Origin of the sequence: Sphingobium indicum B90A, assembly GCF_000264945.2 — a bacterium.
GTDB lineage: Bacteria > Pseudomonadota > Alphaproteobacteria > Sphingomonadales > Sphingomonadaceae > Sphingobium > Sphingobium indicum.
The window spans coordinates 3,242,501-3,298,642 of the sequence record NZ_CP013070.1 but is presented as its reverse complement, the minus strand read 5'-3'; the positions used below and the strand labels follow the sequence as shown (position 1 = coordinate 3,298,642).

Sequence of the window (56,142 nt, the reverse complement as noted above, 5' to 3'; positions counted from 1 at the left end):
TGGAGAGCGCGTCATTCGGCTGGAACAATGCCTGCCCGCGCAGGAAATAACGGTCGCGGTCATTGGTTTCCCCAACCTGGGCGCCGCTGGCGTTCACCAGGTCGTAGAAGCCGTCCCGCTTCGACCAGACGCCGTCCAGGCTGAGCGCCAGCTTGTCGGTGACCGGCCCGGTGACGCGGCCCGCCAGACGCCAATAATCATAATTGCCGTAGGTGACTTCGGCCTTTCCGCCCAGCGTGAATTCCGGCGCCTTGCTGATGATGTTGATGAGGCCGGCGGACGCGTTGCGCCCGAACAGCGTGCCCTGGGGGCCGCGCAGCACCTCCACCCGCTCGATCTCGCCCAGTTCGTTGAGGCCGGCCCCGGTGCGGGAGCGATAAACGCCATCGATGAACACCGCGACCGAGCTTTCCAGCCCCGGATTGTCGCCTACCGTGCCGATGCCGCGGATGCGCGCCGAGGCGTTGGCCTCTGTCCCCGTGGAGGAGAGCAGCAGCGAGGGAGCCAATTGGTTGAGCGCGCGAATGTCCGTCGCGCCGCTATTCTGCATCGCCTGCGACGTCACGGCGGACACGGCGATCGGCACGTCGGACAGCGGGCTGGCGCGTCGGGTCGCGGTTACGATGATGTTGACGTTTTCGGAATCGACGGCTGATCCGCTGTCCTGCGCCCATGCGACCGGAACGCTGCTGCCCAATGCAATGGCACCGACAGAAATCAGCCAAAGGCTTTTCTTCATAATGATGCTCCCTCTACCTAAACCGCGCGACTTTGCATCGCGTCGAAATTATTGTCGAACTATGATGCCACAGCAGCATGAAGGCAAGATATGGCTGCTTTTCAGGGGCTTTTATCCTAAATGGCGACCGGATTTTCATGCACTGTTACCTAAAGGAGACAGCTTTAATTCCGGTTTCCGCTACGTCCGCTTACGCTAAGGGAAAACGCAGCAGCCGACCGGCGACCGGCAACAAGGCGCTCGCCCCCGACCCCATTACCCGGCGGATTTCCCCATGACCGGCATCGAGACCGCCCGTTAGCGCTCCCAGAGCGGGCAGGATCAACTTGGTCCGCGATTCGACGAAGCAGCGCCGCGACACGTGGCGGCCGCGCACCGACAGGCGGAATTTGGGATGGAAGTGCCCCGAAATCTCCGGACGGGGATCGGCGGGATCCGCCTCGTGCCGCAACCATATGCCGTCGACCTGCATGTCCGCGCACCGGGCGCCGCCGGGCGCCTGCGCCATGCCGGCATCGTGGTTGCCGGTGATCCAGACCCAGTCCAGCCTGTCCGTCAGCGCCGCCAGCCTTGCCCGCGCCGTCGGGTCGAGCCGCGCCGCGCCATCGGCATCGTGAAAACTGTCGCCCAACGACCAGACGGCCCGCGCGCCGGTCCGCTGGACCAGCATCTCCACCATGTCGAGCGTCGCCTGGCTGTCGTGCGGGGGCAGGAATTGTCCGGATCGGGCGAACCAGCTCGCCTTTTCGAAATGCAGGTCGGCCACCAGCAAGGCGGAGCGCGCCGGCCAGAACAGCGCGGCCTCCGGCAATGCCAGGAAATCGTGACCCGCGAACGAAAGGGGAACCATGCCCTGCCTATGCCCCCTTGCCCAGCCGCTTTCAAGAGGGCGACGAAGCGGCTATGGGCGCTGCGATGAAATCCGCTTTCACCATTGCCGCGCTCTACCGTTTCGCCGCCTTCGACGATCCCGAGGCGATTGCCCGCGATTTGCGCTTGCTGTGCGCCGATCTTGGCGCCTGCGGAACGCTGATCGTCGCGGCGGAGGGGATCAACGGCACGGTCGCTGGAAACGACAGGGCGATCGCGGCGCTGGTGGCGCACATCAGGACATTGCCGGGCTGCGCCGACCTCGACGTCAAATATGCCCATGGCGACGACCCGCCCTTCGTCAGGATGAAGGTGAAGGTGAAGGCGGAGATCGTCACCCTGGGCGCGGGCGATCTCGATCCGGCGCATCAGGCGGGCATGCATCTCGATCCGGCGGATTGGAACGCCCTGATCGCCGATCCCGACACAGTCCTCATCGACACGCGCAACGCCTATGAAGTGGCGGTCGGCAGCTTCGAGGGGGCGATCGATCCGGGCACGCGCTCTTTCCGCGATTTCCCGGCCTGGTTCGACGATTTTGCCGGAAAGCTGCGCGAGGAGGGCCGCAAGCCGCGCATCGCCATGTTCTGCACAGGCGGCATCAGATGCGAAAAATCGACGGCGCTGGTCCGGGCGCGGGGATTTGAAGAGGTCTATCATCTGCGCGGGGGCATCCTGCGCTATCTGGAGGAAATGCCGGAGGAGGATAGCCGATGGCGAGGCGACTGCTATGTCTTCGATGAGCGGGTGGCGGTGGGCCACGGGCTGAAGGCGGGCGATTACGTGACCTGCCGCGCCTGCGGGTTGCCGCATCTTCGGGACGCGGCGCATGATTGCGCGGCGGACGGATCGGGCGTCTGGCCCCATAGGAAGCAAGGCTAGCAGGAATGGAGCGCGTCTTCGCACGCCGAAATTTCATTTGGCCTGATGCGAAAAAGCCACTGCCCATTTCGCTGTGAAACGGATTTTTGCGCGGGTTCCGGGGCCGCCGCCGGACACCGGAAGCCCGGCGCGCCTGGAAAAATCCCCGATTTTCAAGGATGATTGCGTTTCGTGCAATCGCAGATCGCTTCTTCGCATTTGCGGGAATGCGCGATCTGGGCGAAGAAGGCCCTGCCTTTCAGGCATCCTCTCCTAAAAACTTTCAGGCTGGTCTTCGGATCGGCCTTTTTTTTGTCGTCGCGCCGGTATAAGCAGAGGCCGCTCACCGCAGCGCCTTAAAAATATATTGGGAGAGGGGCCGCCGGAAAGACCGGCACCGGCGAAGCGGGGAGCAGAGGGGGATTGAGCGACGATGTCGCTCTCCCCCTTCCCGTATCCTTCCTTGCATGGGAAGGCCGGGAATGGCCGCTTCCACCGTCCCTTCAATCCGGGCGCATGGCCTCCGCCACCAGGGCTTCAGCCTCTATCAGCAGGGCGTCCTCCACCGCATGCTGGGCGACCTGCTCGCGTCCGATGAGGATCAGCACCGGGACGGCGAGCGGACTTACCCGGTCGAGATCGACATGCAGCATGGTGGCCGATGCGCGGTCGATCAGGTCGCCCAGCCGGCCCACATCGGTCATTCGGGCGCGGGCGTCGGCCCAGGCGGCTTTCAGCAGCAGATGGTCGGGCTGATATTTGCGCAGCACGTCGTAGATGAGGTCGGTCGAGAAAGTGACCTGCCGCCCCGTCTTCCGCTTGCCGGGATGCTGGCGCTCGATCAGGCCGGAGATCACCGCCACGTCGCGAAAGGCGCGCTTGAGCAGGCTCGATTGCTCGACCCATTGGATGAATTCATGATCCAATATGTCGGCCGAAAACAGGCTTTGCGGGTCCGTCACCGGCTTCAGGCCATAGACGGCCAGTGCATAGTCGTTGGAGACGAAGCCCATCGGCATCAGGCCCTGCGCGTCCATGCGGCGGGTCAGCAGCATGCCGAGCGACTGGTGCGCGTTCCATCCTTCGAAACTGTAGCAGACGAGATAGTGGCGGCCCTCATGGGGAAAGGTCTCGATCAGCAATTGCCCCGGTTCGGGCAGGGCGGATCGATATTTCTGCACCTCCAGCCAGTCGCGGACATCGTCCGGGAAGCGGCTCCACTGGTCGGGTTCGGCCAGGAAATGACGGACCCGGTCGGCGAGGCGCGTCGACATCGCCATGCGGGTGCCGCCCCAGGTGGGGATGCGCGCCTGTTTGGACGTGGCGCGGACGACCAGATCGGTCGTGTCCATCCGCACCGCCTCCAGCGCCATGCCGGAGAAGAAGAAGCTGTCGCCGGGGCGGAGCGTGGCGGCGAACCCCTCCTCCACCGTGCCCAGTTTCCGGCCGTTGGCGAAGCGGACGTCCAGCACCGGCTGGTCGACGATGATGCCCGCGTTCAGGCGGTGCTGCTGGACGAAGCGGGGGTGGGAAACACGCCATGTCCCGTCGGGATCGTGGGTCAGCCGCTTGAACCGGTCATAGGCGCGCAGGGCATAGCCGCCGCCCTCGATGAAGTGGAGGACATTGGCGAAAGCTTCCTCCGTCAACGCGCTGTAGGGCGTGGCGGAGCGGATTTCGGCCAGCAGTTCCTCCTCGCGGAAGGGCGCGGCGCAGGCGAGGCCCATGACATGCTGGGCGAGGACGTCGAGGCTGCCGGGGCGGAAATCGTCGGTGTCGCGCTCGCCCGCCTCGACCGCGTCCAGCGCGGCGCGGGCCTCCAGATATTCGAAGCGGTTGCCGGGGATGAGGATCGCCTCGCTGGGCGTGTCGAGCCGGTGATTGGCGCGGCCGATGCGCTGGAGCAGGCGGGAACTGCCCTTGGGCGCGCCCATCTGGATCACGCAGTCGACATTGCCCCAGTCCACGCCCAGGTCGAGCGAGGCGGTGGCGACCAGGGCGCGCAGCTTGCCCGCCGCCATCGCCGCTTCGACCTTGCGCCGCGCCTCGATGGACAGGCTGCCATGGTGGATGGCGATGGGCAGGTTCGCCTCGTTCACCGACCAGAGGGACTGGAAGATGAGTTCGGCCAAGCCCCGCGTGTTGCAGAAGACGAGCGTGGTGGCGCGGCGCTCGATTTCCTCCATCACCTGTTTGGCGGCATATTTGCCGCTGTGGCCGGACCAGGGAATGCGGCCGTCGGGGATCAGGATGGCGACATGGGGTTCGGCGCCCGCCTCGCCCATGACGGGGGTGACGGCGCCGATGTCGCCGTCCGGGGCCAGCCAGGCGCGATAGGCGTCGACATCCGCAACCGTGGCCGACAGCGCGACGCGGCGAAGGCCGGGGTTGATGCTCTGGAGCCGGGACAGCGAAAGGTTGAGGATGTCGCCGCGCTTCTGGGTGGCGAAGGCGTGGACTTCATCGATGATGACGGTCTTCAGCCCCGCAAACATCAGGAAACTGTCGGCATAGCTCAGCAGCAGCGAGAGCGATTCGGGCGTCGTGAGCAGGATCTGGGGCGGGCGCGCGCGTTGGCGGGCCTTGCGGTCGGAGGGCGTGTCGCCGGTGCGGGTCTCCACGCGGATCGGCAGGCCCATTTCCTCGATGGGGGTGAGGAGGTTGCGGCGCACGTCGACGGCAAGGGCCTTGAGCGGCGAGACATAAAGGGTGTGGAGGCCTTCGCCCGGATTTTCGATGAGGTCGGCGAGGGTCGGCAGGAAACCGGCCAGCGTCTTGCCGGCGCCGGTGGGAGCGACGAGCAGCGCGTGGCGACCGGATCGGGCGGCGCTCAGCATCTCGGTCTGGTGGTGGCGGGGCGTCCAGCCGCGGGATGTGAACCATTGCTCCAGCGGTTCGGGTAGGCGTTGGTTCATGGGAGATGTGTAGGACGGCAGCGCGCAAAGGTCATGCCCATTCAACGCTGCCTTGCTTCAATCGCTCCGTGATCCTGTGCAGGGAGGAGCCCAGTTCGGGCGGCGGGACTGGGCTCCCGCCTTTGCAGGATCACGGCGTGTCGTGTAATTTAAGTTTGATTGCATGAAATAATCTTATCGGACGCCTCTGGCCCCTTTCCCCCGAAAAGCGTTACACTCCCTGCCATAGGAGTGGCGCAGCAGACGCCGCGAACATGCAGGAGATCATTGATGACCGGCGAAACCGAAGCCGACCTCACGGGCGCGGAGCCCACGCGCAACCGCCGCCGTCCCAAGCAACCGATCATGGAGATCGAAGGCCGCAAGCTGAAGCCCGCGACGCTGATGATGGGCCATGGCTATGACCCGACCCTGTCCGAAGGATCGCTGAAGCCGCCCATCTTCCTGACGTCCACCTTCGCCTTCGAAAGCGCGGCGGCGGGGAAGCGGCATTTCGAGGGGGTGACGGGCATTCGCCCCGGCGGTGCGGAGGGCCTCGTCTATTCCCGCTTCAACGGCCCCAATCAGGAGATTGCGGAGGACCGGCTGTCGGTCTGGGAAGAGGCGGAGGACGCCCTGCTCTTTTCCAGCGGCATGTCCGCCATCGCGACCACCCTGCTCGCCCTGGTGCAGCCGGGCGACGTGATCGTGCATTCGGCCCCGCTCTATGCCGCGACCGAATCGCTGATCGGGCGCATATTGGGCAAGTTCGGCGTGCAATGGCTGGATTTCCCCGCGGGCGCGACCGAGGAAGAGATTGGCGCGGTGATCGAAAAGGCCAAGGGCCTGGGCCGCGTCGCGCTGATCTATCTGGAAAGTCCGGCCAATCCGACCAATGTGCTGGTCGACCTGGAAGCGGTAGTTGCGCGGCGCGACTTTTCCTTCGCAGGCGAAGAACATCGCCCGCCCGTCGCCATCGACAACACCTTCCTCGGCCCGCTCTGGCTGCATCCGCTGAGCCATGGGGCCGATCTGGTCATCTACAGCCTGACCAAATATGCGGGCGGACATAGCGACCTGGTCGCTGGCGGCGTGCTGGGGTCCAATGCGCTGATCAATACGATCCGGCTGATGCGGAACACCATCGGCACGATCCTGGACCCGCATTCGGCCTGGATGCTGCTGCGGTCGCTGGAGACGCTGGAACTGCGCATGAGCCGGGCGGGCGAGAATGCCGCCAGGGTCTGCGCCTGGCTGAAGGACCAGCCGCAGGTGGAGAAGGTCGTCTATCTCGGCTTTCCGGAGACCGAGCGGCAGGCCGACATATACCGTCGCCATTGCACGGGCGCGGGATCGACCTTCTCGCTCTACCTCAAGGGCGGCGAGGCGGAGGCCTTCGCCTTTCTGGACGCGCTGAAGATCGCGAAGCTGGCCGTCAGCCTGGGCGGGACCGAGACGCTGGCGAGCCATCCCGCGGCGATGACGCATCTGTCCGTCCCTGCCGAACGGAAGAAGGCGCTGGCGATCGGCGACAATATGGTGCGCATTTCCATCGGCTGCGAGGATGCGGAAGACCTGATCGCGGATTTCGCCCAGGCCTTGCGCGCGGTGGACGGAGCGGCCGGATGACGGATCGGCCGCTGATCCTGGTGGCGCAGCCGCATATGGCGCCGCTGCTGGATGCGCTTTCCCCCCGCTATGACGCCATGGCCCTGTGGGAGGAGAAGGGGCAGGCGCGGCTGGCGGAGGCCGAGGCGCTGGTGACCGCGGGCGAGTTCCGGCTCGATCCGGCGATGCTGGAGCGGATGGAGAAGCTGCGGCTGATCGCCTGCTTCACCGTGGGCTATGATGGGGTGGACCTGGACTGGGCAAGGGCGCGGGGCGTGGCCGTGACCCATGGCGGGGACGCCAATGCGGAGGATGTGGCGGACCATGCCCTGGGGCTGATCCTCGCCCATCGGCGGCTGATCGTCCTGGGCGACCGGCAGGTGCGGACGGGCGAGTGGACAGCCGGCGCGAAGATGCTGACCCGGTCGATGGCGGGCGCCAGGATCGGCATCGTCGGCATGGGCAGCATCGGAATTGCCCTGGCAAAGCGCGCCGAAGCGATGCGCATGCGGATCGCTTGGTGGGGGCCGAGGGAAAAGCCGGAACTGGTCTGGCGGCGGGCGGAGGGGCTGGAGGCGCTGGCGCGCGACAGTGACGTCATGGTGATCGCGGCCAAGGCGACGGAGGAGAATCGCGGGATGATCGATGCGTCCGTGATGGACGCGCTGGGACCGCAGGGGCTGTTGGTGAATGTCGCGCGCGGGCAGTTGGTGGTGGAGGATGCGCTGATCGCGGCTCTGCGCGAAGGACGGCTTGGCGGAGCGGCGCTGGACGTGTTCGAGAACGAGCCTACGCCGGCGGGGCGCTGGGCCGATGTGCCGAACGTCGTGCTGACGCCGCATATGGGCGGCGCGACCTATGAGGCGGTAGGACGGATGCGGGACATGTTGCTGGCGAACCTTGCTGCCTTTTTTGCAGGGGAGGCGTTGGTCTCGCCGGTCGGCTAAATATGGCGTGCTCCTGCCTTCGCAGGAGCACGTTATTTCGAGCCGCCTGACATGCTCGCCGCTCCGCTACGCCCAATCCACCCGCGCCCACCCTCTTTTCGCCGCCAGCCTGGCCAGCGGCTTGTGCGGGTTGGAGGCGAAGGGGATGTCCGCGAACTCCAGCATCGGCGCGTCCGACACATGGTCGGAATAGGCGCGGATATGCGCCTGCGTCCGGTCGATGGCTTCGGCGGCCATCCACGCCTTGATCATGCGCAGCTTGCCCGTGTCGTAGCAATTTTCCCCCGCGATCCTGGCGCGGACATAGCGCAGATCCTGCGAGAGATGGTCGGTCGCGATCACCGCGTCGAAACCCAGCCGCCGGGCGATGGGTTCGACATAGAGGCGGTAGGAGGCGGTGGCGAGGACCAGCCGGTAGCCGTCCGCCCTGTCCTGCGCGATCTGCGCCAGTGCGCCGGAGCGGACATTGCCCGCCACCACCTTCGCCGCATAGCTTTCCACATGGGGCATCAGCCGGGCGCGTTCCACGTTGAAGCCGATCATCAGCGCCTGGTTCAGTTCCTTCAGCCGCTGACGGCTGATCAGCTTCAGCACATAGGCCAGCATCAGCAGGATCACGCCCGGAAACAGCGCCAGACGCCAGGGCGCCATGCCCTTCGCGACGTGGATCAGGAAGCCGGTATAGGTGCCGGTGAACGTCACCGTGCGGTCCATGTCGTAGATTGCGAGTCTGTGCGTCATGCCATGTCCGAAACTTTTTGGGTCGCCCCTTCGTTTGATCGTGCGGATGGGCCGTTTCGGCTTGCCGTGCAACCGATAATGGACCACATCTCCGCCTTGATGAACAAAGCCGCTGATCTTGCTCAGGAAGTCCGCGAGGGCAGGACGGTCATTCGGCTTTCGGGCAATTTGTCCATCGCCTGCCTGCATGACCTGCCCGACCGGCTGGACGCGATAGAGGGTCCGGTCGACACCATCGACCTGTCGGACGTGGGCCATATGGACACGATCGGCGCCTGGGTGCTGCACCGCGCGATCAAGCGGCTCGACTGCGGGATCACGGGCGACAAATGCGACGCGGAGCGGCTGATCGCGACGGTCGGCAGCGTGGACGAGCCGGTAAACATCCGTCCCGACCATGAACCGCCCTGGCAGCGGGTGGTCGGGCAGATCGGCGAAGCGGTGGTCAATTCGGGCACGACCCTGCTGGGGCTGCTCGGCTTCTTCGGCGGCACGCTCGTGGCGACATGGAACGTCCTCCGCCATCCCGGCCGCTTCCGCATCAACGCCGTGGTGCAGCGTTTCGAGGTGGTGGGCGTGTCCGCGCTGGGCATCATCGGCCTGATGAGCTTCCTGATCGGCATCGTCATCGCGCAGCAGGGTTCGGTGCAGCTTCGCCAGTTCGGCATGGAGATGCTGACCATCAACCTGGTCGGCCGCCTCACCTTCCGGGAACTGGGCGTGCTGATGACCGCGATCATGGTCGCGGGCCGATCCGGCTCCGCCTTCGCCGCGCAACTGGGCACGATGAAGCTGACCGAGGAGGTCGACGCCATGCGCACCATCGGCGTGTCGCCGATGGAGGCGCTGGTGCTGCCGCGCACGCTGGCGGTGGTGGTGATGATGCCGCTGCTGGGCTTTTATTCCTCCATCGTCGCGATCATCGGCGGCGGCTTCCTCTGCGCGGTTTCGCTCGACATTCCGCCGATCACCTTCGTCCAGCGGTTGCGGGAGGTGGTGCCGATCCATGACCTGTGGGTGGGGCTGATCAAGGCGCCCGTCTTCGGCGTCATCATCGCGCTGGCGGGTTGTTTCCAGGGCATGCAGGTCAAGGCCAATGCCGAGGAAGTCGGCCTGCGCACCACCGCGGCGGTGGTGCAGGCGATCTTCCTGGTGATCGTGCTGGACGCCTTCTTCGCCGTCTTCTTCACCTGGGTAGGCTGGAACTGATGGCGCAGGAGGAAGAAATCAGCGCCGAGGAGGCGCGGATCGAGGAGGCGGTCCAGCATGACGGCATCGCCATATCGGTCCGCAACCTGCGCAACAGCTTCGGCGATCAGGTGGTGCATGAGGGGCTGAACCTGGACGTGCGCAAGGGCGAGATATTGGGCGTGGTGGGCGGATCGGGCACGGGCAAGTCGGTGCTGATGCGTTCCATCATCGGCCTTCAGACCCCGGACGAGGGCGAAATCCACGTCTTCGGGGAATCGATGATCGGCCGGCTGGACGATGAGGCGCTGGCGATCCGCAAGCGGTGGGGCGTGCTGTTCCAGGGCGGGGCGCTGTTTTCGACGCTGACGGTGGCGGAGAATGTCGAAGTGCCGATCCGCGAATATTATCCCAATATCGGCCCAAAGCTGCGCGACGAGATCGCCGCCTACAAGATCCGCCTGACCGGCCTGCCCGCCGAGGCCGGGCCGAAATATCCCGCTGAACTGTCGGGCGGGATGAAGAAGCGCGCGGGGCTGGCGCGGGCGCTGGCGCTCGACCCGGACCTGCTGTTCCTGGATGAGCCGACGGCGGGGCTGGACCCCATCGGCGCGGCGGCCTTCGACGATCAGACGCGGCGGTTGCAGCAGACGCTGGGGCTGACCGTCTTCCTCATCACCCATGATCTCGACACGCTCTATTCCATCTGCGACCGGGTGGCGGTGCTGGCGGACAGGAAAGTGACGGCGGTCGGCACCATCGATGAGCTGCTGGCGACCGACCATCCCTGGATTCAGGAATATTTCAACGGCCCGCGCGGGCGCGCCGCGACGGCGGCGGTGGCTCGCGAGAAGGACAAGAGGCGATAGACTATGGAAACCCGCTCCAACCATGTGCTGGTGGGCACGGTCACGCTGCTGTTGCTGGCGGCGATCATGATCGCGGCTTTCTGGTTCTCGCGCCTCTCCCAGGGCGACAATATGGAATATGACATCTTCTTCAAACAGTCGGTCAACGGCCTGGCCAAGGGGTCCAGCGTCAACTATTCCGGCGTCCCTTCCGGACAGGTCGAGAAGATCGAGCTTTGGAAGCGGGATCCCAGCTTCGTGAAGGTGCGCATTTCGGTGAAGGAGGGCACGCCCGTCCTGCAGGGGACCACGGCGACCATTGCCGGGGTGGGCTTTACCGGCGTGTCGGAAATCGTGCTGGACGGCGCGGTCAAGGGCGCGCCGCCGATCGTCTGCCCGGCGGAAAACCCCCTCGCCTCCTGCCCCGACGGCGTGCCGGTGATCCCGACCAAGCCGGGGGCGCTGGGCGAATTGCTGAACAATGCGCCGCAACTGCTGGAGCGGCTGTCGACGCTGACCGAGCGGCTGACCGAATTGCTGAACGACAAGAATCAGCAGTCGATTGCCGGCATCCTCGCCAATGTGGAGCGGATTTCCGGCTCGCTGGCCGACCGCAGCCCGGAAATCGCCGCCACCCTGGCCGAAGCGCGCATCGCCGTGCAGCGCACCGGCATCGCCGCCGAGCAGATCGGCAAGCTGGCCGCCTCCACCGACGCCATGGTGAATGATGAGGGCCGCCCGCTGCTGGCCGACCTGCGCAAGAGCATCCAGTCGGCGACGCGCAGCATCGACACGCTCGACAAGACCATTGCGGAGGCGCAGCCGGGCGTTCGCGCCTTCAGCAACCAGACCATGCCGGAGGTCAACCAGTTGGTCCGCGACCTGCGCGAAATGTCGCGATCCTTCCGGGGCGTGGCGGAAAAACTCGACCAGCAGGGCGCGGGGTCCATCGTCGGATCGCCCAAGCTGCCCGATTACAAGCGATAAGAGGGACATGATGATGTTTCACGGGAAACTGGGTCTGGCGGCCGTCGGCGCGATGATGCTGGCGGGCTGCGTGTCCTTCGGCGGCAAACCGCCGGAGCGTCTCCTGTCGCTGAGCGCCGCGCAGAAGGTGGCGCCGGGGACGTTGCGCAGCGCCTCTTCGGGCACGGCCATCACCGTGGCCGATCCCGACGCGCCCAAGATGCTGGACACGGTGCGGGTGCCGGTGATCACATCGCCCACCTCCGTCGCCTATGTGACGAAGGTGCAATGGGCCGACACGCCGCGGCATCTGTTCCAGAAGCTGCTGGCGGAGACCATCGCCGCCACCAGCAACCGCATCGTGCTCGATCCGGGGCAATATTCGGCCGATGCCGGGCAGCGGTTGATGGGCGAACTGGTCGATTTCGGCGTGGATGAAGCGAGCAACAGCGCGGTCGTGACCTATGACGCGATGCTGGCCGGGCCGGGCGGCACGGCGATCGCCAGGCAGCGCTTTACCGCCAGCGCGCCGATTGGCGGGAAGATCGACGCCAACAGCGTCGGCGCGCCGTTGAATGCCGCGGCGAACAAGGTGGCTGCGGATGTCGCGGCCTGGGTGGCGGCTTCGGGGCGGTAGATGCCCTTCCCTGCCGTCACCCCAGCGAAAGCTGGGGTCTCGGGAGGACAGGTTGGCGGTCGAGGCCTGAGACCCCAGCTTTCGCTGGGGTGACGAGTTTTCGAGGAGGGCGCGCCCCTACTCCAGGCTCTTGCTGACCTGCTCCGTCACGTCCTTCGACAGGCCCGGTTCAAGCAGGATGCGCTGCAACTCCGCCCGCATCATTGCGGCGCGCCCCTCATCGAAGCGTCTCCAGCGTCCCAGCGGCGGCACCAGCCGGGCGGCGGTTTGGGGATTGAGCTTGTCCAGCGCGATGATGCAGTCGGCCACCAGCCGATAGCCCTTGCCGGACTTGTGGTGGAAGGCCCATTGGTTGCCCGCGAACGCGCCATAAAGCGCCCTCACCCGGTTGGGATTGGCCAGGGTGAAATCCTTGTGCCTGCCCAGTTCCTCGACCAGGTCGACCGTGTCGGGATGGAAGGCGAAGGCCTGGGTCTGGAACCATTTGTCCAGCGTCAGCGCGTCGTCGCGATAGCGGTTGTAGAAGATGTCGAGCGCCGCCTCCCGCTCCGCGCTGGCGCCGTTGGCCAGGGTCGCGAGCGCAGCCTGACGCTCGGTCATATTGTCCGCTTCGCTGAACTGGCCGAAGGCGACGGTCGCGCCATCGGCGGCGCCTGACGCGGCGAGATAGAGCAAGGCGGTGTTGCGCAGCTTGCGCGCGCCCTTGGCGGCGGGCGACAGGGCGAAGGCGTTGGCTTTGGTCTTGCCGTGGATGTCGCGCCACAGCGGCTCCAGGTCCGCGCCGATCCGCCGTTGCAGCGCGTCGCGGGCGGCGTGGATCGCGTCGGGATCGACCACCGCCATCTGGTCGCCCAGATAGGCTTCGCTCGGCAGGCGGATCGCTTCGGCGATGAAGGCCGGGTCGAGCAGTGGGTCGGTGGCGGTGTTGCGGATCGCGGCGACCACCGCATCCTCATCGACCGCCTGCCCACCGATGCGGCCGACCAGCACATTGACCATGAGTTGCTGCATCGCCTCATAACGGGCGAAGGGATCGTCGTCATGGGCGGACAGGAAGGCGAGGTCGGCCTGGCTGCGGTTGGTTTCGACGATCACCGGCGCGGAAAAGCCGCGATTGATCGACAGGATCGGCGCGGTCGACCAACCCGCGAAGGTGACGCTTTGGCGCGCCTCCGTCAGCATCAGCAGTTCGTCGCCGCGATGCTGGCCGGTTTCGGGGTCGAACAGGGCGGTACGCAGCGGGATGGCCATGGGCCGCTTTTCCGGCTGGCCGGGGGTCGGCGGGACCGACTGTTCCAGCATCAGGGTCACGCACTGGGTCGCGGGATCGTGGCTCAGCAGCGCCCGGACATGGGGGGTGCCCGCCTGCTCATACCAGAGGCGGAACTGGGCGAGGTCGATCTCGCCCCCATCCTCCATGGCGCGGACGAAATCCTCGCAGGTGGCGGCCTCCCCGTCATGCCGGTCGAAATAGAGGTCGGTTCCGGCGCGGAAGCGCTCCGGCCCCAGCATCAGCGCCATCATCCGGATCAGCTCCGCGCCCTTGTTATAGATGGTCGCGGTGTAGAAGTTGCTGATTTCCATGTAGGATTCGGGCCGAACAGGATGGGCGAGCGGGCCGCTGTCCTCCTGGAACTGGGCGGCGCGCAGGATGCGGACATCCTCGATCCGCTTGACGGCGTGCGATCCCATGTCGGCGGAGAAATTCTGGTCGCGGAAGACGGTGAAGCCTTCCTTCAGGCTGAGCTGGAACCAGTCCCGGCAGGTAACGCGGTTGCCCGACCAGTTGTGGAAATATTCATGCGCCACCACGCCTTCGACGCCGTCATAGTCGATGTCGGTCGCGGTTTCCGGGTCCGCCAATATGTAGCGCGAATTGAAGATGTTGAGGCCCTTATTCTCCATCGCGCCGAAGTTGAAGTCGGCAACGGCGACGATATTGAACACGTCCAGATCATATTCCCGGCCATAGACCCGCTCATCCCAGGCCATGCTGTTCTTGAGCGCCTGCATGGCGTGGGCGGTGCGGGGGAGGTCGGCTTCCCTCACCCATATGCCCAGTTGCACTTCGCGCCCGCTCATCGTGACGAAGCGGTCGGCGTTGCAGGCCAGGTCGCCCGCGACAAGCGCGAACAGGTAGCAGGGCTTGGGAAAGGGATCGTTCCAGCGCGCCCAATGCCGCCCGTCGGGCAGGTCTCCTTGCTCGACAGGATCGCCATTGGCGAGCAGCACCGGATAGAGCGCCTTGTCCGCCGTCATGCGCACGGAATAGCGCGACAGCACATCGGGCCGGTCGGGGAAGAAGGTGATCCGCCGGAAACCCTCCGCCTCGCATTGGGTGCAGAGCAGGCCGCCGCTGGCATAAAGCCCCATCAGCTTACTGTTCCCCTGGGGCGCGATCTCCACGAACGTTTCAACCATATGCGCGGAATTTGAAAGCGCGATCGTCAGCGTTCCGCCGTCCAGCGACCATTGGTCGGCCGCGAGAATCGCGCCGTCGACCCTGATCTGAAGCGGCAGGAGGCCGTCGCCGTCCAGCCTCAACGGCCGGTCATGGTCGCCGTTGCGCGTGACCGATAATGTCGCATGGACGCGGGTGGCGGCGGCGTCGAGGGCGAAATCCAGCGTGATGTCGGGAACCAGCCAGTCGGGCGGCCGATAGTCCTGGCGGCGGACGATGTGGGGCATGGTGAGAGAGGAGGAATTGTCTGCCATCTGCGCAGGCTAGAACATGATCCGCCTCGATTGAAGCGGATCATGTTCCTATCTTCTTTTTGTTTTTCCTATTTTCCAGGCGCCGGTCGATTTCGCCCCGGCTCGAAAGCATTTCCGTACGTGAAGTCGAAAATGCCTGGGCTTGTCGGTTCAGATGCGTTCCCCGGAAAGGCGCTGGCACAGCATGTCGAGTTGGTCCAGCGTGGAATAATGCAAAGACAGGGTGCCGTTGCCGCCCTGCGCATAGTCGATGTCGACCTTCACGCCCAATATGTCGGCCAGATGCTGTTCCAGCGCCGCGATGTCGGGATCATCGTCCCTGGCGGCGGCGGGGCGCTTGCGGCCGGGGGCGCCATCGCCCTTCTTGGCGCGGCGGACGAGTTGTTCCGTATCGCGCACCGACAGACCCTTGGCTTCGACGGTTCGGGCGAGATTTTCGCAATCCGGCGCGCCGATCAGGGCGCGGGCATGGCCCATGCTGAGCTTTTGTTCGATCACCTGCCGTTGAACGGGCGCGGGAAGATCGAGAAGGCGCATCAGGTTCGCCACATGGCTGCGCGACTTGCCGACCAGCCGGGCCAGCGCCTCCTGGCTGTGCTGGAACTCCGCGATCAGCTTGCGATAGGCCTCCGCCTCCTCGATCGGATTGAGGTCTTCGCGCTGGATATTCTCGATCAGCGCGATTTCCAGCGTTTCCGCCTCGTCGAAATCCCTGACGATGGCGGGGATGCGGTGAAGCTGCGCGCGCTGCGCCGCCCGCCACCGGCGTTCTCCCGCGACGATCTGGAACCCGCCGCCATGGGGACGGACGATGATCGGCTGGATCACTCCGCGCTTGCCGATGCTGTCGGCCAGTTCCTGCAACGCGCCCTCGTCGAAGTGGCGGCGGGGCTGTTCGGGATGAGGCTGGATCAGCGCGACTTCGATGCTCTGGATCGCCTTGGTGGACGGCGGGGCGGCGGCGGTGGGCGCGACCGGCTCCTCCCGCGCCACATCGCCGAGCAGCGCCGACAGGCCCCGGCCAAGGCCATGGGGGCGCTTGGCCGATTTCATGACGTTTTCGTTATTCAAGCAGCAACCTCCTGCCGGGGCAGGCGCGCGATCAGTTCACGCGCCAGACGCATATAGGCTTCCGATCCCGAACAGCGGAAATCGTAGATGAGGGCCGGCACGCCATGGCTGGGCGCTTCGGACAGGCGCACATTGCGCGGAATGACCGTGGAAAAGACCAGATCGCCCAGGCAGGCGCGCACATCGTCGGCCACCTGGTCGGTCAGGCGATTGCGCCGGTCATACATGGTGAGCGCCACGCCCATGATGGAAAGGCCGGGATTGAAGCGGCCGCGAATGCGCTCCACCGTCTGGAGCAGTTGCGACAACCCCTCCAGCGCGAAAAATTCGCATTGCAGCGGCACCAGCAGGGATTGCGCCGCAACCATCGCGTTGATCGTCAACAGGCCGAGCGAGGGCGGGCAGTCGATCAGGCAAATGTCCCAGCGCCCGGGCTGGGCCTCCGCCAGCACGCGCTCCAGCCGGTGGGTGCGTTCCTCATATTCGATCAGTTCGATCTCCGCCCCGGAAAGATCCTGGGTCGCGGGGACGATGTCGAGCTTGGGTACACGCGTGCTGATGATCGCATCTTCCAGCGCGCAATTGCCGACCAGCAGGTCATAGCTGGATTGTTCGCGGTCGGACTGGTTGACGCCCAGGCCGGTCGAGGCGTTGCCCTGGGGATCGAGATCGACCAGCAGGACGCGAAGCCCGGTGGCGGCCAACCCCGTGGCCAGATTGATGGCAGTGGTGGTTTTTCCGACGCCGCCCTTTTGATTGGCGATGGCAATACGGATCATCCTCGGCCCTTCCTCCTGACGGATCGAACCGCCTGCGCGACGATGATGGCGCTGTCGGCATCGGTCACGCTGCGTTCCACGTGGAACGCACCTTGCCATGATCGAGTCGCCGCCTCCAGTTCATTCTGCGCATTTCGTCCTTTTGGCATCACCCAGATGGTCTTTTCATCGGCCAGATGCTCGGCCGATTCGAGCAACTTGGGCAATGGGGCATAGGCGCGGGCGCTGATCACGGCCGCAGCGGCGGCCGGCACGCTCTCCACGCGTCCGCCGAAGACCGCTGCATTGGGCAAGCCCAGTTCGGCGATGACGTCGTTCAGGAAGTCGATACGCTTGCGCCGCGATTCCACCATCTCGACAGGACGCTGGGTGAGAATCGCGACCACGATGCCGGGCAGGCCCGCGCCCGATCCCAGATCGATCCATTTCCCGTCCCCCGCATTGTCGGCGAGCGGGATCAGCTGGGCGCTATCGACGATGTGCCGCGCCCAGATATGCGGGCGGGTGGATTCCGCGATGAGATTTTGTCGTTCCATCTCATCCAGGATCACGGCGACATAGCGCTCCAGTCGGTCCCATGTTCCACGTGGAACATCGAACCGGGTTTGCAGCCATAGCCGCGCATCTTCCTCCGTCACGCGGCGCGGCGCCTTATATGGACGAGAAGGGCGGCCAGCGCCGCCGGCGTTATGCCGCGAATGCGACCCGCTGCGGCGAGCGTATCGGGACGCGCCAGAGTGAGCCGCTCGACCATTTCGGTCGACAGCCCCCCAATGGCGGCGAAATCGAAATCCGCTGGAATGACGACGCGCTCATTGCGGCGCATTTCCGCGATCTCCGCCTCCTGCCGTTCCAGATAGGGCGCGTAATGCGCATCCTCCAGCAGTTCCTCGCGCAGGTCGCACGATATGCGGGACAATGTGGGCGCAAGTTCGCATAGCAGCGAACGCCCGACTTCCGGAAAACGCGCCCATTCGAACAGCGAGCGGCGCGCGCCGTCCTGCCGGACCGGCGCGCCCGACCTGGCCATTTCCGTGGCGGAGAAGGTGCGGTTCAATTCCTCCTCGACCGCTGCCCGCTCGTCATGGCGCCTGGCGTAATAAGCGGCGCGTTCCTCGCCCAGAACGCCATGCTCGAAGCCGATTTCCGCCAATCGAGTGCCGGCATTGTCCGCCCGCAGCCTCAGCCGATATTCGGCCCGCGCCGTCAGCATGCGATAGGGCTCGGTCACGCCCTGCAGGACCAGGTCGTCGATCATCACGCCGATATAGCTGCTGGCCCGATCCAGGATGAGCGGCCCTTCCCCCCTCGCCCTGGCGGCGGCGTTGATCCCGGCCAGCAGGCCCTGCGCCGCCGCTTCCTCATAGCCTGTGGTGCCGTTGATCTGCCCGGCGCAGAAAAGGCCGGGGATGGCCTGAACCTCCAGGGTCGCGTCCAGCGCTCGCGGATCGATATGGTCATATTCTACGGCATAGCCCGGCACCCGAATGTCGGCCTTTTCCAGCCCGGCCATGGATCGGACCATGGCCAGTTGGACATCGGCCGGCAGCGAAGTGCTGATGCCGTTGGGATAGACCAGATGGTCGTCCAGCCCTTCGGGTTCCAGGAATATCTGATGTCCGTCCCGATCCCCGAAGCGGATCACCTTATCCTCTATGGAGGGGCAATAGCGCGGCCCCCGGCCCTCAATGGCTCCGCTGAACAAGGGCGAACGCCCCAGCCCTTCCCGAATGATGGCATGGGTCCGGTCATTGGTGCGGGTGATGGCGCAACTGAGTTGCGGCAATGGGCGACCGGGCGACAGGGCTGACATGGTCCAGCCTTCCGCGTCCGAAGGTTGCGCCTCCAGTGCGGCCCAGTCGATGGTGCGGCCATCGATCCTGGGCGGAGTCCCCGTCTTGAGCCTGCCCATGGGCAGGTCGAGGGCGCGAAGCTGAACACCGAGCGCGGTCGCGGCTCTTTCGCTGATGCGGCCGCCCGTCAGCGTCTCCTCGCCGCGGAACAGCTTGCCGCCCAGGAACGTGCCGGTCGCCAGCACGACCGAGGGCGCATGAAGCCTGCGGCCATCAGCCAGGCTGAGGCCAGCGACAGCCCCTCCCGCCAGCAGCAGCCCGACGGCTTCTCCCTCGACAATTTCAAGACCGGATTGGGCATCCAGCAGGCGGTGGATCTCGGCGCGATAGCGCTTGCGATCCGCCTGCACGCGCGGCCCCTGGACCGCCGCGCCCTTGCTGCTGTTCAGCATGCGATAATGGATGGCGGCGGCGTCGGCGGCGCGGGCGATCAGGCCGTCCAGCGCGTCCACTTCGCGCACCAGATGGCCCTTGCCCAACCCGCCAATGGCCGGATTGCAGGACATGGCGCCGACCGTCGCCCTTTCGAAGGTCAACAGCGCGACCGCCGCGCCCTTGCGCGCCGCTGCGCCAGCCGCTTCGCAGCCTGCATGGCCGCCGCCGACCACGATCACGTCATAGCTTGTCCGCATGCGCGCCCCTTAACAGAAGTCAGGCGGTCGGGTCAAAACTGTTCCACGTGGAACATCGCTATTTTCCGATGCAGAATCCGGCGAACAGGCGGTCCAGCATGTCCTCCGTGCCGGCTCGCCCCGTCAGCAGGTCAATCGCATGGCGAGCCTGCCGCAACTCTTCGGCGACGATCAGCAAATCGTCCGAACCCTGCGCGGAAGTCAGATGCGCATGCAGCCGGGCCGCGCCTTCGCGCTGCCGCTGGTGCAGGGCATAGTCGCCTTCTCCCGGCAGGAGCCTGGCCGCCCGGTCGAGCAGCATGAAGGCGAGACGATCCATCCCCTCCCCCGTCACGGCGGAAAGGGGCAGGCCGGGTCGGTCCGCTTTCGCGTGGCGATCGCACTGGGCAGCGATCACTATCGCATCTTCCCGTGGCGCTTCATCCGCCGGGCCGAGCCAGAGGATGATGTCCGCTGCCTCCAGCGCGCCGCGTGCCCTGTCGATGCCGATCGCCTCTACGGCATCGTCCGTTTCACCGCGCAGGCCCGCCGTGTCCGTAAAAAGAAAGGCGGTGCCGCCCAGCGCGGCGGGCACTTCGATCCGATCACGGGTGGTCCCCGCCACGTCGGAGACGATGGCCGCATCACGCCCCACAAGCCGGTTGAGCAGCGTCGATTTGCCCGCATTGGGCGGCCCCGCCAGGACCACGCGAACGCCATCCCTCAGCCGCTCCGCCGATGGCGAGGCGAGCACGGCGCGGACATCCTCCGCCAAAATGCGAACGCCCTGCCCGATCCGCGTTTCTATGCCGTCGTCCGGCACATCGTCCTCATCGGAAAAATCGAGCGCCGCCTCGGTCATTGCGGACAGGTTTAGCAATGTCCGCAGCCATTGCTCCACCCTTTGCGAAAAATGACCCTCCGCCATCAGCAGGGCTGCCCGGCGCTGCTGCTGCGTCTCGGCCGCCAGCAGGTCCGACAGGCCCTCCACGGCATTCAGGTCCATGCGGCCATTGGTAAAGGCGCGCCGGGTGAATTCCCCCGCCTCGGCCCGGCGCAGTCCTTCCAGGGAAGCCAGCGCCTGCTCGACCGCGGCGATGACGGCGCGCCCGCCATGGCAGTGCAGTTCCGCCAGGTCTTCGCCGGTCGCCGTGTCGGGGCCGGGAAACCACAGGACCAGCGCCCGGTCCAGCAACGCGCCGTCACGCGGATCCCGCAATGAGGACAGCCGCGCCCGTCTGGCCGGCGGCAGGCTTCCGGCCAGCGCCAGCAGCGCCTGCCCCGCCGCCGGTCCGCTGATCCGCACGACAGCGATGCCGGCGGGAGGCGCGCCGCTCGACAAGGCAAAGATGGTCTCCGTCACGGCGCGTCGTCGCGAAGGGGATCAGCCTGGATTCTTGTCGCCATTCTTGCCCGGCATCCCCGCCAGGCCGATGTCCATCATCTGTTTGAACAGGCGCATCCCGGCATCGCCCAGGGGCGAAAAACTCCTGAACAGCGTTTCCATCTGCTCGACATTGGCGACGCCGTCGAAGCTGTCGAGCATCGTTTTCACATATTTGTCGTGAATGGGGGTGACATCCGGCAGCCCCAGGAAAGCCCGGGCCTCCGCAGGAGTGCAGTCGACGTCCACGCTTACCTTCATAACCTGCTACCCTTTGCTGCGCCCTCGCTTTACAACGCCTCATGCCGCAACAAGGGCAACCAAGGCAAATTTTTTGACGGCTGGCATGGTTGCGCTCGGCCCCGCAAGCGCCATTATGCCGTTCCCTGGACATGACGCGATTTGAGAAGGACTTTCCCATGGCAGCATTCACATCCATCCCCACGCTGGAGGGCGATGCCCGCTTCGATGTCTATGTCGCCCGGCCGGAGGGCGCGCCCAAGGCCGCGATCGTCGTGATCCAGGAAATCTTCGGCGTGAACGAGGGCATCCGCCGCAAATGCGATAGCTGGGCGGCGGCCGGCTATCTGGCCATGGCGCCCGATCTGTTCTGGCGCGAAAAGCCGCATGTCGAACTCGACGCCGACATAGGCGAGGAGCTTCAGGCGGCCTTCGGCCATATGCAGAAATTCAACCAGGATCAGGGCATTCGCGACATAGAGGCCACGATAAAGGCCGCCCGGGCCGAATTGGGGCAAGGCGGCAAGGTCGGCCTGGTCGGATATTGCCTGGGCGGGCGGCTGGCGTTCATGTCGGCCTGCCGCACCGACGGCGATGCCTTCGTGGCCTATTATGGCGTCGGCATCGACGGCCTGCTGAACGAACAGCATGCCATCGGCAAGCCGGTGCTGCTGCATGTCCCCACCGCCGACGGCTTTGTCCCGCCCGACGTGCAGCGCAAGATGCATGAAGGGCTGAAGGACAATCGCCATGTCACGCTGCACGATTATGAGGGGCTGGACCATGGCTTCGCGGCCGAAATGGGGGCGCGCCGCAATGAGGCGGCGGCGCAGCTTGCCGACGGCCGGACCGCGGATTTCTTCGCGGCCCATCTCTGAACGGGGACAACGGCATGACGCAGGCATGGCGGATGGTGGCCCGCAGCCATGGCGGGCCGGAGGTGATCGCGCGGGAAGGGTTCGACCCCGGCCTGCCGGGTGAAGGCGAATTGCTGATCGCGCAGGATGCCGTCGGGCTGAATTTCATCGACACCTATTATCGCAGCGGCCTCTATCCCGCGCCGCTGCCGACGCCGCTGGGCGCCGAGGGCGCCGGCCATGTCGCCGCCGTGGGTCCGGGCGTCGCCGGCTTTGCGGTGGGCGACAAGGTGGGCTGTGCGGTCGGGCTGGGCGCCTATGCCACGCATCGTCTGGTGCGCGCCGACCAGGCGGTGAGGATTCCGGATGCCGTCACGACGCAGGATGCGGCGGCCATGATGCTGAAGGGCATGACCGCCTGCTATCTGGCGGAGGACATCGTCACCCTGGAGGCCGGGCAGTTCGCGCTGGTCCATGCCGCCGCCGGCGGCGTGGGTTCCGTGCTGGTGCCGTGGCTGCGCGACAAGGGCGTGGTCGTGATCGCCCATTGCGGATCGGCGGAAAAGGCGGCGAAGGTGGACGCCGAACATAGCCTGCACGGCGGCTTCGACAGCCTGGCCTCCGCCGTGCGGGAGATCACCGGGGGCCGCGGCGTCGACGTCGTCTATGACGGCGTGGGCAAGGATAGCTGGAGCGCGTCGCTGGCCTCGCTCAGGCGGCGCGGCCTGATGGTCAGCTACGGCAATGCCTCCGGCGCGGTGCCGCCGATCAGCCTGCTGGAACTCAGCCGGGGCGGGTCGCTTTACGTCACCCGCCCGACATTGTTCGACTATATCGCCACTCCCGAAGAGTTGGCGCGAACCGCCGAAAGGCTGTTCGACCGCATGGCGCGGGGCGTGGCGAGGACCGTCGTCGGCCAACGATTTTCCCTGGCCGACGCCGCGGAGGCGCACCGCGCGCTGGAGGCCCGGCAAACCACGGGAAGCACGCTGCTGATCCCCTGACGGCGGCTGGCAGGGCGGGAACTGGATGGCAGAGCATGGCGCATTGCTGGAAACGCATTGTTTTCCAAGGGGAATGGCATATTCCGCTCGACCGGGGCCGACCGGAATGGCAAGGCGCCGTCGATGAACGCCCTTGCGCCCCTGCTCGCGCCTCTCTGGTTCGCCCAGCTATTCACCGGCGCCAAATCCTTCGTCGACAATCCGCTGATCGGTTCGACGCGGCTCAACGCGCTGGGGCTGCATGCGGGGCGGGTGCGGGCGGCGCAGGCGCTGGCGGCGGCGCGGCGCAGGCGGCTGGCCGACGGCGTCGATCCGGAACATCGGGCGATTTTCGACCGGGACGGTGTCGTCGAAATCCGGGATTTCCTGCCCGCCGCGACCTTTAGCGCCTTGCAGGAACAGCTTTTCAGCTATCGCGGACCTGCGCGGGAGATGGTTCAGGGCGATACGATCACCCGCCGCCTCGCGATGGACCCCGCCGCGCGCCGGGCGATCCCGGCCTTTGAGGATTTTCGCCGCGATCCCCGCTGGCAGGGTCTGGCCCGCTATGTGTCGGGTTTCGACATAGAGCCGCTGCTCTATGTCCAGTCGATCCTGCCGCGCCGTCGCGATGCCGCGCCCGATCCCCAGCTCGCATTCCATGCCGACACCTTTTATCCCGCGATGAAGGCCTGGCTGTTTCTGGAGGATGTGCCCGTCGAAACCGGGCCCTTCGCCTATGTGAAGGGCTCGCACCGCTTGACGCCGCAGCGGCTGGCCTGGGAAAAGCAACGCAGCCTGGGCGCGCGGGACGGCGATTGCCGCCTTTCGGCGCGGGGATCGCTGCGGATCGACGTCAGCGAACTGACGGGGCTGGGCCTGCCGCAACCGAGCGTCTTTGCCGTGCCCGCCAATACGCTGCTGATCGCCGACACGTTCGGCTTCCATGCCCGCAGTCCGGCCAGCGCGCCCGCCACCAGGGTGGAGATCTGGGCCTATGGACGCCGCAACCCGTTCCGGCCGATCAAGGGATGGGATGTCTGGAGCCTTCCCGGCATAGCCGAGCGGCGCATCCCGTTGCGCTGGTGGCTGGGCGACAGGGCGGGCGGCTGGATCAGGCAGCCATGGCTGCCGGTCGGCGTCAAGGGTGCGGCGGACGGGTGATCCTGGCAAGGGCGGAACTGGGTTCCTGCCTGCGCAGGAACACCGATGCGCAATCCCTCCGGAATTTGTCCTGGCGAGGTTGAACCGCGCAGGAACCTGCGATTCCAACGCATCCGGACGGGCCTTGGGGCGGGTTTCGATCCGATCGGATAAGATCGCCGTCCTGGATTCAGTGTTTTCCGCGATTTCTTGACCAGCGATCGGTTCCGATCGCTTGGAAATCGCTTCTAGACGAAGAGCGTCAATATGCCGACTTGATGATCCACGACGCCGTCATAGATCATCTTGACCGCCACATAGACGATCACGGCCAGGCCCAGATAGGCGATCCAGCGGAAGCGTTCGATATATTTGGCGATGATGTTCGCGGCGATGCCCATCAGCGCGACAGACAGGATCAGGCCGATGATCAGGATGCCCGGATGGTCGCGGGCCGCGCCGGCCACCGCCAGCACATTGTCCAGGCTCATCGAAACGTCCGCCACCGCGACCGCCCAGGCCGCGCCCGCGAAGCTCTTGGCGGGGCGCAGGCCGGATATGTCGTCGTCGCCGGTGTCCGGCGTGTCCCCGCCCCGCTTCGGGTGCAGTTCGCGCCACATCTTGAACGCGACCCACAGCAGCAGCAGCCCGCCCGCCAGGATCAGGCCGACGATCTGCATCAACTGCGTCACCACCAGCGCAAAGCCGATGCGCAGGACCAGCGCGGCGATGATGCCGATCAATATGACCCTCTTGCGCTGCTCCGCCGGAAGCCCCGCCGCCAGCGCGCCGACGACGATGGCGTTGTCCCCGGCGAGCAGCACGTCGATCATCAGCACCTGGCCGAACGCAGCCAGCGCGGCGGGCGAGCCGATATTGCTGAAATCATTGACGATATGCGCCCAGATGTCGGCGGGCGAGCCGATCCCCTGAGCCGCCGCTGCGGCGGTTGCGATTAGGTCGATCATCACGGCCTGACAGTTCCCCTGAAAATGAAAGAGCCGCCAGACCGAAGTCCGACGGCCCGAAGTTCGCGGCGCTTGAAGCGAAGGCGATCCGCGTCCGTCAGGAACACAACCGCCCGGCCCCTTACTGGTTCATCGAGTCGAAGAAATCCTCGTTGGTCTTGGAATCCTTCATCTTGTCGAGCAGGAATTCCATGGCGTCGACCGTGCCCATCTGCATCAGGATGCGGCGCAGCACCCACATCTTGCTGAGCTTCGCCTTGTCGACCAGCAATTCTTCCTTGCGGGTGCCCGACTTGCCGACGTCCAGCGCCGGGAAGATGCGCTTGTCCGCCACCTTGCGGTCGAGGACGATTTCCGAGTTGCCGGTGCCCTTGAACTCTTCGAAGATGACCTCGTCCATGCGACTGCCCGTGTCGATCAGCGCGGTGGCGATGATGGAGAGCGAGCCGCCCTCCTCTATGTTGCGGGCCGCGCCGAAGAAGCGCTTGGGCCGCTGGAGCGCGTTGGCGTCGACGCCGCCGGTCAGCACCTTGCCCGACGACGGCACCACCGTGTTGTAGGCGCGGCCGAGGCGGGTGATCGAGTCGAGCAGGATCACCACGTCCTTCTTGTGTTCCACGAGGCGCTTGGCCTTTTCGATCACCATTTCGGCGACCTGGACGTGGCGCTGCGCCGGTTCGTCGAAGGTGGAGGAAACGACCTCGCCCTTCACGCTGCGCTGCATGTCGGTGACTTCTTCCGGACGCTCGTCGATCAGCAGGACGATCAGGAAGACTTCGGGATGGTTGTCGGTGATCGCCTTGGCGATGTTCTGGAGCAGCACGGTCTTGCCGGTGCGCGGCGGCGCGACGATCAGCGCGCGCTGGCCCTTGCCCTGCGGCGAGACGATGTCGATGACGCGGGCCGACTTGTCCTTGACGGTCGGGTCGGTCGCGTCGAGCGTCAGCTTCTGCGTCGGATAGAGCGGCGTCAGATTGTCGAAATTGACGCGGTGACGGACGACTTCGGGATCGTCGAAATTGACGGAAATGAGCTTGGTCAGGGCGAAATAGCGCTCCCCATCCTTGGGGGCGCGGATTTCGCCCTCCACCGTGTCGCCGGTGCGCAGGCCGAATTTGCGCACCTGGTTGGGCGAGACATAGATGTCGTCGGGACCGGCGAGGAAATTCGCTTCGGGCGAACGCAGGAAGCCGAAGCCGTCGGGCAGCACCTCTATCGTGCCCTCGCCCATGATCTGCTCGCCATTGTCGGCCTCGACCTTGAGGATCGCGAACATCAGATCCTGCTTGCGCAGGGTCGATGCGCCCTCGACGCCCAGTTCCTCCGCCATGGTCACGAGTTCGGCGGGCGCTTTTTTCTTGAGATCCTTAAGGTGCATTCGCGTGGAGTCCGATGGAATGAGAGGGACGAGGAGAAATAGGGGGGAAGGCTGACCCGGCAATGACTCGGGAGAACCCGCGCCGGACGGGCGGGATGGAATGTCTGGCGTTTAGCGATCCGACCCCGCCCAAGTCAAGGTCGCTGAGCCATTCGGATGGATTGAAAATTGCCGATATGCGTCCTGCCGCGAATGAAATGGGATGGGCGGAACCGGGGCGCTCATGCTATACAGGGATAAAATAAGGAGGAACGGGAGATGGGACGCTGGCGCGCCGCTCTGGGCATCGCGATCGCGATCGCCACTTCTCCCCTTGCGGCGCAGGATCGAGCCGCGCTCGATCCCGATGATCCGCCTGCGGTGATCCGCACCATCCCCAGCGGCGATACCCGCATCACCATCCCTATCCAGATCGACGGCAGGGGGCCGTGGAACTTCGTGGTCGACACCGGATCGCAGCGCACCGTCATTTCCCGCGCCCTGGCCGAACGGCTCGACCTGCCCCTGCGGGAGCGGGTGACGGTGATCAGCATGACCGGCCGGGCGGAGGTGGACACTGTCGCCGTCCCGCGCCTGGGCTTCGGCAAGACCGTGGTGGACGATATAGAAGCGCCGGTGCTGGAGGGGGAGCATATCGGCGCGGCCGGCCTGTTGGGACTGGACGGCCTGCATGCCAAGCGGCTGCTGCTGAATTTCCGCACGGGTCGGATGGAGATCAGCAGCAGCAAGCGTAGCTGGCGTGACCCCAATGTCATCGTAGTCGAGGCGCGACGGCGCCAGGGGCAGTTGATCCTGCTCGATTCCGACGTGAACGGCATGCAGGTCAGCATCATCCTGGACACCGGCACCTCCATAAGCGTCGGCAACATGGCGCTGATGAACAAGCTGGTGCGCAAGAAGAAGGCGCCCGCGCTGGAACTGGTGACGCTGACCAGCGTGACGGGGGAGACGCTGTCGGGGCAGGCCGGCCTGATCGACCGGGTGCGCATGGGCCAGGTCATGCTGAAGGAGATGCCGGTGATGTTCGCCGATGCCCAGCCCTTCGCGGAACTGGGGCTTAACGACAAGCCCGCGCTGCTGCTCGGCATCGACGCGCTCAAGGTGTTCGACCGGGTGGCCATCGATTTCGGGCGGGGAAAGGTGGACTTCCTGTTGCCGGACACAGGGTTGCTCGACCGGAAACGCCTTGCGACGGCGGGGAGAGCGGCGGGTTAGGCGCGCTTCATGACGGGTGGTTTTCAGGCTGAATGTCGATAAAGCCTAGTGTTGCGGTTGCTGCTGTTGCCGGTTGCGGCCCAGCACATTGTCGATCCATTGCTGGTCCAGGCGCGGCGGCTGGGGGCGGTCTGCGGGGTTGGGCGTTGGCTGGCCGCTGTCGTCGGGCTGCGCGTCCTCGTCCGGCTGCTGCTGGCCGCGTTCGATGGGCAGGCCGTTTTCGTCGACCATCATGCCGCCGTCCGTGCCGCCGTCGGGCTGGCCGTAATAGGCTTCCTCGTCCGGTTCCAACTGCCATTCGGGCAGCGTCACCTGGGTTTCGAACTGTTCGACCGGGCGCTTGGCGACGGCGACCTTCATATAGTCGGCGAAGGCGCGGGCGGGGGCGCGGCCGCCCTGGAGCACGCCCACGGCACGGGCGTCGTCGCGGCCCATCCAGACGCCGGTGGTGATGCCGCTGGAAAAGCCCAGGAACCAGCCGTCCTTGTTGCTGCTGGTCGTGCCAGTCTTGCCCGCGACGGGCCGGCCGATCTGCGCCGCCCGGCCGGTGCCGGTGCTGACGGCGGTCTGCATCAGGTCGGTCATGCCCGCCGCGACCCAGGGGGCGACCAGCACGCGGCTGGTGTCGTCCTGATGTTCGTAGAGGACGCGGCCTTCGGCGGTCGTCACCCTGGTGATGCCGTAGGGCGTCACCGCCACCCCCTTGCGCGCGATGGAGGCGAAGGCGCGGGTCATGTCGATCAGCCGCACGTCGGACGTGCCCAGCACCATCGAGGGGTGCGTGTTGATCGGCGTTGTTACGCCGAAGCGGCGGGCCATGTCGGCGACCGTGGGGAAGCCGACCTCCACGCCCAGCTTCGCCGCCACGGTGTTGACCGAATAGGCGAAGGCGGTGCGGATATCGATGTCGCCGGAGAAGCGGCCGTTGCTGTTGCGCGGCTTCCATCCGTTGATGTCGACCGGGCTGTCGGTGACGCCGGTGTCGGGGGTATAGCCCGCCTCCAGCGCGGCCATATAGACGAAGATCTTCCAGGCCGAGCCCGGCTGGCGCGTCGCGGTGGTGGCGCGATTGTAGTTGGAACTCACATAGTCCAGCCCGCCGACCATCGCCCGCACCGCGCCGTCGCGGTCGAGCGAGACGAGCGCGCCCTGCGTGCCGCTGGGCACATTGGCCTGGATCGCCGCCGTCGCAGCCTTCTGCATGCCCAAATCGATGGTGGTGTAGACCTCCAGCGGTTCATTGGGTTCGTCGATCAGCGTGTCGAGTTGCGGCAGCGCCCAGTCGGTGAAGTAGCGGACGCTGTTCTGCGGCGGTTCGGGCGCCATCTTCACGTCCTGGAGATTGGCGGCGGTGCGTTCGGCCGCGCTGATCTTGCCATTTTCCTGCATTAGGTCCAGCACGACGCCGGCGCGGCCGATGGCGGCGTCGGCGTCGGCGGTCGGGGAATAGCTGGAGGGGGCCTTCACCAGACCGGCGACGATGGCGGCTTCTGGCAGGTTCAGGGCGGTTGCGGGATGGCCGAAAAATTTGCGGCTGGCGGCGTCGATGCCATAGGCGCCGCCGCCGAAATAAACCTTGTTGAGATAGAGTTCGAGGATCTGCCGCTTGGAGAATTTGCGCTCCAGCGCGAGGGCCAGCACCATTTCCCGGACCTTGCGGCCCCAGCTATAGCTGTTGTTGAGGAAGATGTTGCGCGTCACCTGCTGGGTGATGGTGGACGCGCCCTGCCAGCGGCGGCCGCTGCCGCGCCGCTCCATCGCCACCCAGGCGGCGCGGGCCATGCCGATGGGGTCGACGCCGGGGTGCAGATAATAGCGCTTGTCCTCGGTCGAGACCATCGCGTCGACCATGACCGTGGGGATCTGGTCATAGCTCAGCCAGCGGCCGAAGCTGGGGCCGAGCGAGACGATGACGCTGCCGTCCGCGGCGTGGACGCGGATCATCTGGCCGTTGGGGGAGGATTTCAGCGATTCATAGTCGGGCAGCGACTGATAGGCGATCACCACCGCCACCACGACCGCGATCGCCGCGCTCAAGAAGCCGACAAGGCCGATTTTCACGCCCCTTATCAGCCATTTCTTCACCCTGCCCCGCGGTTCGCTGCTCGATCGTGCCATGGTTCGCCCGGATATGCGCTAATCAGGAAGGCGGCCAGTGGAAAAGCCGTGCAGGCCGCATAAATGTCGAGGCTTTCTGAAGATCGGCGGCGGTTTACCGGCGATGAACGATCATCCGGCTTCGTCGCGGGATTTGAAATCCAGCGACGCGCTGTTCATGCAATAGCGCAGGCCGTTGACCCCCGGCCCGTCGGGGAAGACATGGCCGAGATGCCCGTCGCAGTTCGAACAGCGCACTTCGGTGCGGATCATGCCGTGGCTGGTGTCGCGGATTTCGTCGACCGCATCGATGTCGACCGGCGCGGTGAAGCTGGGCCAGCCCGATCCGCTGTCATATTTTTCCTCGGCATCGAACAGTTCCGCGCCGCAGCCCGCGCAATAATAGACGCCGTCGGCCTTGTTGCTGTTATATTTGCCGGTGAAGGCCCGTTCCGTGCCGCCTTCCCGCAGGACATGATATTGTTCGGGGGAAAGGCGCTCGCGCCATTCGGCGTCGGTCAGGTTGAGCTTGTCCATGCGCGGCAATATGGCGATGGGTGGACCGGCGATCAAGCGGTTAGGCGTGAGCCTTGAGGTCTTTGGGAAGTCGTGTTCCTGCGCAGGCAGGAACCCGGTTTCGGCCTTGCCTTACTGGATGAAGCGTGGACCTGGGCTCCTGCCTGCGCAGGAGTACGTGGAATAGGAGTTACCGCTCCCGCGCCGCCTGGCGGGCGATGGCGAGCAGTTCGTGGCGGACCATCAGGTCGCCCAGGCCCCTGCCCGACCGGCTGGCGCGTTCGGCCTGGGCCAGCCGCTGGATGACGCGGGCGATGCCGCTGGCGTCCCAGATGCGGACTTGGCGGGTGACGACGCCCTTTTCCTTCCAGAAGACGGCCTTGCCCGCCGCCTCCACCGCGCCGTCCAGCCTGCCGCTCTCATCGAAATCGGCGCGGATATTGGCGAGTAGCATGGCGCGGGTCAACAAGGGGCGCAGCACCGCCGCCATGGCCGTGCCCGCCTCCGCCAGACGCCCCAGTTCGCGGTGCATGCCGCGCAGGTCGCCGCCCAATACCGCGTTCACCAGCGGCGCGGCGTCGCTGTCGGGATTGTCGGCGGAAAGGGCGTCCAGCGCTTCCTCGGTCGCTTCGCGGGGGCGGTCGGGCGCGGCGTCCAGATAAAGGATCAGCTTTTCCACCTCGCCCGCCATCAGCGTACGGTCGCCATTGGTAAGGTCGGCGATGCGGCGGCCCAAGTCGGACGAGAGGCGAAGGCCGCCTTCCCGCGCGATGGCGACGGCGATCTGCTCCGCCTCCCGCGCGTCGGGCTGGTAGGAGACGAAGGCCAGGGCCTGCTTGTGGTCGAGCGCGAGCTTGAGCAGTTTCGACGTCGGCTTGAGCGCGCCCGCCACGGCGATGACGGGGTTGCCCGCCGCCTCCGCCTCCAGCAGCGCGGTCAGCGCGGGAAGCGATTCCTCCCCCATGCCGTTGACGCGAATCCAGCGCTTGTCCCCGAACATGGAAAAGGACGCCGCCTCATCCGCCAGCCGCGCCGGATCGTCGCGCAGCGTCGAGGGGTCCAGGTCGATCCGTTCCGCGTCCGGCCCCATGGCGCGTTCCAGCCGCTTGGCGAGCGCCGCGCTGCCCGCCTCGTCGGGGCCATGGAGCAGGAAGAAGCGGCAGTCGGGCGGCGGCGCGTCGAGCGCCTTTTCGATCTGGCCGCGATTGGCCTTCAACGGCCCTTGTCCCGCGCCGCGAACCGGGCGAGCCGGGCGACGATCTGGTCGGCGATGGTCTGCGACAGGCGCTCCAGCGCCGTATCCTCCGCCGCGATGGTCGCATATTCGCTGGACACCACGTCGATGCCGACGTCCGATCCGGCGGTGTCGTCCAATATCTGCGCGCCGGTGGCTTCGTCGATCAACTGGTAGCGGGCGCGCAGGCTCCGCCGCTCGCGGGTGATGGCGGCGTCGGAACGCAGGCCGAAGCCGCTGATATTGTCGTCCAGCTTGACCACCAGCCGGTATCCGGGACCAGTGCCGCGCATCGCCGCCAGCCGGTCGTTCAGCGCGTTGCGCACCAGCCAGCCGCCCTTGCCCTCTATCGGCTGCACCGCGACATTGCCCAGCGCCTGCGCGACCGCGCCGTGGCTGCCCCCGCTATATACGGGGCGCAGGCCGCAGGCGGAGAGGGACAGGGTGACAAAGAGCAATGGCCAGAGCTTCATAAGAGCTACCCTTAACCGTTCGCCCCGAGCTTGTCGAAGGGCAAGCTGAGCGAAGTCGAAGCCTTCGCTGCGCTCAGGCCAAGGCTTCGACTTGCCGAAGGCAAGTTTATCCTGAGCGCCTGCCTTGGCAGGCAGACGAAGGGCTCAGCCCGAACGGGTTTTCAATCAGATTACCAGGTTCACCAGGCGATCCGGAACCACGATCACCTTTTTCGGCGTCGCGCCGTCCAGCGTCCGCACGACATTGGGCGCGGCAAGGGCCAGGCGTTCCAGTTCCTCCTTCGCCGTGCCCTTGGGGACGGTGATGGTGTCGCGCAGCTTGCCCATCACCTGGCAGGCGATGGTGACCTCATCCTCGACCAGCAATGCGGGATCGACGGCGGGCCAGGCGGCCTCCGCGATCAGGCCCTGTTCGCCCATGTCCGCCCAGGCCTCTTCGGCGAGATGCGGGGTCATCGGCGCGACCAGCAGCGCCAGCGCCCGGATCGCCGCGCTGCGGCTGGCGGAGGGCCTGGCCTTTTCGACCGCGTTGGTGAGTTCGTAGATCTTCGCCACCGCCTTGTTGAAGGACAGCGCCTCAATGTCTTTCGCCACGCCGTCGATGGTCTGGTGCAGCTTGCGGTCGAGGGTCTTGTCCTGGCCCTCGGCCGTCCTGTCGGCTTCCCCGAACAGCCTCCACAGGCGGTTGATGAAGCGCCAGGAGCCTTCGATGCCCGCCTCCGTCCAGGGCAGGTCGCGTTCCGGGGGGCTGTCGGACAGCATGAACCAGCGCACCGCGTCCGCGCCATATTGGGCGATGATGTCGTCCGGATCGACGACATTCTTCTTGGACTTGGACATTTTCTCGACGCGGCCGAGCGTCACCGGCGCGCCGGTGCCGACCATGACGATCCTGTCCCCCTGCCGCTCCACTTCCTGCGGGGCGAGCCAGGCGCCGTCGGGCGACTTGTAGGTTTCGTGCGTCACCATGCCCTGGGTGAAAAGGCCGGTGAACGGTTCGGCAAAGCCGATCTGCCCCATATGCTGGAGCGCCCGGGTCCAGAAGCGGGCGTAGAGCAGGTGCAGGATCGCATGTTCGACGCCGCCGATATATTGGCCGACGGGCAGCCATTTTTCGACGGTTTCCCGGTCGAAGGGCCTGTCCTTCGGCTGGCTGGCGAAGCGGATGAAATACCAGCTTGAATCGGCGAACGTGTCCAGCGTGTCGGTTTCGCGCCGGGCGGGCTTGCCGCATTTCGGGCAGTCGACATGCTTCCATGTCGGATGCCGGTCCAGCGGATTGCCGGGAATGTCGAAGCTGACGTCTTCGGGCAGGACCACGGGCAACTGGTCCTTGGGCACGCCCACAGGGCCGCAATCCTCGCAATGGATGACCGGGATCGGCGTGCCCCAATAGCGCTGGCGCGACACGCCCCAGTCGCGCAGGCGGAACACGGTGGTGCCGGTGCCCCAGCCCTCGCTCTCGGCGCGGCGGATGACTTCGGCCTTGGCCTCTTCCACGGCGAGGCCGTTCAGGAAATCGGAATTTATGAGGCGGCCGGGGCCGACATAGGCCTCGTCGCCGATGCCCTTGGCTTCGTCGCCTTCGGCGGCGACGACGCGCTCGACCGGCAGCATATATTTGCGGGCGAAGTCGAGGTCGCGCTGGTCGTGGCCGGGAACCGCCATGACGGCGCCGGTGCCATAGTCCATCAGCACGAAATTCGCGACGAACAGCGGCAGCTTCCGCCCGGTGAAGGGGTGGATCACCGACAGGCCGGTGTCATGGCCCTTCTTCTCCTGCGTCTCGATCTCCGCCGCGGCGGTGCCGGTCTGGCGGCATTCCTCCGCGAAGGCGGCGAGCGCGGCGTCCTTTTCCGCCAGCGCCAGCGCGATCGGATGGTCGGCCGCGATCGCCGCGAAGCTGGCGCCGAAGATGGTGTCGGGGCGGGTGGAGAAGACCTCCAGTTCGCCGATCTCACCCACCGGCGCGTCCAGCCTGAAGCGGAATTGCAGGCCGACCGACTTGCCGATCCAGTTTTCCTGCATCAGCTTGACCTTGTCGGGCCATTGGTCGAGCGTTTTCAGGCCCGCCAGCAGATCGTCGGCGAACTGGGTGATCTTCAGGAACCATTGGGACAGCTTGCGCTTTTCGACCGGCGCGCCGGAGCGCCAGCCCTTGCCGTCGATCACCTGCTCATTGGCCAGCACGGTCATGTCGACCGGGTCCCAGTTGACCGCCGATTCCTTGCGATAGACCAGGCCCGCTTCCAGCATGTCCAGGAACAGCGCCTGTTCATGGCCGTAATAGTCGGGATGGCAGGTCGCCAGCTCCCGGCTCCAGTCCAGCGCGAAGCCCAGTTTCTTGAGCTGCGCCTTCATATTGGCGATATTTTCGTAGGTCCATTTGCCGGGATGGACATTCTTTTCCATCGCGGCGTTTTCGGCGGGCATGCCGAAGGCGTCCCAGCCCATCGGGTGCAGCACTTCATGGCCGGTCATGCGGCGGAAACGCGCCAACACGTCGCCCATCGAATAGTTGCGCACATGGCCGATATGGATGCGCCCGGACGGATAGGGAAACATCTCCAGCACATAGCTGCGCGGCTTTTCGCTGCTGTCCGACGCCTTGAACGTCTGCTTCGCGTCCCAGGCGGCCTGCCAGCGGGCATCGGCCTCAAGCGGGTTGAAGCGCCTTTGCATGGAATTCGGTCCTCAAAAATGCATTCGGGCTGAGCTTTGCCCAAGCCCAGCCCCGTGGTTCAAAACAGGTGACGGAAAGGGCCTTTAGCCAGCAATCGCCATGCGGCGCAGGTCGCGGGCCTTGGTCAGGATGATCTCCTCCAGCTTCTGCACCGTTGCGGCCTGCACCGGCACGTCGACCCACTGGCCGCCCTGGCTGACCTGGCGGCTGGCCGCGACGCGCAGCGCGTCGGCGCGCAGATCCTGGTCGAGGATCGATACCGTCAGCTTCATCCGCTCATTGGGGCTGTTCGGATTGGCGTACCAGTCGGTGACGATCACGCCGCCGTTCGAATCCGTCTGCACCATCGGCATGAAGGACAGCGTGTCCAGGCTGGCGCGCCACAGATAGGCGTTGACGCCGATGGTCGTCACCTTCGATGCGGCGAGGTCCGCCTTCGGGCGGTCCTTGGCGCCGCCCCCGCAGGCGGCGAGCGGCAGGAGTGCAGCCAGCAGCAGACCGGCGGAAAGGCGCGAAGAAAGGCGGCGGACCATCATTATTGTCCCATCAAACAAGTAAACGCCCCGCTTCTATAGAGGACCGGCGGCAATGGGCAAGGGGGACTCCGGAACGGCGCGACGACGACCCGTCATGCAACCAGGGCGAGTCCTGTGTGTTCCGTGCAACAGCTTCGACAAAAAACGGCGGCGCTCTACCAATTCCAAAGCCTTGCGTATATGAAGGACCATAGAAAATAGTCGGCGGGGTAGAGATTCGGATCATGCGCCTGAAAAGGGGACATATAGCGTTGGCAGGCTCGGCGGTCGCCGTGGCCGGCTTCATGCTGTCTCCTGCCATCGGCGCGGCCGCCGACCTGGTCCGCATGCGCGCCGAAACCCCGGTTTCGCTGGGCGCGCTTGGCAGCATATCCTCCTTCACGCCGACGACCAAGGATCCGCGCCTGGCGGCCGCCTATGCGAAGATCGCCGCATCCGCGAGTCGCCAGAATTTCCGCTTCACCCCCACCAGCGGGTCGCTGAGCGGCCAGCGTTCGGTCACGGTCATGGTGCGCGCCGCCGACCTGAACGATCGCGTGGCGGTCAGCCGGACGCTGGACCCGGTGAATATCGCGCCGGTCGCCTTCAGCCTGAACAGCGCGCACAACTGGCGCAAGTTCGCCCTGCCCGAAGCGGTGGGCCGCAAGGAACTGGACCCGGTCGCGGTGGAGCCGATGGCCGGCGCCAGGAATTTCTCGCTGGACCAGGGCCGCAAGGACCGTTTCAGCACCAAGGTGCTGATCGAAAGCCGCCGCGAACCGGCCGCGACGATCCGCAACCCCAGCGCGGACAAGGATTATTCGCTGGATCTGGCGAGTTCCTATTCGCTGACGCGCAATCTGAACGTCACGGCGGGCGTGCGCTATAACAACAGCTTCGCCGGACGACTGACGCCGATGACCGACGACCGGCAGGATGCCCAGGCTGTCTATCTGGGCACGATCTTCAAATTCTAAAACGGGCTTAGGGCCGATCGACATTCAGCCGCGGCGGCCTGAAAATGGTTGTAGCGAGTCATGGGCCTCGTTCGAGGGTCACGGCTCGTCCAGATCGTCCCTCAGGCCGCCACAGCCGTTCAGAGTCCCTTCGCCAAAGGCCACCGCCACGCGATCCGACCATAGCGCATCGCTCATGCCGTCGCTGCATGGTCCCTCGGTTACGGTCATGGAAAAACCCTCGCCCAGGAAACGGAGCGCCCGCTTGTCGTCGTTGCGGGTTATGGCGTAGCGGACGGGCGCCTTGTCCGGACGTTCCAGCACGGCGGTCGATCCTTTCACCGTCACGGCCCAGAAGGGCTCGGTCCCGATCGCCCGATAGTCCTCGTCCGCATAATGCTTGACGGGCGGAGGGCCGACGGGCGCGCGTTCCCCCGTTTCACGCGGAACCATTTTTGCCCTATTTTCAGCGTCTTGGCGCAGTGTCGGGGCCGGCATGGCTATCGGCGTGGAGGCGTGAGGCTGCGCGATATTGGCTGCGGGCGTCTCATCGCCGCCGCACCCCGCCAGCGCATATAGCAAGGCCAGCGGCAAGCCCCGTCTCACGCCTTGCCGACCTCATCCCGCCGGAAGCAATCCACCGCATGATCGTTCACCATCCCGACGGCCTGCATCCATGCATAGACGATGGTGGGTCCCACGAATTTGAAGCCGCGCTTCTTGAGGTCCTTGGAAATCGCTTCCGAAAGGTCGGTCCTGGCGGGGAAGGTCAGGCCGTCGTTCCGGATCGGCTCGCCCCCGACGAAATCCCAGGCATAGGCGGAAAAATCCTCGCCCCGTTCCCGCATGTCGCGGAAAATCCGCGCGCCTCCGATCGTCGCTTCGATTTTCGCCCGCGCCCGGATGATGCCGGGGTCGCCCATCAAACGTTCGACATCGGCCCCGTCGAAGCGCGCAACCTTGTCCGGATCGAACCCCGCAAAGGCGGCGCGAAACGTCTCCCGCTTGCGCAATATGGTGATCCAGCTCAGCCCCGCCTGAAAGCCCTCCAGCATCAGCGTTTCCCAGAGCATCCGCGAATCCCGCTCCGGCACGCCCCATTCGCTGTCATGATAGGCGCAATAAAGCGGGTCCGATCCAGCCCAGGCGCAACGGACCCGCTCCATCGGATCAGACGTCCAGATTGGCGACGTTCAGCGCGTTGTCCTGGATGAACTCGCGCCGCGGTTCGACCACATCGCCCATCAGCCGGGTGAAGATTTCGTCTGCGACGTCCGCCTGCTCGACCTCCACGCGCAGCATGGAGCGGTTATCGGGGTCCAGCGTGGTTTCCCAAAGCTGTTCCGCGTTCATCTCGCCAAGGCCCTTATATCGTTGGATCGCCAGCCCCTTGCGCCCGGCCGCCAGGATCGCCTCCAGCAATTCGCTGGGCCGCGTGACCGTGGCCGACCCCTTGGTCGCGACCGGCAGTTCATCCTCCCCGGCCTCCTCGGCGGCGGCCGCCGCCTTGGCCGTCACCAGGCGGCTGGAGGTGCGATAGCTGTCCGCCTCCTCGGCTGCGATGGCGTGCAGCTTGCGCGCTTCGGCCGACCCGATGAAGCCCGCCTCGATCATGTGATGGTCGGTGACGCCGCGCCAAAGCCGCTCGAAATGGAAGCCGCCCTCCTCCGCGATCCGGCCGCTCCACCTGCCCTCATCGTCCTGGGCGTCCATCCATCGGACGGTGTTGGCCAGCCGTTCGGCCTGCGCGTCATGGCTGAGTTCCGGATCGAGTGCGCCGTTGATCGCCAGCGCCTCGATGATCGCGGGATTGTAGCGGCGCGGCACATAGCGCATCACCGCCCGGATTCGCCGCCCATGTTCAATCAGGCTGCGCAGGTCTTCGCCCGACCGCATGCCGCTGGTCGTTTCCAGCGCCATGGATTCGACGCCATTGTCGACCAGGTAATTTTCCAGGGCGGCTTCATTCTTCAGATAGACCTCAGACCGGCCCCGCGTCGCCTTGTAGAGCGGCGGCTGCGCGATATAGAGATGCCCCGCCTCGATGATCTGCGGCATCTGGCGGTAGAAGAAGGTCAGCAGCAGCGTGCGGATATGCGCGCCGTCGACGTCGGCATCGGTCATGATGACGATCTTGTGGTAGCGCAGCTTTTCCAGGTTGAAATCGTCGCGGATGCCGGTGCCCATCGCCTGAATGAGCGTGCCGACCTCCTTGGACGACAGCATCCGGTCGAAACGGGCGCGCTCGACGTTCAGGATCTTGCCCTTCAGCGGCAGGATCGCCTGATTGTGCCGGTTGCGCCCCTGCTTGGCCGAGCCGCCCGCCGAATCGCCCTCGACCAGGAAGAGTTCGGACTTGGCGGGGTCGCGTTCCTGGCAGTCGGCCAGCTTGCCGGGCAGCGAGGCGATGTCCATCACCCCCTTGCGCCGGGTCAGTTCCCGCGCCTTCTTCGCCGCCTCGCGCGCGGCGGCGGCGTCGATCACCTTCTGCACGATCATGCGGCCATGCTGGGGGTTTTCCTCCAGCCATTCCGCCATCTTGTCGGCCATCAGGCTTTCCAGCGGCTGGCGCACTTCGGACGAGACCAGCTTGTCCTTGGTCTGGGAGGAGAATTTGGGATCGGGCAGCTTCACCGACACGATGGCGGTCAGCCCCTCGCGCATATCCTCGCCGGTCAGCGAGACCTTCTCCTTCTTCAGCAGCCCCGACTTGTCCGCATAATTGTTGAGCGTCCGCGTCAGCGCGGCGCGGAAGGCGGCCAGGTGCGTGCCCCCGTCCCGCTGCGGAATGTTGTTCGTGAAACAGAGGACATTTTCATAATAGCTGTCGTTCCATTCCAGCGCGACGTCGATGGTGACATCGTCGCGGCTGCCCGAAATGGCGATGGGATCGGGCATCAGCGGCTGCTTGTTGCGGTCCAGCCACTTCACGAAGGCCGCGATCCCGCCCTCGTAGAACAGCTCGATCTCCTTCTTCTCCTCATGCCGCGCATCGACCAGGAACAGCCGCACGCCGGAGTTCAGGAAGGCCAGTTCGCGATAGCGATGCTCCAGCTTCTCGAAATCGAACTCGGTATGGTTCTTGAAGGTGCCGCCGTCGCCGGGCACTTTCTCGGTCGAGGGGAGGAACGTGACCTTCGTCCCTTTCTTGCCCGCAGGCGCGTCCCCGATCACCTTGAGCGGCGCGACCGCGTCGCCATAGGCAAAGCGCATATAATGCTCCTTGCCGTCCCGCCAGATGTTGAGGTCCAGATATTCGCTGAGCGCGTTCACCACGGAAACGCCCACGCCATGCAGGCCGCCCGACACCTTGTAGGCATTGTCGTCAGACGTGTTCTCGAACTTGCCGCCGGCGTGGAGCTGGGTCATGATGACCTCCGCCGCCGACACGCCCTCTTCCTTGTGGATGTCGGTGGGGATGCCGCGGCCATTATCCTCGACGCTGACCGATCCGTCGGGGTTGAGCGTGATCAGGATGCGGTCGCAATGGCCGGCCAGCGCCTCGTCTATGGCATTGTCGCTGACCTCGAACACCATATGGTGCAGGCCGGAGCCGTCGTCGGTGTCGCCGATATACATGCCGGGCCGCTTGCGCACGGCATCCAGCCCTTTCAAGACCTTGATACTGTCGGCGCCATAGGCATTGCTGTTGGGGTTGTTCTGACTTTCCTCGCTCATATCCGAGCATATAGGGAAAAGGGCCGGCAAACTAAAGCGAAACATGGCGGCTATCGCCCGTGGAGAGCAGGGTCTATCAGGCGGCTATGCGCATTGTCCTTGCCCTGGCCCTGATGCTCGCCGCCTGCTCGAAAAGCAGCGACGTGCTGGAGGAATTGCCCAACAGTTCCCTGGCCGGCGCGGCGCGGGAGGATGTGCCGGAAACCCGCCTGGAATCGCGCCTCGTCCGACCCGTGACCATCGGGGAGGACGGTCCGCGTCTGGACGCCTGCGGCGCTATGGGGCAGGCGGCGCGCGTGGGCGCCGGAGGAGCGCCGGTACGGGCCGCGCCCTTTTCGGACGCCCGGGAAATCGCCCGCATGGCGGAGGGCGCCCGCGCCTGGGTCTGCACCCGCAGCCTCGACCAGAAATGGCTGGGGGTCGTGCTGGTCCCTGAGCCTCCTGCCGACAATGCGACGGCTCCGGTGGATTGCGGCGTTTCCGAACCGGTGGACCGCAAGCAGCCCTATGACGGCCCCTGCCTCAGCGGCTGGGTATCCAGCGCTGCGATCAGGCTGATCGCAGGTTAGACATCCTAAAATATTCCCCTGCCGCCTGCGGGAGGGGAGGAAATTAAAGCCCGCCCAGATAATCGAGCTTGCCCAGCGGCACGCCCGCCTGCCGCAGCAGCGCATAGGCCATCGTCACATGGAAGTGGAAATTGGGCATGGAGAAGCCCAGCACATGGCTGCGCCCGGTGAAGGAGAAGTCGCCGCGCGGCGTCCTGAGCACCACTTGCGCGTCCTCCCGCCCGTCGATCCGATCGCGCGGCACGGATTCCAGGAAGGCGACGGTCTTGCCGATCCGTTCCTGGAGGTCGGCAAAGCTCTGCTCCGTATCGGGCATCGGCACAGGATCGAGCCCGCCGATGCGGATCACCGCCCCCTTCGCGCTGTCGCTGGCATATTGCACCTGCGCGGCGAGCGGGGCCATGTCCTGCGTGAGCCGCGCCTGCGTCAGCGTGAGCGGGTCGATCCCCTTTTCTTCCGCATAGGCCGCGCCCTTCTCCAGGATGGCGGAAAGATTGCGCAGGCCCCGGATGAAGACGGGAACGGTCAGGTCGTACAGGTCGGTCGCCACCAGGCTCTCCTCATGATCGTGAGCGCCCTCCATATGGCATTCGCCGCCCCAGTCGATAGCCGCGAGCGATAAAAGGGACCGGCCGGCGGGGCTCCATGCCGGCCGGTCAGGGGGCAACCGGATCAGGCAGGCGCGGGACGTTCGCGCGCGGCTATGGCGAAGAAGGGCAAGGCATGGTGCACGATCCAGCCGATCGTCGCCGCATAGAGCAAAGTGCCGAGGCCGACCGTGCCCCCCAGCAGCCAGCCGGCCGCCAGCACGCCGATCTCGATGCCGGTGCGCACCCATTTGACCGGCAATCCGGTGCGGCGGCAGAAACCCGTCATCAGCCCGTCGCGCGGCCCCGGCCCCAGCCCCGCGCCGATATAGGCGCCGCCCGCTATCCCGTTGAGGAGGATTCCCGTCGCCAGCCAGGCGAAACGCATGGCATGGCCCTCCGGCGTCGGCAGGATCAGGAGGCTGATGTCCACCGCCGTCCCGATCACCGCTATGTTGCAGACGGTGCCGAGGCCGGGCCGCTGGCGCAGCGGCCACCAGAGGAGCAGGACGATCGCCCCGACCAGATTGACCGTCATGCCGAAACTCAGGCCCAGTCGCGGCGCCAGCCCCTGATGCAGCACGTCCCAGGGGTCCAGCCCCAGATCGGCGCGCAGCATCAGGGCCATGGAGAAGCCATAGAGGCCAAGTCCCCAGAAAAGCTGGAAAAGGCGGCGGTGCATCAACATGGCGGCTGAAATCACCCGAAATGGCCTTTTACAAAACGGCCACTATCGGATAAGTGGCCCCCTCATTCTTCGGATTGGAATTTATCGCCATGTCCACTTCCCTCCTGCGGCCCCCTTCCCTGCTTCGCCTGCTGGGCGCCTGGCGCGCCGAGGACAGCGCCGAACCCGCCTATCGCCAACTGGCGCAGGCGTTGCGGATGCTGGTGCTGGACGGGCGCGTGGGATTGAACGTCCGCCTGCCGGGGGAAAGGGAACTGGCGGCCGCGCTGGGCCTCAGCCGCACGACCATCGCCGCCGCCTTCGACCGGCTGCGCGACGAAGGCTTCCTCGAAAGCCGGCAGGGGTCGGGCAGCGTCACCCGCCTGCCGCCCGGACGGATGGACCAGGCCCTGCCGGAAATCGACACGATCGGCGGCGGCAACATCCTGAACTGGACCCATGCCGCCTTGCCCGCCGCGCCGGGCGTGGGCCGCGCCTATCAGGCGGCGGTGGAGGCGCTGCCCGCCTTTCTGGGCGAGCTGGGTTACGATCCGCTGGGCCTGCCGCCGCTGCGCCGGGCGATCGCGGCCTATTATGAACGGCGGGGATGCCCCACCAGTCCCGACCAGATCATCGTCACCAACGGCGCCCAGCAGGGATTTTCGCTGCTGCTGCACTGGCTGGCGGGGCCGGGCGACCGGGCGGTGATCGACCATCCCACCTATCATAATGCGATCCAGGCCCTGCAGCGCGCCCATGTCGTGCCGGTGCCTGTCGGCCTGCCCGCGCAGGGGTGGGACATCGACGCGATGGAGGCGGCCTTCCGCCAGACCAGCCCGCGTTTCGCTTATATCATCGCGGATTTCCACAATCCCACCGGACGCAGCATGGACCCCGGCACCCGCCGCGCGCTGGTGGCGGCGGCGACGCGCAGCCATATGCCGCTGATCATCGACGAGACCATGGCCGCGATGGGCCTGGACAACATGCCGCCGCCGCCGGTCGCCGTGCACGATCCTTCCGGGCGGCAAGTCATCACCCTGGGTTCGGCCAGCAAGATCTTCTGGGGCGGGCTGCGCGTCGGCTGGATTCGCGCCGACCCGCAGACCGTCGCCGCGCTGGGCCGCCTGCGCACGACGATGGACATGGCCAGCCCGGTGGTGGAGCAGCTTGCCGTCGCCCATCTGATCGACGGCGATGAAGGGCTTGGCCCGCGCGCGGCGATGCTGCGGGGGCGCCGGGACCATCTGCTGGCGCTGATCGAACGGCACCTGCCGCACTGGCGCGCCGAATCTCCGGCGGGGGGCCTGTCGCTATGGGCGGAGCTGCCGCGCGGCGAGGCGACGGCGCTGGCCGCCATCGCGGAGAGCCACGGCGTGCGCGTGGCCCCGGGGCCGCGCTTTGGCGTGAGCGGCGCGTTCGAGCGCTTCCTGCGCCTGCCCTTCACCCTGTCGGAGGAGCAGTTGACGGCGGGCGTGGAACGGCTGGCCGAAGCCGATGCGCGGCTGCACGCCCGCCTGCCCCGCGCCCGCGATTCGGTTGCCGCCGCGCTGGAGGCGGACCGGCTGATCTGAGTCGCGCCGGATATTGGCCATCCCAAGACATTCCCCTCCCGTAAACGGGAGGGGTTAGGGGTGGGCGCGACCCCGGACTTGATCCGGGGGAGCTTCCGGCTTAGCCGATGGAAATAGCCGCTTATGTCGCGCCAGCCCACCCCCTGACCCCCTCCCGCCTGCGGGAGGGGGAATGACGGCTAACCACCCGCATCAGCCGGTCGGGCGACCCCTGACCATGTCCGCGCCGCGAGGTCCGGGCGGCGGGACGGCGCTCATGAGCCACCCGCCTGTTCGCGGGAGCATGCCGCTTACCCGTGCGAAGGCGTCCGCGTCGGCCCGATGGTCTTTGCATGGCTGTCCGGCATCGTCGCCGTCGGACAGCGCCGTTTCCCGGCGGGCCTGTCACCCGACGAAGCGGTGCAGCGCGGTTCCATGCTCGCGCAGCCAGGCCCGCGCCGGGCGGGGATCGTCCCCCAATATCCGCTTGTGCGCCGCGTGGAAGGCGGGGCTATGGTCCATGTGCAGCAGATGCGCCAGTTCATGCGCCACGGTCGCCCGCCGCACCTCCGGCGGGCAGAGGATCAGCCGCCAGCTATAGCGGATCGCCCCGCTGGAGGCGCAACTCGCCCAACGGCTGCGCGGATCGCCGATGCCGACCGACGCCACGATCAGCCCATTGTCCCGCGCCATTTCATGGCTTTCGGTCTCCAGCACCGCCCTGGCCCGCATCTTCAGCCAGCGCAGCACGCGGGGGCCGACCGATTCCGCCGCGCCGCCGAGCAGCAGCCGGTCGCCCTCCAGCCGGATCGTGCGCGACGCGCCCTCCACCCAGCGGATGCGCACATCCCGCCCCTCCAGCGGAAAGACGGCGCCGTCGCCCAGCGTCACCTGCGCCGGGCGGCGCGCCATCTGCGAACGGACCCAGCCTTCATGCTCCTGCGCCCAGCCGAGCGCGCGCTTCAGATTGGCGCGGGTTGGCAGGGATAGCCTGAGTTCGCCGCGCGCATGATCGAGCGACAGCCGATAGGCCCTGGCCCGCGCCGACCGGCGAACCCGCACCGGAACGGCGACGCCGTCGACGACAAGGACAGCGTCAGAGCTCTCTGTCGACAAGGTGATTTTCCCAATCGCCCGCGTCCGCCTCCGCAACGGTCCAGCCGCGCACGGACTCCTGCGCCCGGTGCACCGCTTCCCGGTCGCCGCAGACCAGATAATGCCATTGCGGCAGCGGCTTGCCCTCGCCGCGCAGCCTGTAGGCGCAGGTGCGGGGCAGCCAGCCTATCGTCTTCACCTTCGCGGGGGTCAGGCGCACGCAATCCGGCACGAAGCGGCGGCGTTCCTTGTAGTTGGTGCATTGGCCGCTGTGCCGGTCAAGCAGGCGGCAGGCGACATTGGTGGGATAGATGCGGCCGGTATCCTCATCCTCCGCCTTGTGGAGGCAGCATTTGCCGCAGCCGTCGCACAGCGCTTCCCACTCGGCGCGGTCCAGTTTGTCGAGGGGCTTTTCCCAGAAGTCCAACCGTCACTTCACCCATTTTTCGAGGAAGGCCGTCACCTTCGCGGGATCGCCTTCATCCGCGTCCGGGGTTCCCGGATCGTCCACCGGCACCAGCGCGACCGGCTCCCCATCGCCGCCGAAAAGATAGGGGGTGCGGCTGTGGCTGACCAGATAGCCGCTCGCGCCCTTCGCCTCTTCCTTGTTGTAGAGGACCACGAAATCCTTTGCCACCTTGGCGATTTCGTCGGGCGTGCCGGTCAGGCCGATCAGGCGCGGGTGGAAGGCCGCGACATAGGTCTTGAGGACGGCGGGCGTGTCGCGATCCGGATCGACGCTGATGAAGATCGGCTGGACCCTGGCCGCCAGGGCGGGTTTCGCCTTCTCGAATTTCGCGAAGCCCTGCAGGATGCGTTGCAGGTCGACCGGGCAGACGTCGGGGCAATAGGTATAGCCGAAATAGACCAGCCGGTACCTGCCCTTGAAATCGTCCCAGCGCACTTTCTTGCCGTCCTGGTCGGTCAGCGTGAAGGGCGCGCCGATGCTGGCCCCGTGCAGGTCGCCCTGGGCGCTGTCGTCGCCGCTTGATGCATTGCCTCCCGCCCCCATATTACAGGCTGCCAGCAGGGCGGCGAACGGCAGGGTGAGCGAAATCAGCGCTTTGTTCATGGCGCCGCCAGCCATGCCCTGCTATGGCCCGATTTGCAAATCCCAACGGGGCTATGGATAGAATGACAGGACGTTTTCCGGCTTGGATGGGCGTTGGCCGCGCCGCCGCTCTGACCCTGGCGCTGCTGTCGCCGGTCGCGGCGCCGATGGTTGCGCGGGCGCAGTTTTCCGACAATTACAACTTCCTGAAGGCGGTCAAGGATGCCGACGGGCAGAAGGTGACCGACCTGATCCAGAAGCCCGGCTCCACCGTCATCAACAGCCGCGACGTGACCACGGGCGACACCGCGCTGCACCTGGTCATCGCCCGGCGCGACAATACATGGCTGACCTTCCTGCTTGCCAAGGGCGCGAACCCGAACCTGACCGACAATAACGGCAACACGCCGCTGATGGATGCGGTGCAGGCCCGGTTCGAGGAGGGGGCGCGCAGCCTGCTCACCTATAATGCGCAAGTGGACAAGGCCAATGGCAGCGGCGAAACGCCGCTGATCCGGGCGGTGCAGCTTCGCGATGTCGGGCTGGTCCGGCTGCTGGTGGCGCAGGGGGCCAATCCCGACAGGCGCGACACCATCGCGGGCATGTCGGCGCGGGACTATGCGCAGCGGGACAACCGCACGCCGGGGCTGGTCGAAGCGCTGAGCGCAGCCAAGACGACGACCGCGCCCAAGGGGCCGGTGCAGGGGCCGGTGTTCTGATATTCGGCCGTTTTAGAGCGATTTCCAAGCGATCGAACCTCGCTGATTAAGAAACCGCGGAAAACAAGGAATCCAGAGCGGCGATCTGATTCAATCAGATCGAAACACCCTAGAACATCGTGCGAAAAAGCCTGTCCTGGACCATCCGCATATAGGAAGAAGGGGCCGCGCAGATCGTCTGCGCGGCCCCTTCTTCATTCAGCATCGCGCAGCGCCTCAGGCGGCCTGCTTCCCAGCCTTGTAGCGTTCGATCGCTTCCAGGGTGATGCGCTTGGCGTCTTCCGCGCCGCCCCAGGTGCCGATCCGCACCCACTTCTGCTTTTCCAGATCCTTGTAGTGGGTAAAGAAATGCTCGATCTGCTCCATCACGATGCCGGGCAGGTCGTCCTTTTCATCGACGTCGCTATAATAGGGAAAGGTCTTGTTGTCGGGAACGCAGACCAGCTTCTCGTCGCCGCCGGCCTCGTCTTCCAGGTTCAGCACCGCGATGGGACGGGCGCGCACCACCGAACCGGGCACGAAAGGCGAGCGGGCGATGACCAGCGCGTCCAGCGGATCGCCGTCGGGCGACAGCGTATGCGGCACGAAGCCGTAATTGGCCGGATAGCGCATCGGCGTATGCAGGATGCGGTCCACGAACAGCGCGCCCGACGCCTTGTCGAATTCATATTTGACAGGCTCGCCGCCCACCGGAACCTCGATGATGACATTCAGGCTGTTGGGCGGATCGTCGCCGACCGGGATCAGTTCGATATTCATGGACTATAAGCCTCTGTAAACGCAGTGGTCGTTGCGGGCGATTATGTTTTCGGTTTCAGCAGCCGGTCCAGGCTGCCTTCACCCTCTCCCATTTTTTCGAGGCGCGGATAGCGCAGGCCGCCGGAATAAGCGAGGCTCAAAGTGCGATAATATTTGTCCTGCTTAAGTATGATCTGGAGCGGCTTTCCGGACTTGATCGCCGCCTTGAACACGTCGCCCGAATATTCGTCGCCATTGATCGCGACGATCTTCGAGCCGATGGCAAGACCCGCCTTGAAGGCCGGGCTGTCCCAGACGACATTGCTGATCTCGCCGTCATTCTTGACGATCAGGCCGATGCCGAAGCTCTGGTCGGTGAACTTGCCGGACCCCTCGGCCGCCTTGGTGATGGCGCCCGGCGTATCGCCATAGACCAGCCTGTAGCCGCCCAGCGTGAAGCCGCCCTTGGGCGTCTCCTTCGTCGTGCCGTCGACATATTTCTGGAAGAATCCCGCCCAGTCATAGGGCGCGACCTGGTTCAGCGTCCTGATCACGTCGCCGCGATTATAGACGACCTGTCCCCAGTCGCCCGGATTGATGCCGAAGAACGCCCTGGCGAAATCGTCGAGGCCCTTGGCGCCGCTTGTCTGCTGGCGGATGATGGCGTCCGCCTCCAGCCAGATCATCAGCCCTTCATTATAATAATCCTCCGACCGCTGCCAGCTCGACCAGCCCTTGGGCCGCCGGGCGGAGATGATGGGATCATGGGTGGTGTCCTCCATCGGCCGCCATTCGCGTCCCCGCGCCGTGTCCAGCTTGGCCGCGATATGGGCATAGGCGTCCAGCGTCTCCTGCTTGGAGAACAACCCGGACCGCGCCCCCAGGACATAGCCCCAGAATTGCGTCTGCCCCTCATAGACCCACAGCAGATTATCCTGCATCGGCACGTTGAAATCGGGCGTCCACAGCAGGTCGGGACGGCGGAACTTGCCGTCCCAGCTATGGGTGAATTCATGCGGCAGCAGGTTGCGGTCCAGCAGCGCCTCACCATCGCCCCATTTCTTGAAATAGCCCGGCTCGACCTGATTTTCCGAAGAACGATGATGCTCCAGCCCGATGCCGCCCATCTCGTCGGTGATGGCGAACAGGAAGTCATAATGGTCGAAATGATAGGCGCCGAACAGCGCGCCCGCCTCATCGACCAGCTTCTTGTGCTTCGCGATCTGGTCCGGCTTGGCGTCCAGCTCGTCCGCATCGTCGGCGACGATGTTGAGCGTCACATTATGGCCGAGATCGACCGGCTTGAAATGGAGGCCCGCGAAAACCGGCGAATCCTGCAACGCCTCATAATCGATCGTCTCATAGGCGACGGTAGAGCCCGTCTTCTTGCCGCGCAGCGCCGTCGCCGCCTGCCAGCCGTCGGGATAGGTCACGGTCGCCTGGATCGGGATCGCCCTCGTATAATAGCCCGCCGGATAGAGCGACACCGACTCCCACTGGATGTTCAGCATCTTGGGCGTCACCACCACGCGGCCCTGATTGGACTGGGTGGCGGACAGGAACTGGAAGGACGCGACGACCTGCTTCACCCCCTGCGGCACGTCGATCACGAAGCCGAAGACGTTCAGCGGATCGCGCTTCCACGCCAGCGGCTTGCCGTCGGCGGTGAAGGTCAGGCCGGTCAGCTTCTCGATCTGCCCCCGCGGCGCGTGATTGCCCGGCAGCCATTGCGGCATCAGCAGCGTCATCGGCCCGGCGGCGGCGACCGGAATGGTCTCCTTCACTCGGAAGATGCGCTGCACCGTGTCGGTGGCGTCGACCTCCAGCCTGATGGTGCCGCCGGGATAGGGGACATCCTTGGGGGTGGGCGCGGCATTGTCGACCGGCAGGGCGGTCGGTTTGGACCGGATCGCGTCCTGCGCGATCAGCGGTCCTGAAATGGCCGTGGAAAGGAAAAGGGCGGCAGCAAGGCTGCGGATCATGAACATCTCCGAAAACGGGTGTGGCCGAACGACCGTATAACAACAGCATGGCGAGCCATTCCGCTCTCGTCCACCCCCAACTCTTCTTGGGATATTTTACGATAAAAAAGCGCGTTTCCTTGGCGCGTCTTTATCGTTAAAGGCGCTGCCCCATGGCGAAGATCGAAACCCCGCGCCCGGTGCGCGGCACGCAGGACATGCTGGGCGGCACGAACGAAGCGTTCCAGGAACGCTTCGCCCATGTCGTCGCGACCTTCGACCGGGTGCGCAGGCTCTACGGTTTCCAGCGGGTGGAAGTGCCCGTCTTCGAATCGACGGCGGTGTTCGCGCGGTCGCTGGGCGAAAGCACCGACGTCGTCTCCAAGGAAATGTACACCTTCGAGGATCGCGGCGGCGACAGCATCACTCTGCGCCCCGAATTCACCGCAGGCATTTCCCGCGCCTACATCACCGAAGGCTGGCAGCAATATGCGCCGCTCAAGGTCGCGACCCACGGCCCTCTCTTCCGCTACGAGCGCCCGCAAAAGGGCCGTTTCCGCCAGTTCCACCAACTCGACGCCGAAATCATCGGCGCGGGCGAGCCGGGCGCGGACGTGGAACTGCTGGTGCTGGCCGACCAGTTGCTGCGCGAACTGGGCATAACGGAAGGCGTGACGCTCAACCTGAACACGCTGGGCGACGGGCCGAGCCGCGAAGCCTGGCGCGCCGCGCTGATTGCGCATTTCGAGGCGCATCGGGATCAGCTTTCGGAAGAGAGCCTCGATCGCCTGCACCGCAATCCGTTGCGCATCCTCGACAGCAAGGACCCACGCGACCGTCCGGTGGCGGACAGCGCGCCGGACATCGACGCCTATCTCACCGACGAAGCGCGCAGCTTCTTCGAAAAGGTGACGGCGGGCCTCGATGCGGCGGGCGTGGCGTGGGAACGCAACGCCCGTCTGGTGCGCGGCCTCGATTATTATCGCCACACTGCGTTCGAATTCATCACCGACCGGCTCGGCGCGCAAGGCACGGTATTGGGCGGTGGGCGTTATGACGGGCTGATCGAGAATCTCGGCGGCCCCTCCACCCCGGCGGTCGGCTGGGCGGCAGGGATCGAGCGGCTGGCGATGCTGATCGATGTACCTGCGGTAGAGCGTCCCAAGGTTGTTGTGTTTTCAGAGGCGGACGACCTCGAAGCCGACATTATAAAAGTCACAACCGCTCTTAGGCGAGCAGGTATCCCTGCCGACTCCATTTCAGGCGGTTCTCGCAAGAAACGATTCGACAAGGCGCAATCTGGAAATCCGGAACTTCTTTTCGTGATTCGAAGGTCACCGAATCCTCGACCGAATTGGAATCCTATTTTCATCGACGTAAAGCGTGGTCGGGCGAGTCCGCACGAGGATTTCTTGCTTGCGGAGCAGGATGCTGCGGCATTTCTCAATCAAGCGATGATTGTTGTGCAACTCGACGAAGATGAGAAGAAGTTCGCTGATTTTGGCGTTTTGTTGAAGTCATAATGCACATCTCCGCCGAACGCATCGCGCAGATCGAAGCGCGCCGGGACGAGGTGCAGGCGTCGATGACGCGTGCCGACCTCGCGCCGGAGGAGTTCGTGCGGCTGTCCAAGGAATATGCGGAGATCGAGCCGGTGGCCAAGGCCGCCCATGAGGTCCGCCGCCTCCGCCAGGAACTGAGCGCGCTGGAATATATGGCGGGCGGCGAGGATGCGGATGCCGATCCGCTGATGCGCGAAATGGCGCAGGAAGAGATGCAACTGATCAAGAGCCGGTTGCCCGACGCCGAACGCGCCCTCGCGCTGCAATTGCTGCCCAGGGATGCCGCCGACGCCCGCCCGGCCATGCTGGAAATCCGCGCAGGCACCGGCGGCGACGAAGCCGCCCTGTTCGCGGGCGACCTGTTCCGCATGTACCAACGCTATGCCGACGCGCAGGGGTGGAAGATGGAACTCATCTCCGCCAACGCATCCGAAGTCGGGGGTTTCAAGGAAGTCGTCGCCAGCGTCACCGGCATCGGCGTCTTTGCGAAGCTGAAGTTCGAAAGCGGCGTCCACCGCGTCCAGCGCGTCCCCGTCACCGAAAGCGGCGGCCGCATCCACACCTCCGCCGCTACGGTCGCGGTGCTGCCGGAACCGGAGGAGGTCGACGTCCAGATTGCCGACAGCGATCTCAAGATCGACATCTACCGGGCGTCCGGCGCGGGCGGCCAGCATGTCAACACCACCGACTCCGCCGTGCGCATCACCCACTTGCCCTCCGGCATCGTCGTGACGCAGCAGGACGAGCGATCCCAGCACAAGAACAAGGCGAAGGCGATGCAGGTGCTGCGCGCCCGCATCTACGAAGTGGAACGCGAACGCGCCCAGAGCGAACAGGCGGGCGCGCGCAAGGCGATGGTCGGCTCCGGCGACCGTTCCGAACGCATCCGCACCTATAATTTCCCGCAGGGCCGGGTGACGGACCACCGCATCAACCTGACCTTGCACCGCCTGCCCGAAATACTGGAAGGACCGGGCCTGTCCGAAGTCATCGACGCGCTGGTGGCGGAGGACGAAGCCGCCCGCCTCGCCCAACTCGACGGCGTGGCGTGACCCCGTCGTCCCCTCAACAATGACGACCATGGGGGTTGCCGCCGCCTTGCGAGAGGCAGCCGAACGCCTGACTGCCATCAGCGCCACCCCACGCCTCGACGCCGAACTGCTCCTCGCCCACGCGCTCAGGATCGACCGCAACGCCCTCCTGCTCCGCCAGCGCGACCTCAGCATCCCGCCTGGATTCGAATCCCTGCTCCAACGCCGCCTGACCGGCGAACCCATCGCCTATATCACCGGCGCCCGCGATTTCTGGACGATCAGCCTGCACGTCACGCCCGACGTCCTCATCCCCCGCCCGGACAGCGAGACGCTGATCGAGGCCGCTCTCGACCATTTCGGCACGCGGAGTCCTGCCCGCATCCTCGACCTCGGCACCGGATCGGGCGCGCTGCTGCTCGCCGCGCTCAGCCAATGGCCGCGGGCGAGCGGCGTGGGCATAGACATTTCACCGGCGGCGCTGGCGATCGCCCAGGGCAATGCCGATCGCCTGGGCCTCAGCCGACGCGCCGATTTCAGGACAGGCGACTGGGCGGAGGGAGTGGACGGCCCGTTCGACCTGATCCTGATCAATCCGCCCTATATCGCCCGCGATGCCGCGCTGTCGGGCGATGTCCTCCATGAACCCGAAGGCGCACTTTTCGCGGGCGCGGAGGGGCTGGACGATTATCGGCGGATCGCGCCGATGCTGCCCCGGCTGCTGGCGCCGGACGGGATGGCCGCCATCGAGATCGGCTATGACCAGCGGATCGGCGTCACCGCCCTGCTTGCCGATCAAGCATTTAGCGTGGCGGTGCGCCGCGATCTCGCCGGTCATGACCGCTGCCTGGTCGCGACCCCGGCCCTATCCGCCTGACGCGACGAAGGATTTGCGGCCGCACAAGCTAAAATTGCTTGGTTTATGGCGGGGAAGCCACTACATGGAGCTTAGGGACGGCACTATCCTGAGGATCTGCCCCGTGGGGCCGCGACAAGGAAAGGCCGTTTTCCCGCTCCTTCAAAGTCACGACGGCGCTGCTGCGCAGGCGCCTCTGGCAGGTCAAGGGCATAGGCCGATCGCTCGGCCCCTGCCTGGCGGAGCCTTATCCGGCCTGATGGTCAGGCCGTGCTGAAGGATGCGACTGAACAGTGTTTTTCCGTGAATGATGGCAAAGTGAACGCAAGGATCAGCTCTTGATCAACAACAGGCAGGCCGGTCGCCGGAATCGCGGCCGGAACAACAATAATGGCCGGCCCAACGGTGGCAATCGGGGCGGCGGCGACAATGGCAACCGGATCGACAGCCGCGCACGCGGCAATGCGGCCCAGCTTCTTGAAAAATACAAGAATATGGCGCGCGATTCCCAGATGGCGGGCGATCGGGTCAATGCGGAATATTATCTGCAATTCGCCGACCATTATTTCCGCGTGCTTGCCGACAACCGCGCCCGGCAGGAGGAGCAGCAACAGCGCTTCCGCCCCCGGGACGAGAATTTCGACGACAGTTTCGACGATTTCGACGCCGCCGACGAAGCGGGCGAGGACGCGCGCGCCGATCAGGCGACCGACCGCGGACAGGATTTCGATCGCCGGCGGGACGAACAGCGCGACTATCGAGAAGGTCGGAACGACCGCAACCGGCGGGACCGCAATGACCGCAACGAACGGCGCCGGGATCGTCCTTCGGTAGAGGAAGCGGCAGGCGAGGAAGTCGCGGAACATCGGCAGGCCGAAGCCGCGTCCGAGCCGGTTGCCGCCGTTCAGCCGGCCCCGGAAGCCCAGTCCGAGGCGGATGCCCCCCGCGCCCGCCGCGGTCGCCCGCGCAAGGCGGCGACGAAGGAGGAAGGGCAGGGCGGTCTGGACCTGGCCGTGCTGCCGCCGTCCATCGCGCGCGCCGACAATGATGCGGACGCCGCCGCCGAAGCGCCGCGCAAGCGGACCCGCCGCGCCCGGCCCGCTGCTGAAGCGGCCGAATAAGGCTCCGATCCTGCCCCGGAGCGGGCGGGAATAGGGCCGACGAAAGCAAAAAGGGAACGGCGCCGTCGCGCCGTTCCCTTTTTGCTTTCGTCGGCCCTGCCGGATCAGGCGGGGGGCAGCGGACGCGGCCGATGATTTTCGTCCAGCGCGACGAAGGTGAACAGGCCGCTCGTCAGCCCCACCTCCCTTCCCTGCCGTCCCCGCGTCGCGACCACGTCGATCCGGATGGCGACCGACGTCCGCCCCCGCCGCTCCTCATGGGCATAGACCGACACGATGTCGCCCAACAGGATCGGGGCGATGAAGGTCATGCTCTCTATCGCCACCGTGGCGACCGGCCCCTGTGCGATCCGGGCGGCGATGATGCCGCCGGCGATATCCATCTGGCTCAACACCCATCCGCCGAAAATATGCCCGTTGCTGTTGATGTCCGCCATGCGCGGCATCACGCGCAACACCACTTCGCCCCTTTGGTCAGTCATTGTCGGGAACCTCGTCTTTCATGCGGTCGATGATCTGTTCGTCATGTCCCGTTCCGCTGGACAGAAATGCCAGGGCCATCAGGCCCGTCCCCAGCATGAACGTCAACCAGACGCCCAATATCGTCGCGATGACCATGTGGATCGGCATCGGCCCCGCCCACCAGCGCAGAAAGAGCAGCGCCGCCCCCACGCATAGCGCGCCGGTCAGCGCCATCCACGCCATGATGCGGCGGAACCGCCGCCAGGCGACCCTGGCTATCTCCGGATCGTCAAGAGCTTGTCTGCGCGTCATCCCTTTCCTTTGGGCCGTGAAAGTGGGATCATCAAGGGACTGAGGCATTTAGTCGACAGGCATTTAGTCGACAGGCAGGGAGACGGACCATGACGATCGCGGCGATTTTGCAACGCAAGGGACAGGATGTCGTCCAGGTGCAATCGAGCGACACGGTGCTGTCCGTGGTGCGGTTGCTGGCCCAGCGGCGGATCGGCTGCGTGCCGGTGGTGGACGACGGCGAGGTAGTGGGAATCTTCTCCGAACGCGACCTGGCCTATCGCGTGGCGCAGGAAGGCGCGGCGGTGCTGGACCGCCCGGTGGGGGAGATCATGACGGCCCCGGCCATCACCACGGACGACCGGACGCCTGTCAACCATTGCCTGTCGCTGATGACGAAACGGCGCATCCGGCACCTGCCCGTCGTGGTCGACGGCGCGCTGGTGGGGCTGGTGTCGATAGGCGATCTGGTGAAGTTCCGCATAGATTCGATAGAATCCGAAGCGGCCGCCTTGCGCGATTATATCCAGACGGCCTGATCCGTCTCAGGCCGGCGCCTCCACCGGCGGCGCCCGCCGCGTTACCAGCGCCACCAGTTCCATAAGCGTCCCATGCGCGCACAGCATCAGCGCGGCCAGAAAGGCCAGCCCGCCCGCCGGCACCAATATCCCCAGCCGAATCGGCGCGGCGAGAGGCGGCAGCAGCCGGTCGATCCCCATCACCGCCGCCGCCATCAGCAGCGAACAGCCAAGCCCCGGCGCCGCTGCCCGCGCCAGGTCGATCAGCCGCAAGCCCATGGGCGCGCCCGCCAGCCGGGCAGTGATCAGCGTGAGGATCGGAAAAGCAAAAAGCCATGCCCAGGCCAGCCCGATCGCCCCGAATCGAATCCCGATGAGGAAGGCGGCCGGCATCAGCACCGCGCCTACTGCCGCGATCCGCGCCGTCGTCCCCGGCCGGCCCAGCGCATTGCTGACCGGCGCGAACATCACCTGCAACGTCATGAACGGCATGGCGAGCGCCAGGATCGCGACGAGGGGCGCCATGTCCCGCCACTTGGCGCCGAACAGCGTCTCCACCAGCGGCCCCGCCGTCACGGCCATCCCCAGATAGACGGGGCAGCTAATCAGCAGCAGCAGCCGCACCGCCTTGCAGAAGGACCAGGCGATTCGCGACGGATCCTTCTGCATCCGCGCATAAGCTGGGAAGGCCACGTCGTTCAGCGGCGGGATGAACTTGCTGACGAAGATCTGCGTCAGGAACAGGGCCTCGGCATAAAGGCCCAGTTGATGCGGCTCCAGCACGCGCCCGCCGATGAAGATGTCGGCCTGGCTCTGCACGATCCAGAACAACTGCCCGCCCAGCAGCGACGCGCCATAGGCCACCATCGCCCCGGTCCCGCGAAAATCGAAGCTGGGAACGGGCATGAACCCGGTCGCCAGCACATAGCCGATCCCCTTGACCCAGAATCCCGCGATAGGCGCAAACACCAATGTCCACACGCCCCAGCCCGACAGCGCACCCGTCAGCGCCACCGCCGCCGAAGCCACCGCCGCGATCAGGTTGACCAGCGCGGGCCGCCGGAAATCCATCGCCCGCCCCATGATCGCTTCGGGAATCGAGATGAAGGGCGTGGACAGATAGAGCAGCGCCTGCACCCGCAGCAGGTCCGCAACCATGGGCTGCTCATAATAGGCCGCAGCCAGCGGCGCGACCGCAAGCTGCGCCAGGGCGAGCCCGCCGTTCAGCAGCAGCATGATGCCGAATGCCTGCCGCAGCTTGTGCGTCTCGACCGTCTCCGACTGCACCAGCGCGCTCACCAGCCCATAGCCGTTGAGGAAGGTCGCGAAGTTCAGGATCACCTGCGTCATCGCGAACAGGCCGTAATCGGCGGGATCGAGCAGCCGAATCACCGCCAATGTCACGACCCAGCTCAGCATCTGCGCCACGATCTGGCTGCCCGATCGCCAGAGGATCGCGCTTCTTATCCTTGAGCCGAAACCGGCGTCGCCTGCGTCGGCGTCCTGCAAACTCATCTTCATTCCTGTTTTCCGGACCGTTCATGGCCGCGGCGTTCTTCTATCGGCCAAGTCCGAAAATTTCTGAAATAAAATTGCAAAAAGGGTTTGACGGTCCGGACTGCCCTCCATATATGCGCCTTCACCGACGCGGCGCTGCCCCACTGGGACGGCGGAAACGACGGTCGCCAACATAGACGGACGCTGGTCCCCCGG

The 56,142-nt window shown here is 65.7% G+C and carries 52 protein-coding genes (1 of these 52 running past the window's edge); 20 read left to right on the top strand and 32 right to left on the bottom strand.

Annotation, left to right across the window (positions count from 1 at the left end; genetic code table 11):
* Positions 1-739: the 5' end (the start) of a TonB-dependent receptor gene (locus SIDU_RS15980; RefSeq protein ID WP_007689343.1), read on the bottom strand. 2,027 nt of this gene lie to the left of the window's left edge; only the first 739 of its 2,766 coding nucleotides appear in the window; its start codon is at positions 737-739; the stop codon falls past the left edge of the window.
* 190 nt (positions 740-929) lie between these two features.
* A complete protein-coding gene (gene pdeM, locus SIDU_RS15975) occupies positions 930-1,589 on the bottom strand; it encodes a ligase-associated DNA damage response endonuclease PdeM (RefSeq protein ID WP_007689342.1) in 660 nt (219 codons plus the stop codon).
* Positions 1,590-1,654: 65 nt separating this feature from the next.
* Between pdeM and trhO the strand changes: the two genes are divergently transcribed.
* Entirely contained in the window at positions 1,655-2,491 is an 837-nt protein-coding gene (trhO, locus tag SIDU_RS15970; protein WP_025772798.1) for an oxygen-dependent tRNA uridine(34) hydroxylase TrhO, read from the top strand.
* Positions 2,492-2,973: 482 nt separating this feature from the next.
* On the opposite strand, the gene SIDU_RS15965 is transcribed toward trhO, so the two are convergent.
* Positions 2,974-5,385 (bottom strand): ligase-associated DNA damage response DEXH box helicase, encoded by a 2,412-nt coding sequence (locus SIDU_RS15965; protein ID WP_037509988.1) that lies wholly within the window; start codon positions 5,383-5,385, stop codon positions 2,974-2,976.
* Between the two features lie 270 nt (positions 5,386-5,655).
* Between SIDU_RS15965 and SIDU_RS15960 the strand changes: the two genes are divergently transcribed.
* Both SIDU_RS15960 and SIDU_RS15955 read left to right on the top strand, forming a co-directional pair.
* Positions 5,656-6,993, top strand: coding sequence for a cystathionine gamma-synthase family protein (locus SIDU_RS15960; protein ID WP_007689338.1), 1,338 nt, complete (start codon positions 5,656-5,658; stop codon positions 6,991-6,993).
* Complete coding sequence (locus SIDU_RS15955) at positions 6,990-7,919, top strand: 2-hydroxyacid dehydrogenase (RefSeq protein ID WP_007689337.1); 930 nt, start codon at positions 6,990-6,992, stop codon at positions 7,917-7,919. Before SIDU_RS15960 ends, SIDU_RS15955 begins: the two co-directional genes overlap by 4 nt.
* 66 nt (positions 7,920-7,985) lie before the next feature.
* On the opposite strand, the gene SIDU_RS15950 is transcribed toward SIDU_RS15955, so the two are convergent.
* On the bottom strand, positions 7,986-8,660 hold the full coding sequence (locus tag SIDU_RS15950; protein WP_007689335.1) for an HAD family hydrolase: 675 nt from the start codon (positions 8,658-8,660) through the stop codon (positions 7,986-7,988).
* 99 nt (positions 8,661-8,759) lie between these two features.
* On the opposite strand from SIDU_RS15950, the gene SIDU_RS15945 reads away from it, so the two are divergent.
* From SIDU_RS15945 to SIDU_RS15930, 4 genes are read left to right on the top strand one after another with little or no spacing between them, the layout of a single operon-like run.
* The gene (locus tag SIDU_RS15945; protein ID WP_037510015.1) at positions 8,760-9,869 is read left to right on the top strand and encodes an MlaE family lipid ABC transporter permease subunit; all 1,110 of its coding nucleotides are present in this window, start codon (positions 8,760-8,762) and stop codon (positions 9,867-9,869) included.
* A complete protein-coding gene (locus SIDU_RS15940) occupies positions 9,869-10,717 on the top strand; it encodes an ABC transporter ATP-binding protein (protein ID WP_007689331.1) in 849 nt (282 codons plus the stop codon). Before SIDU_RS15945 ends, SIDU_RS15940 begins: the two co-directional genes overlap by 1 nt.
* Positions 10,718-10,720: 3 nt before the next feature.
* The gene (locus tag SIDU_RS15935) at positions 10,721-11,683 is read left to right on the top strand and encodes an MlaD family protein (protein ID WP_007689329.1); all 963 of its coding nucleotides are present in this window, start codon (positions 10,721-10,723) and stop codon (positions 11,681-11,683) included.
* 7 nt (positions 11,684-11,690) lie between these two features.
* Positions 11,691-12,299 (top strand): ABC-type transport auxiliary lipoprotein family protein, encoded by a 609-nt coding sequence (locus SIDU_RS15930; protein WP_084191207.1) that lies wholly within the window; start codon positions 11,691-11,693, stop codon positions 12,297-12,299.
* Between the two features lie 117 nt (positions 12,300-12,416).
* Here SIDU_RS15930 and pepN read toward each other — a convergent pair whose 3' ends face one another.
* From pepN to SIDU_RS15895, 7 genes are all read right to left on the bottom strand, one after another.
* Positions 12,417-15,014: an aminopeptidase N gene (pepN, locus tag SIDU_RS15925; protein ID WP_025772800.1), complete on the bottom strand. Its 2,598-nt coding sequence runs from the start codon at positions 15,012-15,014 to the stop codon at positions 12,417-12,419.
* 150 nt (positions 15,015-15,164) lie between these two features.
* The gene (locus SIDU_RS15920) at positions 15,165-16,067 is read right to left on the bottom strand and encodes a ParB/RepB/Spo0J family partition protein (protein ID WP_115288574.1); all 903 of its coding nucleotides are present in this window, start codon (positions 16,065-16,067) and stop codon (positions 15,165-15,167) included.
* Positions 16,068-16,081: 14 nt separating this feature from the next.
* Positions 16,082-16,864, bottom strand: a complete 783-nt coding sequence (locus tag SIDU_RS15915; protein ID WP_007689321.1) for a ParA family protein — start codon at positions 16,862-16,864, stop codon at positions 16,082-16,084.
* The gene (gene rsmG, locus SIDU_RS15910; protein ID WP_007689319.1) at positions 16,861-17,502 is read right to left on the bottom strand and encodes a 16S rRNA (guanine(527)-N(7))-methyltransferase RsmG; all 642 of its coding nucleotides are present in this window, start codon (positions 17,500-17,502) and stop codon (positions 16,861-16,863) included. The genes SIDU_RS15915 and rsmG overlap by 4 nt, the downstream gene beginning before the upstream one ends.
* Positions 17,499-19,349, bottom strand: coding sequence for a tRNA uridine-5-carboxymethylaminomethyl(34) synthesis enzyme MnmG (gene mnmG, locus SIDU_RS15905; protein ID WP_007689317.1), 1,851 nt, complete (start codon positions 19,347-19,349; stop codon positions 17,499-17,501). Before mnmG ends, rsmG begins: the two co-directional genes overlap by 4 nt.
* Positions 19,350-19,407: 58 nt before the next feature.
* Positions 19,408-20,691 (bottom strand): tRNA uridine-5-carboxymethylaminomethyl(34) synthesis GTPase MnmE, encoded by a 1,284-nt coding sequence (gene mnmE / locus SIDU_RS15900; RefSeq protein ID WP_025772801.1) that lies wholly within the window; start codon positions 20,689-20,691, stop codon positions 19,408-19,410.
* A gap of 21 nt (positions 20,692-20,712) precedes the next feature.
* Entirely contained in the window at positions 20,713-20,973 is a 261-nt protein-coding gene (locus SIDU_RS15895) for a DUF6489 family protein (protein WP_007689313.1), read from the bottom strand.
* A gap of 158 nt (positions 20,974-21,131) precedes the next feature.
* Here SIDU_RS15895 and SIDU_RS15890 point away from each other — a divergent pair, with 158 nt between their 5' ends.
* The 3 genes from SIDU_RS15890 (at position 21,132) to SIDU_RS15880 (ending at position 23,956) form a co-directional block, all read left to right on the top strand.
* Entirely contained in the window at positions 21,132-21,830 is a 699-nt protein-coding gene (locus SIDU_RS15890; protein WP_007689311.1) for a dienelactone hydrolase family protein, read from the top strand.
* 14 nt (positions 21,831-21,844) lie between these two features.
* Positions 21,845-22,813, top strand: a complete 969-nt coding sequence (locus SIDU_RS15885; protein ID WP_233431844.1) for a quinone oxidoreductase family protein — start codon at positions 21,845-21,847, stop codon at positions 22,811-22,813.
* A 123-nt stretch (positions 22,814-22,936) separates the two neighbouring features.
* The gene (locus tag SIDU_RS15880) at positions 22,937-23,956 is read left to right on the top strand and encodes a phytanoyl-CoA dioxygenase family protein (protein ID WP_025160610.1); all 1,020 of its coding nucleotides are present in this window, start codon (positions 22,937-22,939) and stop codon (positions 23,954-23,956) included.
* Positions 23,957-24,183: 227 nt separating this feature from the next.
* Here the strand turns inward: SIDU_RS15880 and SIDU_RS15875 are convergent, their stop codons facing one another.
* Both SIDU_RS15875 and rho read right to left on the bottom strand, forming a co-directional pair.
* Positions 24,184-24,903 carry a YjbE family putative metal transport protein gene (locus SIDU_RS15875; RefSeq protein WP_007689305.1) on the bottom strand — a complete coding sequence of 240 codons (720 nt, stop codon included), beginning with the start codon at positions 24,901-24,903 and terminating at the stop codon, positions 24,184-24,186.
* A 121-nt stretch (positions 24,904-25,024) separates the two neighbouring features.
* Positions 25,025-26,281 carry a transcription termination factor Rho gene (gene rho / locus SIDU_RS15870; protein WP_007689303.1) on the bottom strand — a complete coding sequence of 419 codons (1,257 nt, stop codon included), beginning with the start codon at positions 26,279-26,281 and terminating at the stop codon, positions 25,025-25,027.
* Between the two features lie 258 nt (positions 26,282-26,539).
* Between rho and SIDU_RS15865 the strand changes: the two genes are divergently transcribed.
* Complete coding sequence (locus SIDU_RS15865; RefSeq protein ID WP_007689301.1) at positions 26,540-27,496, top strand: aspartyl protease family protein; 957 nt, start codon at positions 26,540-26,542, stop codon at positions 27,494-27,496.
* A gap of 45 nt (positions 27,497-27,541) precedes the next feature.
* On the opposite strand, the gene SIDU_RS15860 is transcribed toward SIDU_RS15865, so the two are convergent.
* The 6 genes from SIDU_RS15860 to SIDU_RS15835 all read right to left on the bottom strand — a co-directional run bounded on the left by SIDU_RS15860 (position 27,542) and on the right by SIDU_RS15835 (position 35,032).
* The gene (locus tag SIDU_RS15860; RefSeq protein WP_037508531.1) at positions 27,542-29,614 is read right to left on the bottom strand and encodes a transglycosylase domain-containing protein; all 2,073 of its coding nucleotides are present in this window, start codon (positions 29,612-29,614) and stop codon (positions 27,542-27,544) included.
* Positions 29,615-29,725: 111 nt separating this feature from the next.
* Positions 29,726-30,130 carry a peptide-methionine (R)-S-oxide reductase MsrB gene (gene msrB / locus SIDU_RS15855; RefSeq protein ID WP_025160612.1) on the bottom strand — a complete coding sequence of 135 codons (405 nt, stop codon included), beginning with the start codon at positions 30,128-30,130 and terminating at the stop codon, positions 29,726-29,728.
* Positions 30,131-30,299: 169 nt separating this feature from the next.
* Positions 30,300-31,325 (bottom strand): DNA polymerase III subunit delta, encoded by a 1,026-nt coding sequence (gene holA / locus SIDU_RS15850; RefSeq protein WP_007689296.1) that lies wholly within the window; start codon positions 31,323-31,325, stop codon positions 30,300-30,302.
* Complete coding sequence (gene lptE, locus SIDU_RS15845; RefSeq protein ID WP_007689294.1) at positions 31,322-31,816, bottom strand: LPS assembly lipoprotein LptE; 495 nt, start codon at positions 31,814-31,816, stop codon at positions 31,322-31,324. Before lptE ends, holA begins: the two co-directional genes overlap by 4 nt.
* Positions 31,817-31,981: 165 nt before the next feature.
* On the bottom strand, positions 31,982-34,498 hold the full coding sequence (leuS, locus tag SIDU_RS15840; protein ID WP_007689292.1) for a leucine--tRNA ligase: 2,517 nt from the start codon (positions 34,496-34,498) through the stop codon (positions 31,982-31,984).
* 84 nt (positions 34,499-34,582) lie between these two features.
* Positions 34,583-35,032: a DUF3576 domain-containing protein gene (locus SIDU_RS15835; RefSeq protein WP_025160613.1), complete on the bottom strand. Its 450-nt coding sequence runs from the start codon at positions 35,030-35,032 to the stop codon at positions 34,583-34,585.
* Between the two features lie 227 nt (positions 35,033-35,259).
* On the opposite strand from SIDU_RS15835, the gene SIDU_RS15830 reads away from it, so the two are divergent.
* Positions 35,260-35,991 carry a hypothetical protein gene (locus SIDU_RS15830; RefSeq protein WP_013038720.1) on the top strand — a complete coding sequence of 244 codons (732 nt, stop codon included), beginning with the start codon at positions 35,260-35,262 and terminating at the stop codon, positions 35,989-35,991.
* A gap of 78 nt (positions 35,992-36,069) precedes the next feature.
* Here the strand turns inward: SIDU_RS15830 and SIDU_RS15825 are convergent, their stop codons facing one another.
* Genes SIDU_RS15825 through gyrB form a run of 3 tightly spaced genes read right to left on the bottom strand, consistent with a single transcriptional unit; the run spans position 36,070 to position 39,648 of the window.
* Positions 36,070-36,564, bottom strand: a complete 495-nt coding sequence (locus tag SIDU_RS15825; protein WP_007689282.1) for a COG3650 family protein — start codon at positions 36,562-36,564, stop codon at positions 36,070-36,072.
* A gap of 8 nt (positions 36,565-36,572) precedes the next feature.
* Positions 36,573-37,136: a DNA-3-methyladenine glycosylase I gene (locus tag SIDU_RS15820; protein WP_007689279.1), complete on the bottom strand. Its 564-nt coding sequence runs from the start codon at positions 37,134-37,136 to the stop codon at positions 36,573-36,575.
* Positions 37,137-37,140: 4 nt separating this feature from the next.
* Positions 37,141-39,648 (bottom strand): DNA topoisomerase (ATP-hydrolyzing) subunit B, encoded by a 2,508-nt coding sequence (gyrB, locus tag SIDU_RS15815; RefSeq protein WP_007689277.1) that lies wholly within the window; start codon positions 39,646-39,648, stop codon positions 37,141-37,143.
* Positions 39,649-39,734: 86 nt separating this feature from the next.
* Between gyrB and SIDU_RS15810 the strand changes: the two genes are divergently transcribed.
* Positions 39,735-40,217, top strand: a complete 483-nt coding sequence (locus tag SIDU_RS15810) for a hypothetical protein (protein WP_007689275.1) — start codon at positions 39,735-39,737, stop codon at positions 40,215-40,217.
* A gap of 43 nt (positions 40,218-40,260) precedes the next feature.
* On the opposite strand, the gene SIDU_RS15805 is transcribed toward SIDU_RS15810, so the two are convergent.
* Both SIDU_RS15805 and yczE read right to left on the bottom strand, forming a co-directional pair.
* Positions 40,261-40,767: a DUF1993 domain-containing protein gene (locus SIDU_RS15805; RefSeq protein ID WP_025772804.1), complete on the bottom strand. Its 507-nt coding sequence runs from the start codon at positions 40,765-40,767 to the stop codon at positions 40,261-40,263.
* A gap of 122 nt (positions 40,768-40,889) precedes the next feature.
* A complete protein-coding gene (yczE, locus tag SIDU_RS15800) occupies positions 40,890-41,492 on the bottom strand; it encodes a membrane protein YczE (protein ID WP_025772805.1) in 603 nt (200 codons plus the stop codon).
* Between the two features lie 89 nt (positions 41,493-41,581).
* On the opposite strand from yczE, the gene yczR reads away from it, so the two are divergent.
* Positions 41,582-43,045, top strand: a complete 1,464-nt coding sequence (yczR, locus tag SIDU_RS15795) for a MocR-like transcription factor YczR (RefSeq protein WP_007689269.1) — start codon at positions 41,582-41,584, stop codon at positions 43,043-43,045.
* Positions 43,046-43,429: 384 nt separating this feature from the next.
* On the opposite strand, the gene SIDU_RS15790 is transcribed toward yczR, so the two are convergent.
* Genes SIDU_RS15790 through SIDU_RS15780 form a run of 3 tightly spaced genes read right to left on the bottom strand, consistent with a single transcriptional unit; the run spans position 43,430 to position 45,206 of the window.
* On the bottom strand, positions 43,430-44,140 hold the full coding sequence (locus SIDU_RS15790) for a M48 family metallopeptidase (protein ID WP_031293533.1): 711 nt from the start codon (positions 44,138-44,140) through the stop codon (positions 43,430-43,432).
* On the bottom strand, positions 44,121-44,546 hold the full coding sequence (locus tag SIDU_RS15785) for a YcgN family cysteine cluster protein (RefSeq protein WP_007689265.1): 426 nt from the start codon (positions 44,544-44,546) through the stop codon (positions 44,121-44,123). Before SIDU_RS15785 ends, SIDU_RS15790 begins: the two co-directional genes overlap by 20 nt.
* Positions 44,547-44,549: 3 nt before the next feature.
* The gene (locus SIDU_RS15780) at positions 44,550-45,206 is read right to left on the bottom strand and encodes an SCO family protein (RefSeq protein ID WP_013038730.1); all 657 of its coding nucleotides are present in this window, start codon (positions 45,204-45,206) and stop codon (positions 44,550-44,552) included.
* Between the two features lie 47 nt (positions 45,207-45,253).
* On the opposite strand from SIDU_RS15780, the gene SIDU_RS15775 reads away from it, so the two are divergent.
* Entirely contained in the window at positions 45,254-45,889 is a 636-nt protein-coding gene (locus SIDU_RS15775) for an ankyrin repeat domain-containing protein (RefSeq protein WP_233431843.1), read from the top strand.
* Between the two features lie 216 nt (positions 45,890-46,105).
* On the opposite strand, the gene ppa is transcribed toward SIDU_RS15775, so the two are convergent.
* A complete protein-coding gene (gene ppa, locus SIDU_RS15770) occupies positions 46,106-46,648 on the bottom strand; it encodes an inorganic diphosphatase (protein WP_007689259.1) in 543 nt (180 codons plus the stop codon).
* A 41-nt stretch (positions 46,649-46,689) separates the two neighbouring features.
* Positions 46,690-48,609: a M61 family metallopeptidase gene (locus tag SIDU_RS15765; RefSeq protein ID WP_007689254.1), complete on the bottom strand. Its 1,920-nt coding sequence runs from the start codon at positions 48,607-48,609 to the stop codon at positions 46,690-46,692.
* Between the two features lie 152 nt (positions 48,610-48,761).
* Here SIDU_RS15765 and hisS point away from each other — a divergent pair, with 152 nt between their 5' ends.
* From hisS to SIDU_RS15745, 4 genes are all read left to right on the top strand, one after another.
* Positions 48,762-50,111, top strand: coding sequence for a histidine--tRNA ligase (gene hisS / locus SIDU_RS15760; protein WP_007689252.1), 1,350 nt, complete (start codon positions 48,762-48,764; stop codon positions 50,109-50,111).
* Positions 50,111-51,202 carry a peptide chain release factor 1 gene (prfA, locus tag SIDU_RS15755; protein WP_007689250.1) on the top strand — a complete coding sequence of 364 codons (1,092 nt, stop codon included), beginning with the start codon at positions 50,111-50,113 and terminating at the stop codon, positions 51,200-51,202. Before hisS ends, prfA begins: the two co-directional genes overlap by 1 nt.
* A 28-nt stretch (positions 51,203-51,230) precedes the next feature.
* Complete coding sequence (prmC, locus tag SIDU_RS15750) at positions 51,231-52,058, top strand: peptide chain release factor N(5)-glutamine methyltransferase (RefSeq protein WP_007689248.1); 828 nt, start codon at positions 51,231-51,233, stop codon at positions 52,056-52,058.
* 317 nt (positions 52,059-52,375) lie between these two features.
* Positions 52,376-53,158 (top strand): DUF4167 domain-containing protein, encoded by a 783-nt coding sequence (locus tag SIDU_RS15745; protein ID WP_007689247.1) that lies wholly within the window; start codon positions 52,376-52,378, stop codon positions 53,156-53,158.
* Positions 53,159-53,262: 104 nt separating this feature from the next.
* On the opposite strand, the gene SIDU_RS15740 is transcribed toward SIDU_RS15745, so the two are convergent.
* Positions 53,263-53,640 (bottom strand): acyl-CoA thioesterase, encoded by a 378-nt coding sequence (locus SIDU_RS15740; RefSeq protein ID WP_007689246.1) that lies wholly within the window; start codon positions 53,638-53,640, stop codon positions 53,263-53,265.
* A complete protein-coding gene (locus SIDU_RS15735) occupies positions 53,633-53,932 on the bottom strand; it encodes a hypothetical protein (RefSeq protein ID WP_007689240.1) in 300 nt (99 codons plus the stop codon). Before SIDU_RS15735 ends, SIDU_RS15740 begins: the two co-directional genes overlap by 8 nt.
* 89 nt (positions 53,933-54,021) lie before the next feature.
* On the opposite strand from SIDU_RS15735, the gene SIDU_RS15730 reads away from it, so the two are divergent.
* Positions 54,022-54,450, top strand: a complete 429-nt coding sequence (locus SIDU_RS15730) for a CBS domain-containing protein (protein ID WP_007689239.1) — start codon at positions 54,022-54,024, stop codon at positions 54,448-54,450.
* A gap of 6 nt (positions 54,451-54,456) precedes the next feature.
* Here SIDU_RS15730 and SIDU_RS15725 read toward each other — a convergent pair whose 3' ends face one another.
* Positions 54,457-55,944, bottom strand: a complete 1,488-nt coding sequence (locus tag SIDU_RS15725; protein WP_025772819.1) for a lipopolysaccharide biosynthesis protein — start codon at positions 55,942-55,944, stop codon at positions 54,457-54,459.
* Positions 55,945-56,142: the final 198 nt, after the last annotated feature.

What these genes read in the sequence shown, in the direction of transcription:
- trhO (WP_025772798.1), top strand. Translation starts at nt 1,655, where the DNA reads ATGAAATCCGCTTTCACCATTGCCGCGCTCTACCGTTTCGCCGCCTTC.
- SIDU_RS15920 (WP_115288574.1), bottom strand. Translation starts at nt 16,067, where the DNA reads ATGAAATCGGCCAAGCGCCCCCATGGCCTTGGCCGGGGCCTGTCGGCG.
- SIDU_RS15940 (WP_007689331.1), top strand. Translation starts at nt 9,869, where the DNA reads ATGGCGCAGGAGGAAGAAATCAGCGCCGAGGAGGCGCGGATCGAGGAG.
- SIDU_RS15885 (WP_233431844.1), top strand. Translation starts at nt 21,845, where the DNA reads ATGACGCAGGCATGGCGGATGGTGGCCCGCAGCCATGGCGGGCCGGAG.
- mnmG (WP_007689317.1), bottom strand. Translation starts at nt 19,349, where the DNA reads ATGCGGACAAGCTATGACGTGATCGTGGTCGGCGGCGGCCATGCAGGC.
- lptE (WP_007689294.1), bottom strand. Translation starts at nt 31,816, where the DNA reads ATGAAGCTCTGGCCATTGCTCTTTGTCACCCTGTCCCTCTCCGCCTGC.
- prmC (WP_007689248.1), top strand. Translation starts at nt 51,231, where the DNA reads ATGGGGGTTGCCGCCGCCTTGCGAGAGGCAGCCGAACGCCTGACTGCC.
- ppa (WP_007689259.1), bottom strand. Translation starts at nt 46,648, where the DNA reads ATGAATATCGAACTGATCCCGGTCGGCGACGATCCGCCCAACAGCCTG.
- SIDU_RS15765 (WP_007689254.1), bottom strand. Translation starts at nt 48,609, where the DNA reads ATGATCCGCAGCCTTGCTGCCGCCCTTTTCCTTTCCACGGCCATTTCA.
- SIDU_RS15930 (WP_084191207.1), top strand. Translation starts at nt 11,691, where the DNA reads ATGATGATGTTTCACGGGAAACTGGGTCTGGCGGCCGTCGGCGCGATG.
- hisS (WP_007689252.1), top strand. Translation starts at nt 48,762, where the DNA reads ATGGCGAAGATCGAAACCCCGCGCCCGGTGCGCGGCACGCAGGACATG.
- SIDU_RS15875 (WP_007689305.1), bottom strand. Translation starts at nt 24,903, where the DNA reads ATGATCGACCTAATCGCAACCGCCGCAGCGGCGGCTCAGGGGATCGGC.
- SIDU_RS15880 (WP_025160610.1), top strand. Translation starts at nt 22,937, where the DNA reads ATGAACGCCCTTGCGCCCCTGCTCGCGCCTCTCTGGTTCGCCCAGCTA.
- yczE (WP_025772805.1), bottom strand. Translation starts at nt 41,492, where the DNA reads ATGTTGATGCACCGCCGCCTTTTCCAGCTTTTCTGGGGACTTGGCCTC.
- SIDU_RS15740 (WP_007689246.1), bottom strand. Translation starts at nt 53,640, where the DNA reads ATGACTGACCAAAGGGGCGAAGTGGTGTTGCGCGTGATGCCGCGCATG.
- SIDU_RS15960 (WP_007689338.1), top strand. Translation starts at nt 5,656, where the DNA reads ATGACCGGCGAAACCGAAGCCGACCTCACGGGCGCGGAGCCCACGCGC.
- SIDU_RS15895 (WP_007689313.1), bottom strand. Translation starts at nt 20,973, where the DNA reads ATGAAGGTAAGCGTGGACGTCGACTGCACTCCTGCGGAGGCCCGGGCT.
- SIDU_RS15820 (WP_007689279.1), bottom strand. Translation starts at nt 37,136, where the DNA reads ATGGAGCGGGTCCGTTGCGCCTGGGCTGGATCGGACCCGCTTTATTGC.
- SIDU_RS15860 (WP_037508531.1), bottom strand. Translation starts at nt 29,614, where the DNA reads ATGGCACGATCGAGCAGCGAACCGCGGGGCAGGGTGAAGAAATGGCTG.
- SIDU_RS15735 (WP_007689240.1), bottom strand. Translation starts at nt 53,932, where the DNA reads ATGACGCGCAGACAAGCTCTTGACGATCCGGAGATAGCCAGGGTCGCC.
- SIDU_RS15945 (WP_037510015.1), top strand. Translation starts at nt 8,760, where the DNA reads ATGAACAAAGCCGCTGATCTTGCTCAGGAAGTCCGCGAGGGCAGGACG.
- msrB (WP_025160612.1), bottom strand. Translation starts at nt 30,130, where the DNA reads ATGGACAAGCTCAACCTGACCGACGCCGAATGGCGCGAGCGCCTTTCC.
- leuS (WP_007689292.1), bottom strand. Translation starts at nt 34,498, where the DNA reads ATGCAAAGGCGCTTCAACCCGCTTGAGGCCGATGCCCGCTGGCAGGCC.
- SIDU_RS15775 (WP_233431843.1), top strand. Translation starts at nt 45,254, where the DNA reads ATGACAGGACGTTTTCCGGCTTGGATGGGCGTTGGCCGCGCCGCCGCT.
- SIDU_RS15725 (WP_025772819.1), bottom strand. Translation starts at nt 55,944, where the DNA reads ATGAGTTTGCAGGACGCCGACGCAGGCGACGCCGGTTTCGGCTCAAGG.
- SIDU_RS15730 (WP_007689239.1), top strand. Translation starts at nt 54,022, where the DNA reads ATGACGATCGCGGCGATTTTGCAACGCAAGGGACAGGATGTCGTCCAG.
- SIDU_RS15950 (WP_007689335.1), bottom strand. Translation starts at nt 8,660, where the DNA reads ATGACGCACAGACTCGCAATCTACGACATGGACCGCACGGTGACGTTC.
- prfA (WP_007689250.1), top strand. Translation starts at nt 50,111, where the DNA reads ATGCACATCTCCGCCGAACGCATCGCGCAGATCGAAGCGCGCCGGGAC.
- SIDU_RS15890 (WP_007689311.1), top strand. Translation starts at nt 21,132, where the DNA reads ATGGCAGCATTCACATCCATCCCCACGCTGGAGGGCGATGCCCGCTTC.
- pdeM (WP_007689342.1), bottom strand. Translation starts at nt 1,589, where the DNA reads ATGGTTCCCCTTTCGTTCGCGGGTCACGATTTCCTGGCATTGCCGGAG.
- pepN (WP_025772800.1), bottom strand. Translation starts at nt 15,014, where the DNA reads ATGGCAGACAATTCCTCCTCTCTCACCATGCCCCACATCGTCCGCCGC.
- yczR (WP_007689269.1), top strand. Translation starts at nt 41,582, where the DNA reads ATGTCCACTTCCCTCCTGCGGCCCCCTTCCCTGCTTCGCCTGCTGGGC.
- SIDU_RS15835 (WP_025160613.1), bottom strand. Translation starts at nt 35,032, where the DNA reads ATGGTCCGCCGCCTTTCTTCGCGCCTTTCCGCCGGTCTGCTGCTGGCT.
- SIDU_RS15780 (WP_013038730.1), bottom strand. Translation starts at nt 45,206, where the DNA reads ATGGCTGGCGGCGCCATGAACAAAGCGCTGATTTCGCTCACCCTGCCG.
- SIDU_RS15935 (WP_007689329.1), top strand. Translation starts at nt 10,721, where the DNA reads ATGGAAACCCGCTCCAACCATGTGCTGGTGGGCACGGTCACGCTGCTG.
- SIDU_RS15810 (WP_007689275.1), top strand. Translation starts at nt 39,735, where the DNA reads ATGCGCATTGTCCTTGCCCTGGCCCTGATGCTCGCCGCCTGCTCGAAA.
- rho (WP_007689303.1), bottom strand. Translation starts at nt 26,281, where the DNA reads ATGCACCTTAAGGATCTCAAGAAAAAAGCGCCCGCCGAACTCGTGACC.
- SIDU_RS15955 (WP_007689337.1), top strand. Translation starts at nt 6,990, where the DNA reads ATGACGGATCGGCCGCTGATCCTGGTGGCGCAGCCGCATATGGCGCCG.
- SIDU_RS15915 (WP_007689321.1), bottom strand. Translation starts at nt 16,864, where the DNA reads ATGATCCGTATTGCCATCGCCAATCAAAAGGGCGGCGTCGGAAAAACC.
- gyrB (WP_007689277.1), bottom strand. Translation starts at nt 39,648, where the DNA reads ATGAGCGAGGAAAGTCAGAACAACCCCAACAGCAATGCCTATGGCGCC.
- SIDU_RS15865 (WP_007689301.1), top strand. Translation starts at nt 26,540, where the DNA reads ATGGGACGCTGGCGCGCCGCTCTGGGCATCGCGATCGCGATCGCCACT.
- SIDU_RS15965 (WP_037509988.1), bottom strand. Translation starts at nt 5,385, where the DNA reads ATGAACCAACGCCTACCCGAACCGCTGGAGCAATGGTTCACATCCCGC.
- SIDU_RS15830 (WP_013038720.1), top strand. Translation starts at nt 35,260, where the DNA reads ATGCGCCTGAAAAGGGGACATATAGCGTTGGCAGGCTCGGCGGTCGCC.